This window comes from Micromonospora sp. DT68 (genome assembly GCF_049847245.1).
Lineage (GTDB): Bacteria > Actinomycetota > Actinomycetes > Mycobacteriales > Micromonosporaceae > Micromonospora > Micromonospora profundi.
Window position 1 is genome coordinate 1 of sequence record NZ_JBNCNZ010000019.1, and the last position, 56086, is coordinate 56086.

Annotated in this window: 55 protein-coding genes, 1 tRNA gene and 1 riboswitch (1 of these 57 cut by a window edge); of the genes, 34 read left to right on the forward strand and 22 right to left on the reverse strand. The window is 71.4% G+C overall.

The features are described 5' to 3' along the window. Positions 1-540 precede the first annotated feature (540 nt). The 6 genes from fdh to selB all read left to right on the forward strand — a co-directional run bounded on the left by fdh (position 541) and on the right by selB (position 9414). Complete coding sequence (gene fdh / locus ACPXB1_RS26185; RefSeq protein WP_425735914.1) at positions 541-3813, forward strand: formate dehydrogenase; 3273 nt, start codon at positions 541-543, stop codon at positions 3811-3813. Then, the gene (locus tag ACPXB1_RS26190) at positions 3803-5047 is read left to right on the forward strand and encodes a 4Fe-4S dicluster domain-containing protein (protein WP_355633208.1); all 1245 of its coding nucleotides are present in this window, start codon (positions 3803-3805) and stop codon (positions 5045-5047) included. Before fdh ends, ACPXB1_RS26190 begins: the two co-directional genes overlap by 11 nt. After that, complete coding sequence (gene nrfD, locus ACPXB1_RS26195; protein ID WP_425735915.1) at positions 5044-6210, forward strand: NrfD/PsrC family molybdoenzyme membrane anchor subunit; 1167 nt, start codon at positions 5044-5046, stop codon at positions 6208-6210. Before ACPXB1_RS26190 ends, nrfD begins: the two co-directional genes overlap by 4 nt. A gap of 34 nt (positions 6211-6244) precedes the next feature. Further along, positions 6245-6340, forward strand: a tRNA-Sec gene (locus ACPXB1_RS26200). A gap of 18 nt (positions 6341-6358) precedes the next feature. Then, positions 6359-7657, forward strand: coding sequence for an L-seryl-tRNA(Sec) selenium transferase (gene selA / locus ACPXB1_RS26205; protein ID WP_425735916.1), 1299 nt, complete (start codon positions 6359-6361; stop codon positions 7655-7657). Between the two features lie 2 nt (positions 7658-7659). After that, entirely contained in the window at positions 7660-9414 is a 1755-nt protein-coding gene (selB, locus tag ACPXB1_RS26210) for a selenocysteine-specific translation elongation factor (protein WP_425735917.1), read from the forward strand. Positions 9415-9469: 55 nt separating this feature from the next. Here selB and ACPXB1_RS26215 read toward each other — a convergent pair whose 3' ends face one another. Beyond that, complete coding sequence (locus tag ACPXB1_RS26215; RefSeq protein WP_425735918.1) at positions 9470-10504, reverse strand: NAD(P)-dependent alcohol dehydrogenase; 1035 nt, start codon at positions 10502-10504, stop codon at positions 9470-9472. Positions 10505-10602: 98 nt separating this feature from the next. Between ACPXB1_RS26215 and ACPXB1_RS26220 the strand changes: the two genes are divergently transcribed. From ACPXB1_RS26220 to ACPXB1_RS26235, 4 genes are all read left to right on the forward strand, one after another. Continuing rightward, complete coding sequence (locus ACPXB1_RS26220; protein WP_425735919.1) at positions 10603-11211, forward strand: TetR family transcriptional regulator; 609 nt, start codon at positions 10603-10605, stop codon at positions 11209-11211. Positions 11212-11283: 72 nt separating this feature from the next. Continuing rightward, entirely contained in the window at positions 11284-11481 is a 198-nt protein-coding gene (locus tag ACPXB1_RS26225) for a hypothetical protein (RefSeq protein ID WP_030492010.1), read from the forward strand. 70 nt (positions 11482-11551) lie between these two features. Continuing rightward, entirely contained in the window at positions 11552-12856 is a 1305-nt protein-coding gene (locus ACPXB1_RS26230; RefSeq protein WP_355596463.1) for a hemolysin family protein, read from the forward strand. A gap of 49 nt (positions 12857-12905) precedes the next feature. Next, complete coding sequence (locus ACPXB1_RS26235) at positions 12906-13091, forward strand: hypothetical protein (RefSeq protein WP_355596465.1); 186 nt, start codon at positions 12906-12908, stop codon at positions 13089-13091. Between the two features lie 5 nt (positions 13092-13096). Here the strand turns inward: ACPXB1_RS26235 and ACPXB1_RS26240 are convergent, their stop codons facing one another. After that, positions 13097-13747: a hypothetical protein gene (locus tag ACPXB1_RS26240; RefSeq protein ID WP_355596467.1), complete on the reverse strand. Its 651-nt coding sequence runs from the start codon at positions 13745-13747 to the stop codon at positions 13097-13099. 144 nt (positions 13748-13891) lie between these two features. On the opposite strand from ACPXB1_RS26240, the gene ACPXB1_RS26245 reads away from it, so the two are divergent. Next, a complete protein-coding gene (locus ACPXB1_RS26245; protein ID WP_053661400.1) occupies positions 13892-14098 on the forward strand; it encodes a hypothetical protein in 207 nt (68 codons plus the stop codon). Here ACPXB1_RS26245 and ACPXB1_RS26250 read toward each other — a convergent pair. From ACPXB1_RS26250 to ACPXB1_RS26260, 3 genes are all read right to left on the reverse strand, one after another. Continuing rightward, entirely contained in the window at positions 14095-14571 is a 477-nt protein-coding gene (locus tag ACPXB1_RS26250) for a hypothetical protein (RefSeq protein WP_355596469.1), read from the reverse strand. The two genes, ACPXB1_RS26245 and ACPXB1_RS26250, sit on opposite strands and share 4 nt — an antisense overlap. Next, positions 14568-14780: a hypothetical protein gene (locus tag ACPXB1_RS26255; RefSeq protein ID WP_053661037.1), complete on the reverse strand. Its 213-nt coding sequence runs from the start codon at positions 14778-14780 to the stop codon at positions 14568-14570. The genes ACPXB1_RS26250 and ACPXB1_RS26255 overlap by 4 nt, the downstream gene beginning before the upstream one ends. A gap of 71 nt (positions 14781-14851) precedes the next feature. Beyond that, positions 14852-15733, reverse strand: coding sequence for a universal stress protein (locus ACPXB1_RS26260; RefSeq protein ID WP_355596471.1), 882 nt, complete (start codon positions 15731-15733; stop codon positions 14852-14854). Between the two features lie 113 nt (positions 15734-15846). Between ACPXB1_RS26260 and ACPXB1_RS26265 the strand changes: the two genes are divergently transcribed. From ACPXB1_RS26265 to ACPXB1_RS26335, 15 genes are all read left to right on the forward strand, one after another. Beyond that, on the forward strand, positions 15847-16593 hold the full coding sequence (locus ACPXB1_RS26265; RefSeq protein ID WP_425735920.1) for an SAM-dependent methyltransferase: 747 nt from the start codon (positions 15847-15849) through the stop codon (positions 16591-16593). Between the two features lie 71 nt (positions 16594-16664). Next, complete coding sequence (locus ACPXB1_RS26270) at positions 16665-17843, forward strand: PP2C family protein-serine/threonine phosphatase (RefSeq protein ID WP_355596477.1); 1179 nt, start codon at positions 16665-16667, stop codon at positions 17841-17843. 53 nt (positions 17844-17896) lie between these two features. Next, the gene (locus ACPXB1_RS26275) at positions 17897-18364 is read left to right on the forward strand and encodes a MarR family winged helix-turn-helix transcriptional regulator (protein ID WP_355596637.1); all 468 of its coding nucleotides are present in this window, start codon (positions 17897-17899) and stop codon (positions 18362-18364) included. A gap of 289 nt (positions 18365-18653) precedes the next feature. Next, positions 18654-19286 carry a CDP-alcohol phosphatidyltransferase family protein gene (locus ACPXB1_RS26280; protein ID WP_425735921.1) on the forward strand — a complete coding sequence of 211 codons (633 nt, stop codon included), beginning with the start codon at positions 18654-18656 and terminating at the stop codon, positions 19284-19286. Between the two features lie 71 nt (positions 19287-19357). Then, complete coding sequence (locus ACPXB1_RS26285; RefSeq protein ID WP_355596641.1) at positions 19358-20263, forward strand: DUF881 domain-containing protein; 906 nt, start codon at positions 19358-19360, stop codon at positions 20261-20263. After that, on the forward strand, positions 20260-20592 hold the full coding sequence (locus tag ACPXB1_RS26290) for a small basic family protein (RefSeq protein ID WP_007460356.1): 333 nt from the start codon (positions 20260-20262) through the stop codon (positions 20590-20592). The genes ACPXB1_RS26285 and ACPXB1_RS26290 overlap by 4 nt, the downstream gene beginning before the upstream one ends. A gap of 10 nt (positions 20593-20602) precedes the next feature. Beyond that, positions 20603-21604, forward strand: coding sequence for a DUF881 domain-containing protein (locus ACPXB1_RS26295; RefSeq protein ID WP_355596479.1), 1002 nt, complete (start codon positions 20603-20605; stop codon positions 21602-21604). 57 nt (positions 21605-21661) lie between these two features. Further along, entirely contained in the window at positions 21662-22042 is a 381-nt protein-coding gene (gene gcvH, locus ACPXB1_RS26300) for a glycine cleavage system protein GcvH (RefSeq protein WP_355628319.1), read from the forward strand. A gap of 217 nt (positions 22043-22259) precedes the next feature. Further along, positions 22260-22712, forward strand: a complete 453-nt coding sequence (gene odhI / locus ACPXB1_RS26305; RefSeq protein ID WP_007071101.1) for an oxoglutarate dehydrogenase inhibitor Odhl — start codon at positions 22260-22262, stop codon at positions 22710-22712. Positions 22713-22762: 50 nt separating this feature from the next. Next, complete coding sequence (locus ACPXB1_RS26310; RefSeq protein WP_355596643.1) at positions 22763-23464, forward strand: MerR family transcriptional regulator; 702 nt, start codon at positions 22763-22765, stop codon at positions 23462-23464. 183 nt (positions 23465-23647) lie between these two features. After that, positions 23648-24112 carry a bifunctional nuclease family protein gene (locus ACPXB1_RS26315; protein ID WP_007460347.1) on the forward strand — a complete coding sequence of 155 codons (465 nt, stop codon included), beginning with the start codon at positions 23648-23650 and terminating at the stop codon, positions 24110-24112. Between the two features lie 194 nt (positions 24113-24306). After that, positions 24307-24888, forward strand: coding sequence for a MerR family transcriptional regulator (locus ACPXB1_RS26320; protein ID WP_355596481.1), 582 nt, complete (start codon positions 24307-24309; stop codon positions 24886-24888). 366 nt (positions 24889-25254) lie between these two features. Further along, positions 25255-25653 (forward strand): group I truncated hemoglobin, encoded by a 399-nt coding sequence (locus ACPXB1_RS26325; RefSeq protein ID WP_425735922.1) that lies wholly within the window; start codon positions 25255-25257, stop codon positions 25651-25653. 2 nt (positions 25654-25655) lie between these two features. Beyond that, complete coding sequence (locus ACPXB1_RS26330; protein WP_355596484.1) at positions 25656-26825, forward strand: globin domain-containing protein; 1170 nt, start codon at positions 25656-25658, stop codon at positions 26823-26825. Next, the gene (locus tag ACPXB1_RS26335) at positions 26822-27517 is read left to right on the forward strand and encodes a DivIVA domain-containing protein (protein WP_355596486.1); all 696 of its coding nucleotides are present in this window, start codon (positions 26822-26824) and stop codon (positions 27515-27517) included. Before ACPXB1_RS26330 ends, ACPXB1_RS26335 begins: the two co-directional genes overlap by 4 nt. Positions 27518-27559: 42 nt before the next feature. On the opposite strand, the gene ACPXB1_RS26340 is transcribed toward ACPXB1_RS26335, so the two are convergent. Beyond that, positions 27560-28216 carry an NAD(P)H-binding protein gene (locus ACPXB1_RS26340; protein ID WP_355596488.1) on the reverse strand — a complete coding sequence of 219 codons (657 nt, stop codon included), beginning with the start codon at positions 28214-28216 and terminating at the stop codon, positions 27560-27562. Positions 28217-28308: 92 nt separating this feature from the next. On the opposite strand from ACPXB1_RS26340, the gene ACPXB1_RS26345 reads away from it, so the two are divergent. Further along, positions 28309-29148: an NAD-dependent protein deacetylase gene (locus ACPXB1_RS26345; protein WP_355628325.1), complete on the forward strand. Its 840-nt coding sequence runs from the start codon at positions 28309-28311 to the stop codon at positions 29146-29148. 60 nt (positions 29149-29208) lie between these two features. Beyond that, positions 29209-29307, forward strand: a riboswitch (glycine riboswitch). A gap of 75 nt (positions 29308-29382) precedes the next feature. Beyond that, complete coding sequence (gene gcvP / locus ACPXB1_RS26350; RefSeq protein WP_425735923.1) at positions 29383-32211, forward strand: aminomethyl-transferring glycine dehydrogenase; 2829 nt, start codon at positions 29383-29385, stop codon at positions 32209-32211. A 142-nt stretch (positions 32212-32353) separates the two neighbouring features. Here the strand turns inward: gcvP and ACPXB1_RS26355 are convergent, their stop codons facing one another. Then, entirely contained in the window at positions 32354-32554 is a 201-nt protein-coding gene (locus ACPXB1_RS26355) for a DUF5999 family protein (RefSeq protein WP_053661069.1), read from the reverse strand. A gap of 123 nt (positions 32555-32677) precedes the next feature. On the opposite strand from ACPXB1_RS26355, the gene ACPXB1_RS26360 reads away from it, so the two are divergent. Both ACPXB1_RS26360 and ACPXB1_RS26365 read left to right on the forward strand, forming a co-directional pair. Further along, a complete protein-coding gene (locus ACPXB1_RS26360) occupies positions 32678-33898 on the forward strand; it encodes a chorismate-binding protein (protein ID WP_425735924.1) in 1221 nt (406 codons plus the stop codon). A 4-nt stretch (positions 33899-33902) separates the two neighbouring features. Continuing rightward, a complete protein-coding gene (locus tag ACPXB1_RS26365; protein WP_355596496.1) occupies positions 33903-34412 on the forward strand; it encodes a peptide deformylase in 510 nt (169 codons plus the stop codon). 4 nt (positions 34413-34416) lie between these two features. Here ACPXB1_RS26365 and ACPXB1_RS26370 read toward each other — a convergent pair whose 3' ends face one another. Both ACPXB1_RS26370 and ACPXB1_RS26375 read right to left on the reverse strand, forming a co-directional pair. Continuing rightward, positions 34417-35187 (reverse strand): GNAT family N-acetyltransferase, encoded by a 771-nt coding sequence (locus ACPXB1_RS26370; RefSeq protein ID WP_355596498.1) that lies wholly within the window; start codon positions 35185-35187, stop codon positions 34417-34419. Further along, entirely contained in the window at positions 35187-35960 is a 774-nt protein-coding gene (locus ACPXB1_RS26375) for a sulfite exporter TauE/SafE family protein (RefSeq protein ID WP_355628328.1), read from the reverse strand. The genes ACPXB1_RS26370 and ACPXB1_RS26375 overlap by 1 nt, the downstream gene beginning before the upstream one ends. A 182-nt stretch (positions 35961-36142) precedes the next feature. Between ACPXB1_RS26375 and ACPXB1_RS26380 the strand changes: the two genes are divergently transcribed. From ACPXB1_RS26380 to ACPXB1_RS26390, 3 genes are all read left to right on the forward strand, one after another. Then, positions 36143-36922, forward strand: coding sequence for an endonuclease/exonuclease/phosphatase family protein (locus ACPXB1_RS26380; protein WP_355596502.1), 780 nt, complete (start codon positions 36143-36145; stop codon positions 36920-36922). Positions 36923-37033: 111 nt separating this feature from the next. Further along, a complete protein-coding gene (locus tag ACPXB1_RS26385) occupies positions 37034-39133 on the forward strand; it encodes a M14 family zinc carboxypeptidase (RefSeq protein ID WP_425735925.1) in 2100 nt (699 codons plus the stop codon). A 90-nt stretch (positions 39134-39223) separates the two neighbouring features. Continuing rightward, positions 39224-39865, forward strand: a complete 642-nt coding sequence (locus ACPXB1_RS26390; RefSeq protein WP_425735926.1) for a fasciclin domain-containing protein — start codon at positions 39224-39226, stop codon at positions 39863-39865. On the opposite strand, the gene ACPXB1_RS26395 is transcribed toward ACPXB1_RS26390, so the two are convergent. Together ACPXB1_RS26395 and ACPXB1_RS26400 are read right to left on the reverse strand one after the other, a co-directional pair. Then, the gene (locus ACPXB1_RS26395; RefSeq protein WP_355596508.1) at positions 39866-40882 is read right to left on the reverse strand and encodes a tyrosine-type recombinase/integrase; all 1017 of its coding nucleotides are present in this window, start codon (positions 40880-40882) and stop codon (positions 39866-39868) included. A 700-nt stretch (positions 40883-41582) separates the two neighbouring features. Continuing rightward, complete coding sequence (locus tag ACPXB1_RS26400; protein ID WP_425735927.1) at positions 41583-43343, reverse strand: L-lactate permease; 1761 nt, start codon at positions 43341-43343, stop codon at positions 41583-41585. Positions 43344-43785: 442 nt separating this feature from the next. On the opposite strand from ACPXB1_RS26400, the gene ACPXB1_RS26405 reads away from it, so the two are divergent. Further along, positions 43786-44538, forward strand: a complete 753-nt coding sequence (locus tag ACPXB1_RS26405) for a FadR/GntR family transcriptional regulator (RefSeq protein ID WP_355596512.1) — start codon at positions 43786-43788, stop codon at positions 44536-44538. 7 nt (positions 44539-44545) lie between these two features. On the opposite strand, the gene ACPXB1_RS26410 is transcribed toward ACPXB1_RS26405, so the two are convergent. From ACPXB1_RS26410 to ACPXB1_RS26460, 11 genes are all read right to left on the reverse strand, one after another. After that, complete coding sequence (locus tag ACPXB1_RS26410) at positions 44546-45757, reverse strand: LLM class flavin-dependent oxidoreductase (protein WP_355628335.1); 1212 nt, start codon at positions 45755-45757, stop codon at positions 44546-44548. Beyond that, positions 45754-46500 carry an alpha/beta fold hydrolase gene (locus tag ACPXB1_RS26415; RefSeq protein WP_355596516.1) on the reverse strand — a complete coding sequence of 249 codons (747 nt, stop codon included), beginning with the start codon at positions 46498-46500 and terminating at the stop codon, positions 45754-45756. The genes ACPXB1_RS26410 and ACPXB1_RS26415 overlap by 4 nt, the downstream gene beginning before the upstream one ends. After that, positions 46497-47342, reverse strand: coding sequence for an alpha/beta fold hydrolase (locus ACPXB1_RS26420; protein WP_355596518.1), 846 nt, complete (start codon positions 47340-47342; stop codon positions 46497-46499). Before ACPXB1_RS26420 ends, ACPXB1_RS26415 begins: the two co-directional genes overlap by 4 nt. A 29-nt stretch (positions 47343-47371) precedes the next feature. Then, positions 47372-47887, reverse strand: a complete 516-nt coding sequence (locus ACPXB1_RS26425; RefSeq protein ID WP_355596520.1) for a flavin reductase family protein — start codon at positions 47885-47887, stop codon at positions 47372-47374. After that, positions 47884-48747, reverse strand: coding sequence for an FAD:protein FMN transferase (locus ACPXB1_RS26430; protein WP_355596522.1), 864 nt, complete (start codon positions 48745-48747; stop codon positions 47884-47886). Before ACPXB1_RS26430 ends, ACPXB1_RS26425 begins: the two co-directional genes overlap by 4 nt. A 128-nt stretch (positions 48748-48875) precedes the next feature. Then, positions 48876-49751: an HpcH/HpaI aldolase/citrate lyase family protein gene (locus ACPXB1_RS26435; RefSeq protein ID WP_355596524.1), complete on the reverse strand. Its 876-nt coding sequence runs from the start codon at positions 49749-49751 to the stop codon at positions 48876-48878. Beyond that, positions 49748-51214, reverse strand: coding sequence for a dihydroorotase (locus ACPXB1_RS26440; protein WP_425735928.1), 1467 nt, complete (start codon positions 51212-51214; stop codon positions 49748-49750). The genes ACPXB1_RS26435 and ACPXB1_RS26440 overlap by 4 nt, the downstream gene beginning before the upstream one ends. A 43-nt stretch (positions 51215-51257) precedes the next feature. After that, positions 51258-52676: an MmgE/PrpD family protein gene (locus ACPXB1_RS26445; protein WP_355596527.1), complete on the reverse strand. Its 1419-nt coding sequence runs from the start codon at positions 52674-52676 to the stop codon at positions 51258-51260. Next, entirely contained in the window at positions 52669-53523 is an 855-nt protein-coding gene (locus tag ACPXB1_RS26450) for a cyclase family protein (RefSeq protein WP_425735929.1), read from the reverse strand. The genes ACPXB1_RS26445 and ACPXB1_RS26450 overlap by 8 nt, the downstream gene beginning before the upstream one ends. Positions 53524-53552: 29 nt before the next feature. Continuing rightward, positions 53553-54752, reverse strand: a complete 1200-nt coding sequence (locus tag ACPXB1_RS26455) for a CaiB/BaiF CoA transferase family protein (RefSeq protein ID WP_355596529.1) — start codon at positions 54750-54752, stop codon at positions 53553-53555. A gap of 98 nt (positions 54753-54850) precedes the next feature. Then, positions 54851-56086, reverse strand: partial view of an MFS transporter gene (locus ACPXB1_RS26460; protein ID WP_355596531.1) — the 3' portion only. 36 nt of this gene lie beyond the right edge of the window; only the last 1236 of its 1272 coding nucleotides appear in the window; the start codon falls outside the window, past its right edge — the gene reads right to left on this strand; the stop codon is at positions 54851-54853.

The following is a 56086-nucleotide window of genomic DNA, read 5'->3' on the forward strand; positions in this document are numbered from 1 at the left end:
CCTACCCGGACGCCTACGCCCAGTGGGAGCAGCAGGCCGCCGACCTCGTCGCCCAGCACTGGAACAGCTGACCCACCGCACTGACTGATGGCCGGCACCCCGACACGGGGTGCCGGCCATCGGCATATCCGCGTCAGACGCGCGCCACGACGGGGTTGGCGCGTGACGCGTTGTTGGTTGGTGCGGGGTAGGTGCATGGCCTGCGGCACCTGTCCAAGATCTCGTGGCCCCAAGCCTCGCGTCGGGTGCGGTCGGCGGGGTGGGGAACACGGCGGGGCGTTGGCTGGTTGTGTAGCTGTGTCGGTGTGATCCAGTGTCCCCGGGCCTCACCTAATATCGCCGTCGCGGAATACCGTCAGGCTGGAGCCGCGTCGCGCCACTCGCCGAGAGGCGACCTGCACACCGACACCGGTGCCGCCCCCGACCCACCCGGTCGGGGGCGGCGCTGTCTCTGCGCCCGACGACTGGGACCTCGGTTCGCGAAGACCGCTCGCCTGACCTATGTTCGTGGGGTCGCTCGCGTGGGAGGGGGTGTCGGGGATGGGTCTGCGGACCTTCATCGAGGGTTGGCCGGTTTATCGGCAGCTCACCGGCACGGACCCGCTCGGCCGGGGCGTCGCGGCGCAGTCCACGCGTACGGCAGAGTTGACCGCCCGCACCGAGACCGCCGACAGCGTCGCGCGGTCCGTGTGCCCGTACTGCGCTGTGGGTTGTGGTCAGCGGGTGTTCGTCAAAGACGGGCAGGTCAGTCAGATCGAGGGTGATCCGGACAGCCCGATCTCGCGCGGTCGGCTGTGCCCGAAGGGCTCGGCGAGTAAGAGCCTCGTGACGAGCCCGCTGCGGCAGACGAAGGTCCGCTACCGCCGTCCGTACTCGACGCAGTGGGAAGACCTGGAGCTCGACACCGCGCTCGACATGATCGCGGACCGGGTGCTCGCCGCACGCGAGCAGACCTGGGAGGACGTCGACACGCAGGGCCGCCCGCTCAACCGCACGCTGGGTTTCTCCAGCCTGGGTGGGGCGACGTTGGACAACGAGGAGAACTACCTCATCAAGAAGTTGTTCACCGCGGCGGGCGCGTTGCAGATCGAGAACCAGGCCCGTATTTGACACTCCGCCACAGTCCCCGGTCTGGGGGCCAGTTTCGGTCGTGGCGGTGCGACGGATTTCCAGCAGGACATCGCAAACGCTGACGTCATCGTCATCCAGGGCTCCAACATGGCCGAGGCGCACCCTGTGGGTTTCCAGTGGGTGATGGAGGCCAAGCGCCGTGGTGCGAAGGTGTTCCACGTCGACCCGCGGTTCACGCGGACCAGTGCGGTGGCCGACTCGTACCTGCCGATTCGGGCGGGTACGGACATCGCGTTGCTCGGTGGGGTGGTGCGCTACATCCTGGAGAACGAGCTGGACTTCCGGGAGTACGTGCTGTCGTACACCAACGCGGCGACGATCATCAGCGAGCAGTTCAGCGACACCGAGGACGGCGACGGGTTCTTCTCCGGCTTCGACCCGGAGACCGGAAGCTACGTCCAGGACAGCTGGCAGTACGCGGGCCACGAGGACTCCTCGGGCAGCGGGCACACAGCCAAGGAGCGCGACACCGCAGCCGGGTTGGAGCACGAGTCGCACGGTGCCCAGGTGAGCGGTCAGACCCAGCGCGACGAGACGTTGCAGCATCCGCGCTGCGTCTACCAGATCCTGAAGCGACACTTCGCCCGCTACACGCCGGAGATGGTGGAGCGGGTCTGCGGTATCCCGCAGGAGAAGTTCCTCGAACTCGCGCAGGCGTGGACGGCCAACTCGGGCCGCGACCGCACCGGCATGCTGATCTACTCGGTGGGGTGGACGCAGCACAGTGTGGGTGTGCAGTACATCCGTACCGGCGCGATCATCCAGTTGCTGCTTGGCAACATGGGCCGCCCTGGTGGCGGGGTGATGGCGCTGCGCGGCCATGCCAGCATCCAGGGCTCGACGGACATTCCGACGTTGTTCAACCTGTTGCCGGGCTATCTGCCGATGCCGCACCACGCCGATCACCCGACCTTCGACGAGTGGGTCGACAGCATCCGGCACCCGGGGCAGAAGGGCTTCTGGGGCAACGCCGAGTCGTTCGCCGCCAGCCTGCTCAAGGCGTACTGGGGTGATGCGGCTACACCGGACAACGACTACTGCTACGGCTACCTACCCCGCCTGACCGGCGACCACGGCACCTATCAGCAGGTGCTGAACATGATCGACGGGAAGATCAAGGGGTATTTCCTGCTGGGGCAGAACCCTGCTGTCGGTTCGGCGCACGGTCGGGCGCAGCGGCTGGGGATGGCGAATCTGGACTGGTTGGTGGTCCGGGATCTGTTCATGATCGAGAGTGCGACGTTCTGGCAGAACGGTCCGGAGGTGGCCACCGGCGAGATCGTGCCGGAGGAGTGCCGTACGGAGGTGTTCTTCCTGCCCGCTGCCTCGCACGTGGAGAAGGAGGGCACCTTCACGCAGACGCAGCGGTTGTTGCAGTGGCGGGAGAAAGCCGTCGAGCCGCCAGGCGACGCCCGCTCGGAGCTGTGGTTCTTCTACCATCTCGGCCGCAAGCTGCGCGAAAAGCTCGCCGACTCGCAACTGCCGCGCGACCGGGCGCTGCTCGACCTCACCTGGGACTACCCCACGCACGGTCCGCGCGACGAGCCGAGCGCCGAGGCGGTCCTGCGCGAGATCAACGGGTACGACGTCACGACCGGTCGCCCGCTGTCGAGCTTCGCCGAGGCCCGGCCGGACGGCTCCACAGCCATCGGCTGCTGGATCTACACGGGTGTGTACGCCGACGGCGTCAACCAGGCAGCTCGCCGTAAGTCCCGACACGAGCAGGACTGGGTGGCCGCCGAGTGGGGCTGGGCGTGGCCGGCGAACCGGCGGATCCTCTACAACCGCGCCTCCGCCGACCCGGACGGCAACCCGTGGAGCGAGCGCAAGAAGTACGTGTGGTGGGACCCGGACAAGGGCGAATGGACCGGCTACGACGTGCCGGACTTCGAGAAGACCAAGCCGCCGTCGTATCGTCCGCCGCCCGGCGCGTCCGGCACCGAGGGCATCGCCGGCGATGATCCGTTCGTCATGCAGGGCGACGGCAAGGGCTGGTTGTACGCGCCCAGCGGCGTCCTGGACGGGCCGCTGCCGACGCACTACGAGCCTGTCGAGTCGCCGGTGCGTAACCCGCTCTACCGCCAGCAGGCCAACCCGACCCGCAAGTCGTACGCGCACCCGGTGAACTCGGTGAACCCGAGCCCGCCGGAGGAGCACGACCAGGTCTTCCCGTACGTCTTCACTGTCAGCAGGCTCACCGAGCACCACACCGCAGGCGGGATGAGCCGGACGGTGCGGCCGCTCGCCGAGCTGCAGCCGGAGATGTTCGTCGAGGTGTCACCGGAGTTGGCCGCCGAGACCGGGCTGGCGCATCTGGGCTGGGCGCACCTGGTGAGCGGTCGCGCGGTGATCGAGGCGAAGGTGCTGGTGACCGATCGACTCACGCCGCTGCGGGTGGACGGGCGGGTAATCCATCAGGTGTGGCTGCCGTACCACTTCGGTTTCGAGGGTCTGGTCACCGGCGAGTCGGCCAACGACCTGTTCGGCATCACCCTCGACCCCAACGTCCTCATCCAGGAAAGCAAGATCGGCACCTGCGACGTGCGGCCGGGTCGCCGGCCCACCGGGTCGGCGTTGCTCGACCTGGTCGCCGACTACCAGCGCCGGGCCGGTATCAGTCCGGGAGGGCACGCGCCGGCCGTGACAATTGACAACGACGGGGAGGCGCACGGTGCTTCCTGACCCGAACAGTCTGTACGGGCCGCTCGACCCGGCGCCCGACGCCGGCTACGAGGACGCGCCGCCGCGGATGGGGTTCTTCACCGACACGAGCGTGTGCATCGGGTGCAAGGCGTGCGAGGTGGCCTGCAAGGAGTGGAACGGGGTGCCCGGCTCCGGCCTTGACCTGCTGGGCATGTCGTACGACAACACCGGTGCGCTGACCGCGAACTCGTGGCGACACGTCGCGTTCATCGAACAGCCCCGTCCGACGGGGCACGGCGGCGCGCCGTTCACGGGTACCCCGACCGGAGGCACGGCCAGCGCGGCGTCGGCGGCCGTCGCGGCCGGCACCACCGACCCGACCGGCACCCAGCCGGGCCTGCCGACCGGCTCACCGTCGGCCGCCGCCCGCATGTCCGGCGGCGACAGCGGCGGTGCCCGCATGTCCGACGGCGACAACCGTGGTGCCCGCACGTCCGGCGGCGACCACGGCGATGCCATCGGCGGGCCTGTCGACGTGCTGGGCGAGCCCGTCGCTGGCGGCTCAGCTGCCGCCTCGAATGCCGCAGGCCGAAGCGACGTTGCCGCCAGCGCCCTGCCCGCCAGCGGCCGGGCTGCCGGTCCGGAGTTTCTGGGGATGCCGGGTGCGCAGCCGCCGGGTCGGGGCACGGGCGCGGAGGGGCGTACGGATTTTCGGTGGTTGATGATGTCGGACGTCTGTAAGCACTGCACGCATGCGGCCTGCCTGGACGTGTGTCCGACGGGTTCGTTGTTCCGGACGGAGTTCGGGACGGTGGTGGTGCAGGAGGACATCTGTAATGGGTGTGGGTACTGCATTTCGGCGTGTCCGTACGGGGTGATCGATCAGCGTAGGGGTGATGGTCGGGCGTGGAAGTGCACGCTGTGCTACGACCGGTTGGGTGCGGGGATGACGCCGGCGTGTGCGCAGGCGTGCCCGACGGAGTCGATCCAGTACGGGCGGTTGGACGAGTTGCGGGAGCGTGCTGCCGAGCGGGTGGCGACGTTGCACGGTCGGGGTGTGTCCGAGGCGCGGTTGTACGGGCATGACCCGAACGATGGGGTGGGTGGTGATGGTGCGTTCTTTCTGTTGTTGGATGAGCCGGAGGTGTATGGGTTGCCGCCCGATCCGGTGGTGACCACGCGGGATCTGCCGGCGATGTGGAAACGCGCAGGCCTCGCCGCACTTGCCATGACCGCCGCTACCGTCGCCGCCTTCGTCGGGAGATCCTCGTGAGCCCACACCGCCCACCGGTGGGCGAACTGTTCCGCCGCTTCCGCGACCGCCTCGCCGCCGACGGGCCCACGACCGACCGCGCCGACGCATCCGGCCTCCACAGCGCGACCCCGGCCCCACAGCCAGCCGGGACCGCACCACCAGCAAGCCGCCGCAACGGCATGCCGGCCGGTCGGCGTGGCGGTCGGCGCGGTGGTGGCGAGGAACTGCGGGTGCCGGAGGCGGAGTTCACCTCGTACTACGGCAGGCCGATCCTCAAGGCGCCGGTGTGGAAGTGGGACATCGCCGCGTACCTGTTCACCGGCGGGCTGGCCGCCGGCTCGTCGCTGCTCGCCGCCGGTGGGCAGGTCACCGGCCGGCCAACGCTGCGCCGAGCAGGGCGGGTCACCGCCCTGGCCGCCGTGAGCGCCAGCGCCGTGTTCCTGATCCGGGACCTGGGCCGGCCGGCGCGGTTCCACCACATGCTGCGGGTGGCGAAGCCGACCTCGCCCATGTCGGTGGGCACCTGGATCCTCACGGCGTTCGGGCCGGCCGCCGGTGTCGCGGCGATCGCCGAGGGCGCCGGCCTGCTGCCCCGGCGTGGCCTGCTCGGGCTGGCCGGTCGGGCTCTGCCGCCGGTCGGGCACGCCGCTGGGCTGGTCGCCGCCGCCACGGCTCCGGCGCTTGCCACGTACACCGGGGTGTTGCTCGCCGACACGGCGGTGCCGTCGTGGCATGAGGCGTACCCCGAGTTGCCTATCGTCTTCGCGGGCAGCGCGCTGGCCAGCGGCGCCGGCGTGGGTCTGCTCGCCGCGCCGCCCGCCGAGGCCGGGCCGGCCCGGCGGATGGCGGTGGCCGGCGCGGCCCTGGAGCTGTACGGCGCGCACCGGGTGGAGACCCGGCTCGGGCTGCTCAGCGAGCCCTACCGGCTGGGCCGGCCCGGTCGGTTGCTGCGCGCCGGTCGGCTGCTGACCGCCGCCGGGGTCACCGGGGCGGTGCTGGGACGGCGCAGCCGGGCGGTCGGCGCGCTCTCCGGTGCCGCGTTGCTGGCGGCGTCGGTGGTCACCCGGTTCGGCATCTTCTACGGCGGCGTGGCGTCGGCGCGCGACCCGCGCTACACGGTGGTGCCGCAACGCGAGCGGGTGAACGCCCGGCGGACCAGGGCGGATCTGCCGGCTGACTGAGCGCCCACGTCGGCGTTGTGATCGAATGTCCGACGGAGGCGTTCAGGCGGCTGGTGCCCCTCCCGGTCTTCAAAACCGGTGTGGTCCGGGACCCGGGCCAGGCGGGTTCGATTCCCGTCCGTCTCCGCCAAGCGGCAGGAGATGAGCGATGCGCGACGGCGATCCGCGACGTCGGGTGCCCCGCACCGACACGTTGCTGGCCGACCCGCAGCTGGTAGCGGCAGCCGCGTCCCTGGGCCGGGACCGGGTCAAGGCGCTCGTCGTCCGCGCGCAGGAGCGCGCCCGCCGAGGTGAGATCAACCCCGACGAGGTACGGGACGCGGCCGTCGCCGCGTTGCCGGCCCCGGCTCCCCGCGTGGTGCTGAACGCCACGGGCGTCGTGCTGCACACCAATCTGGGCCGGGCGGCGTTGTCGTCCACAGCTGTGGCAGCCGTCGTGGCGGCCGCCGGTCACACCGACGTCGAGCTGGACCTGACCACCGGGCGACGTGCCCGCCGGGGCCGGGACGCGCTCGACGCGCTCGCCGCAGCGGTGCCCGACGCGGACGCCGTGCACGTGGTGAACAACGGCGCTGCCGCGCTGGTGTTGGCCGCCACCGCGTTGGCCGCCGGTCGGGAGATCGTGGTGAGCCGGGGTGAACTGGTCGAGATCGGGGACGGGTTCCGCCTGCCCGACCTGTTGGAGAGCACCGGAGCCCGGCTGCGGGAGGTGGGCACCACCAACCGCACCACGCTCGCGGACTACGCCGCCGTAATCGGCCCGCAGACCGGCTTCGTGCTCAAGGTGCACCCGTCGAACTTCCAGGTCACCGGCTTCACCTCCGCCACGCCGGTACGACAACTGGCCACGCTCGGGGTGCCTGTGGTCGCCGACATCGGCTCCGGCCTGCTCGCTGCGGACCCGCTGCTGCCCGACGAACCGAACGCGGCGGACACCCTGCGCGCCGGCGCCGCGCTTGTCACCGCCAGCGGCGACAAGCTGCTGGGTGGGCCGCAGGCGGGGCTGCTGCTCGGCGACGGCGAGCTGATCGACAGGCTGCGCCGCCACCCCCTGGCCCGTGCGCTGCGCGTCGACAAGCTCACCCTGGCCGCGCTCGGCGCCACAGTGCACCAACCCGACACACCGACCCGGGCGGCGCTGCACGCCGACCCGGGCATCCTGCGCGAGCGGGTGGAGCGGTTACGCGACCGGCTCGGCGCGGACGGCCGCAAGGCCGAGGTGGTGCCGGCCGTCGCCGTGGTCGGCGGTGGCGGTGCTCCCGGCGTGGAGCTGGACTCGTGGGCGCTGAGCCTGCCCGAACGGTATGTCGCGCCGCTGCGTACCGGAGAGCAGCCGATCCTCGGCCGGGTGGTGCGGGGTCGGCTCCTGCTCGACCTGCGCTGTGTACCCGCCGACGCCGACGAGGCCGTCCGGCTGGCCGTGCTGCGGGTACCCGGGGACGACTGAGCATGTTCGTCGTCGCCACCGCCGGGCACGTCGACCACGGCAAGTCGACACTGGTCCGGGCGTTGACCGGGATGGAACCGGACCGGTGGGCGGAGGAACGCCGCCGGGGCATGACAATCGACCTGGGTTTCGCCTGGACGACGCTGCCGTCTGGCGCCACGATCGCCTTCGTCGACGTGCCCGGCCACGAGCGGTTCGTGCCGAACATGCTCGCCGGTGTCGGCCCGGTGCCCGCCGCGCTGATCGTGGTGGCCGCCGACGAGGGATGGATGCCGCAGTCCGCTGAGCACCTGGCAGCGCTCGACGCGCTCGGCGTCCGGTATGGCCTGCTTGCGGTGACCCGCGCGGACCTGGCCGATCCGGGGCCGGCGACGGCCCGCGCCCGCGCCGAGATCGCCGCGACGAGCCTCGGCACGGTGGAGGCGGTGGCGGTCAGTGGCCTCACCGGCGCCGGCCTGCCGGAGCTGCGGACCGCCCTGGACCGGCTCGCCGCCGGCCTGCCCGCGCCGGCCGTGGACGACCCGGTCCGGCTCTGGGTGGACCGCAGCTTCACCGTGCGGGGCAGCGGCACAGTGGTGACCGGCACCCTGGGCGCCGGCCGACTGCGGGTGGGCGACGAGTTGGAGCTGGCCGGCACGCAGGAGACGGTCCGGGTCCGCGGCCTGCACTCGCTGGGCGAGGCCCGACCGGACGTGGCGGCCGTCGCCCGGGTCGCGGTCAACCTTCGGGGTACGTCCCGCGACCGGATCGGCCGAGGCGACGCGCTGCTCACCTCGGGCCGGTTCCACCGCACCGACCTCGTCGACGTGCGGCTCACCGGCGACCCGGCCGCCGACCTGCCGGCAGCCCTCACCCTGCACGTCGGGTCGGCGGCGGTGCCGGTGCGGGTCCGACCGCTCGGCGCGGACACCGTGCGGCTCCGGTTGGCGCGGCCGTTGCCGCTGCTGGTGGGCGACCGGGCGCTGCTGCGCGATCCGGGGCGGCACCACGTGGCCGGCGGCGTACGCGTGCTTGACGTCGCGCCCCCGCCGCTGGCCCGCCGGGGTGCCGCCGCGGCCCGCGCGCAGGTCCTCGCCGACCTTGACGGTCGACCCGACCTGGCCGGGGAACTGCGCCGCCGTCGACTGATCCGTGCCGGCACGCTCATCCGGATGGGTGTGCCGGCACACGTCGCGCCCGTGGCCGGTGACTGGCTGGCCGACCCCGCGCACTGGCGGCGGCTCGGCGAGCAGGTGACCGAGGAGGTCACCCGCTACGCACGGGACCACCCGCTGGAGCCCGGGATGCCTGTGGACGTGCTGCGTCAGCGTCTGGCTCTGCCCGATCGTGTGCTGGTCGAGGCCCTGATCCGGCCACCGCTGCGCGTCCACGCGGGTCGGGTCGGTACGGCGGGTGTGGCCGATCTGCCCGAGCCGGTGGCCCGGGCCGTGCAGCGGGTCCGCGACGAGTACGGCGACCGGCCGTTCCGCGCCCCCGAGGCGGACCACCTCGTCGACCTGGGCCTGGGGCCCCGGGAGATCGGCGCCGCCGTGCGCGCCGGGGCTCTGCTGCGACTGGCCGACAACGTGGTGCTGCTGCCCGACGCGCTCGACGACGCGGTCCGGGTGCTGGCCGGGCTGCCCCAGCCGTTCACCTTGTCGGCGGCCCGGCAGGCGCTTGACACCACCCGCCGGGTGGCGGTGCCGCTGCTGGAGTTGCTTGACCGCCGGGGCGCTACCCGCCGACTGCCCGACGACGCCCGGATCGTCGTCACCTGAGAGCGTCACGGGATCTCGGACCTGCCGCACGTCCTGGCCCGGGTCGAGCGTCCGATCAGTCCAGGTCGGACATGTCGAGCACGAAGCGGTAGCGGACGTCGTTTCGCCGGAGGCGGTCGAGTGCCGTGTCCACCTGCGCCGACGGGAGGACCTCGACGTCGGCGGCGATGCCGTTGTCGGCGCAGAACTGGAGCATCCGGGCGGTCGCGGGACGACCTCCGCTGCCCGCGGAACTGAGCTTCTTGCGCCCGATGAGCAGGTCAGTGGCCTCGACGGTGACCGGGCCCAGGTAGCCGAGGAGGCTGAGGGTGCCGTCCATCGCCACAAGCTTCAGGTACGGGGCGAGGTCGTGAGGTGCGGAGATGGTGTCGATGACGACGTCGAAGGTGTCCCGCGCCGCGGCCATCTGCTGTGTGTCGGTGGAGTCGATGAGGTCGTGGGCGCCGAGCCGGCGGGCGTCGTCGCGCTTGTCCTGGGTGCGGCTGATGACGGTCGTGGTGGCGCCGAGCGCCACTGCCATCTTGACAGCGAGGTGGCCCAGGCCGCCGAGACCGGCCACGGCGATGCGACTGCCGGAGCCCACGCCGAGGGAGTGCAGGGGTTCCCAGACGGTGACGCCCGCGCACATGAGTGGTGCGGCGGCGGCCGGATCGAGGCCGGAGGGGAGGGGGTGGGCGAACGCGTCGCGGACGACGTACTCGCGGGAGAAGCCGCCCAGCGTGGTCGACCCGTCCTGCCGGTCGGCGCCGCCGTAGGTAAGGGTCGGGAAGGAGTGGCAGAAGTTCTCCTGGCCGGCCCTGCACATGCCGCACGTTCCGCAGGAGTCGACGATGTTGCCCACCGCGACGTGGTCGCCGATCGAGAAGGCGGTCACCTCGGGGCCGGTCGCGGTCACCACGCCGGTGAACTCGTGACCGGGCACCAGGAGTGCGTGCGGGTCGTTGTCGCGCAGGGCGTGCAGGTCGCTGTGGCACACGCCGCAGTAGTCGACCCGTACCGCGATGTCATCGGGTCGCAGGTCCCGGCGCTGGATCTCGGTACGCCGCAACGAGGCCGGGCCGGCGGCCCGCCATCCGGTGGTGGTTCGCATGTACGTCAACCCTTCCAACAGACTGTTCGGTCTGTTTCAACGTAGACCCGAACTCGGCCCGGAGCAAACCGACGAGTCTGTTTGCTAAGCTGGGGGCCATGTCGGCACAGCCCCAGACCTCGCGAGGCGCCGCGACCTACCAGCGCATCCTGGACGCCGCCACCGAGGAGTTCGCCCAGCACGGCATCGCCGGGGCGCGCATCGACCGCATCGTCTCGGCCGCGCGCACCAACAAGGCGCAGCTCTACGCCTACTTCGGTGACAAGGAACGGCTCTTCGACGCGATCTTCCTCAGCTCGCTGGAGCGCATCACCAACGTCGTGCCCATCGACGCCGACGATCTCGCCGACTGGGCCGTTCGCCTCTACGACGAGTACCTGCGCCGCCCCGACCTCATCCGGCTGGCGACCTGGACCCGACTGGAGCGCCGGCCCGCCGGGCACCTCGTCGAGACCCACGAGCACTACGACGATCGCAAACTGGCCGCCATCGCCGAGGCCCAGGCCGCGGGTCGGATTCGCGCAGGCGACCCGTTCGACATCCTGGCCATGGTGATCGCCATGTCCATGGCCTGGTCGCCGGTCAGCAACGTCTACGCGGCAACTGACAAGGAGCCCGACGACGTGCACGACAAGCGCCGCGCCCTGCTGCACGACTGCGTCCGGAGAGCCACCGCTTCGGCCGAGCAGGATCAACCGCGCCGCTGACCGCTGCCGCTCGCCTGCGCTCCGGTACTCCAACCGGCCCCGCCGTCGGCGACGGTCACCTACGGTGACGGCATGGACCCTTCGGCGGTCTGGCGGGACCGGCAGCACAAGTGGCGGATCGAGGCGTACCGCGCGCCGGACCTGCGGTTCGCCATCTACGCCACGAACGGCCCCACCGAGTCGGTTCCGCTGTGGCTGTTCGGCATGTCGGCGCTGGCCCGGTGGCTGATGACGCACTCCATCTCGCTTGACGACCTGGAGGTCGACTGAGCGCCCGGAACCGGACCAGGGCCGGGTGCGCTGCGGTTGAGTGACCTGAGGTGGCGGACGGGGGTGCGCGATGGGCAGCCAGCTCGGGCAGTTGGTGCTGGTGGCCGTGCTGATCCTTGTCAACGCGGCGCTCTCCGGCAGCGAGATGGCGTTGGTGACGCTGCGCGAGGGGCAGCTGCGGCGGCTGGGGCGGCGAACCCGTACCGGCGAGCGGTTGGTGCGGCTGTCGCGCGATCCGAACCGCTACCTGGCCACCATCCAGTTGGGCATCACCCTGGCCGGGTTCCTGGCCTCGGCGGCGGCCGCGGTGTCGCTTGCCCAACCGCTTGTGGCTCCGCTCGGCTTCCTCGGCGCGGCGGCCCGCCCCACCGCGATCGTCCTGGTGACTGTGGCGCTGACCTTCGTCACGCTGGTGTTCGGTGAGCTGGCGCCGAAACGGTTGGCGATGCAGCGGGCGGAGCGGTGGGCGCTGCTCAGCGCCCGGCCACTGGATCTGCTCGCCCGGGTGTCCCGACCGGCGGTCTGGCTGCTCAGCTGGGCCACCGACGTGGTGGTCCGGCTGGCCGGCGGCGACCCCCGGGCCAGCCGTGAGGAGATGACCGAGGACGAGCTGCGCGAGATGCTCGTCAGCCGGCGCGGGCTCTCGGCGCAGCAGCGGGAGATCCTGACCGGTGCCTTCGACATCGCCGGCCGGACGCTCCGCGAGATCCTGGTGCCCCGGCGGGAGGTGACCACGCTGCCGGCCGACCTCCCCGCCGCCGAGGGTGTCCGTCGGTTGGCTGCCGCCGGACGGTCCCGCGCGCCGGTGACCGGTCCCGGCGGGCTGGACGACGTGATCGGCGTGGTGCACATCCGCGACCTGGTGCAGTCGGGCGTGGGCACCGTTCAGGAGCGGGGGAGGCCGCCACTGCTGCTGCCGGTGACACTGCCGGTCGCCGACGCGCTGCGCCAGTTGCGTCAGGAACACCAGCAACTGGCGCTCGTCGTCGACGAGCACGGCGGCATCGACGGCATGATCACCCTGGAGGACCTGCTGGCCGAGGTCGTCGGCGAGTTGTACGACGAGACCGACCGGGACGTACAGGACGTGACGCCCGAGCCGGACGGGTCGCTGCTGGTGCCCGGTGATTTCCCGCTGCACGACCTGCCCGACCTGGGGGTGCGGCTGAGCTTCCCGCTGTCGCGGGAGTACACGACGGTGGCCGGTCTGGTGTTGGCGCGGCTGGGTCACCTGCCGGGTGCGCCGGGCGAGACGGTGCGACTGCCCGGGTTGACCATCGAGGTGGTGGAGGTCGCCGACCGCGCGGTACGGCGGGTGCGGCTACGCGGCTTCGTCGTCGACAGGCACGCCGGAGGCCACCCGGACGGTGGATGATCCGCCCAAAACATCCCGAAGCGGCGTCCTGCTGCCTACGGTGCGGTATGTGAAGGACCAAGGTTTTCGCAAGGTGGTCACAGTGCTCGCCGGCCTCGCGGTGATCTACTTCGGCAGCGCGGGCCGCAGCCCCGAGGAGGGCCGAGGCATCTCCGGCGGGCTGATCGTCCTGGCGCTGCTCGCCGCGCTGCTGGTGTGGCACCTGACCCGCCCGGGTGACAAGACAGTCAAGTGAGCGCCTCAGCCGGCGGCGACGCGGGTGACCTCGCCGGCGGACTCCTCCCCGAGCGCCACCCGGACCAGCGCCGAGGCGAGGCGACCGAAGTCCGGCCCGTCGACGAGCCCGGCCAGCCGGTCCGGTGAGCCCGGCAGACCGAGCCGCTTCGCGCCGGCCAGGGCGCGCCGGTCGGCGTACGGGCGCAGGTCCGACCAGACCGTCTGGGCCTCGCGCAGGTAGATGTCCGCGCCGGTGGGTCCGATGCCGGGAAACTCGGTGAGCCGTCGGCGTAGCCCGACCGGGTCGCCCTGGGCCTCCCGGTGCAGCCGCCGCAGGTCGCCGTGCCAGCGGTCCAGGCACAGTCGCGCGCCGGTGCCGAGCATTGTGGCGGTCCGCTCGTCGTATCGGCGGTAGTGACCCCGGCCGAGCGCGTCGACCCGCTGCTGCCAGGTGGCCGCCTCCATCGCCTGCGGCGTGCGGTAGCCGGCCGCGAACAACTCCCGTGCGGCGTCGACCGCCACACACGCCCGGATCCGGGTGCTCAGCAGGGTGGCAAGCACCAGCAACTGGTACAGCGGCCCCGGTCGGTCGGCGAGCCGGATCCCGGCCTCCTCCGCGTACGTGTCGCCCCGCCGGTCCAGCAGGACCCGCACCACCGCTCGATCGTCGCCCACACCGGGTGGGTACCCGCCCCGCGGCCGGCTAGCCCTCACGCCGGCAGTGAGCCGGTACGCGGGGCCGGAATGCCGTCGGGCGGGGCGGGTATGCCGGCGGTGGAGGCGGTCGATGCCGCCTGCCGTACCTGGAGGGAGACACTCGTGGTCAACCCGCAGCAGGAGGAGTTCCGGCGCAACGCCAAGGGAGCTACCAGTCAGGACAGCAAGGGGCCCACGCCGACCGGGCACCCGCGCAACCGTGGCTCGTCGCGCGGAGACGCCGGTCGGCCGGTGCCCAAGGGCCAGGTGTCGCCGTACGGCCCGGCGGGTGAGCCGGTCGCCGAGGACGACAGCGACACCCGGGCCTAACTGTCGCGACGTGACGGCCGCCGCAGCCTGTTCCAGGTTGCGGCGGCCGTCAGCCCGTACGCCAGGTGCGGAATGATGTCCGAGACCCAGTCCGAGCGCCCCCACGTACGCGGGTTGCTGATGCCCAGGGCGGTGATGGACCCGTCGGTCATGGCCATGACACCGGCGCCGAGCACGCCGGTGGCCAGCGGCAGTGACTGCCGACGACCACCGGCGTAGAGCGCGAACGCCATGCCCGCGGTGATGCCCAGCCCGTAGCCGATCAACGGCCCGAGCCCGGAGCGGCGGGTCTCCGCCCGGGGCGCCGGCCCCAGGTCCACGTGTGCGATGTCGGCCAGCCGGCCGACGGTCTGCTCCGCAGTGGTGCTCGCCGGCCGTGCCCGCAGGGCGATGTCCAGATAGCCGACCACGTTCAGCGCGGTGCTGCCGACGGCGCCCGCGATGGCGCCGTCGGCCAGGTCGACCGTCCTCACTTCGGGTCGCCCGGTTCGCGCTCGCCCTTGGGGCCGTAGGTGCGCTCGCCGCGAACGACGCCCCGCTGGCCGCGATCCTCCTGGAGGATCTTGTTGGCGACCTGGTTTGCCTTCCCGTCGGGCACCCGCCGTCCGGAGTCGTCGATGGCGTTGCGCAGTCGCGCCCGCTGCTTGTCGTACGCGTTGCTTCCCGGCCGTGGTCCTGGCATCTGCTGCCTCCTTCGTCGCCGTTGGCGTACCGCGGCCGTCTACCCGTCCTGCGGCAGGTCAACCCCGGTGGTCAGCGGGGCGCGCGGATGACGGCGACGGGGCAGTGGGCGTGGTGCAGCACCGCCTGGCTCACCGACCCCAGCAGCAACCCGGTCACCTCACCTCTGCCGTGGCCGCCGACGACGACGAGTTGGGCGGTACGCGACGCCTCGGTGAGCACTGTGCGGGCCCGCCCGCGGGTGGCCTGACCGGTGAGCCGCAGCCCCGGGTGGCTCTCGACCAGCCCGGCCAGCCACCCGGCGAGCACCTGTTCCTGCTCGGCGCGCAGCCGGTCGGCGTCGTACACCAGGGGTTGCATGTCGCCGGGGCCGATGCTGCCCGGATGGCGGTAGGCGTGCACGGCGTGCAGCGGCACGTCGCGCGTCAGGGCGGTCTCGGCGGCGAATTCGGCGGCGAGTCGGGACGCCGCCGAGCCGTCCATTCCCACCACCACCGGCTCGTCGGGGCGTTGCTCGCCGCGGGCCACGAGCACCGGACAGTCGGCGTACGCGGCGACCTGCACCGCCACCGAACCGATGATCAGCGCGGTGAAGCCGCCCATTCCCCGGTCGCCGAGCACGATGAGCGCCGCGGTGGGGGATTCGCCGATCAGCACCGCCGCGGCCTCGCCGTCGATGATCTCGCCGGAGATCGACAGGCCGGGAACGGTGGCCTCGGCCTCGGCCACCGCGGCGGCGACAAGCTCCTCGGCCTGGTGGCGCAGACCGCCGCCGGGCGGCGCGTCCGGAGCGGGAGAGACCGGCACGTTCAGCAGCGGCCAGATGAAGCCGTGGACGACCCGTAGCGGCCGGTGTCGGCGGGCGGCCTCGGCGGCGGCGAGGCGCACCGCCCGTAGGGCCGGCTCCGAGCCGTCCACGCCGACCACGACCGCCGCGCTGTCCGCCGAGTTCACTGTCCACCTCCTGCCCGGCCAGTATCGCGGGCGTGGCGGCGCGGCGGAGCGATACCGCCGAGCGGGCCCGGGTCGGTACGCTGGTCGCCGACCGCCGGAGGGGAGCGTCGTCGATGGGTGAACCGGCCGAGCCGAGCACCGCCCGCATGATCGACTTTTGGCTGGGCGGCGAGCACCATTTTCCGGTCGACGTGGCCGCCGCGCACGCCTTCGAACAGGCGTACGGGCCGTGTGCGCCGGTCTTCCGCGAGCTGCGGGCCTTCCTGGGCCGGGCGGTGCGGGCGATGAGCGAGCAGGGCGTGGACGGTTTCCTGGTCTTCGGCGCGGGGCTGCCCACGATGGGCAACGTGCACGAGGTCGCCACCGAGGCCACTGTGCTCTACACCGACGTGGATCCGGTCACCATCCGGCTGGGGCAGAGCATCCTCGCCGGCAGCGACCGGGCCGGCTACGGCTTCGGTGACGCCACCGACATCGGCACCATCGATCCGTCGCAGCTGCACCGTTTCGTTCCGGGCTGGGGGCGGCGGCCGGTGGGGGTGGTGTTCCTCGGGCTCGCGGCGTTCCTCGACGACGACACGTTGACCCGGACCCTCGACGAGTTGTATACGGCTGCGGCGCCGGGCAGCCTGCTGGCGGTGGATTTCGACACCGAGGAGTTGGCGGGGTATCCGCAGGCGCTGGCGATGATGGGGCCGGCGTTCCGGATGCGTCCTGCGGCGGCGTTTGCGCCGCTGCTGGGCCGGTGGAGGCCGACGCCGGACGGGATCGTACCGGTCGACCGGTGGCGGCCGGACGGCCCGCCGGTGGAGGTGCCTGACGCGTTCCACGGGGTGCTGGCCACGCGCGACGCCGACTGACCCGCGCCGACCGGTTGTCCGACGGCGTCCGTATGATGCTTGCCCTGTAGCAAGTTTCTGGAGGAGCGAGCATGGTGGACGCGCCGGACGTGGTGTCGCGCGCGCTGCGGGAGGCCCCACCGGACCAGTTGGCGGAAGCCGCGGACCGGGCGATCCGCTCGGCGCTTGGCGCGGTACGCACCGACGTGTTCGTCGCAGATTACCGGATCAGCGGGCTGTGGCCGGTGCTGGACCCGGATCTGCCAGCGGCAGGCTTTCTGGCCTGTCACACCGTGGCGCAGCGCTGTTTCAGCAGTCAGCAACCGGTGCGCGACGGCGCCGAGGACGGCGGGTGCCGGCTCTACCTGCCGCTGACGGTGTGGGGCGAGCGGCTCGGTGTGCTGCTCATCGAGTTGCCGGCGGTGCCCGGCCCGGCTCTCACGGGTCGCGCCACCGACATCGCCGGCGACCTGGCGGTGGCGTTGCGGGCCGCGGACCGCGAGACCGACCGTTACCGCCGGGTTCGTCGACGTGAGCGGTTGAGCATGGCCGCCGAGATGCAGTGGGACCTGCTGCCGGGTCGCAGCGTGACGCACCGCGCGTTTGACCTGGCGGGTCAGCTGGAGCCGGCGTACACGGTCGGTGGTGACCACTTCGACTGGTCGTTGGACGGTGACCGGCTCACGTTGACGGTGCTCAACGGTGAGGGCAACGGCCTGGCGGCGTCGCTGCTGACCTCGGTGACCGTCAACGCGATGCGCAACGCGCGCCGCTCCGACGGTGGTCTCGTGGAGCAGGCGGAGCTGGCCTCGGACACGGTCTTCTACCAGCACCGGGGGCGTCGGCACGTGGCGACGTTGCTGCTGGAGTTGGACATTCCGTCGGGGCTGATGCGGGCTGTCGACGCCGGGTCGCCGCACATGCTGCGGATGCGCGGCAAGACGGTCGAGCCGATCAGCCTGGAGCAGCAGTTACCGCTGGGCATGTTCGCCGAGACCCGGTACGAGGTGCAGGAGTTCCAGCTCACGCCGGGGGAGCGGGTCTTCGTGGTCAGTGACGGGGTGTGGGCCGCGGAGCCGGCCGGCCGGGAGCCGTACGGTCAGCGGGTGATGGCGCGCTCTCTGCGTGCCACGCGGTTGCAGCCTGCGACCGAGGCGGTTGGTACGGTGATGCGCGAACTGCACGCCTATCACGCGGATTCCGATTTGCGCGACGACGCGGTCGTGGTCTGCCTGGATTGGCACGGTCCGCGCGAGCGGAACGGCGGATGAGGATCAGCGCCGCGCTGGGCGGGCACCAGCGCGACGACGGCAGGGGACATCAGGTGGAGCGACCTGCAGATCTCGCCTCGGCTATCGACGCGGCCGCCGAGACGCTGATCGCCGTACTTGAGTCGGCGTCGTCGCGGCATCCGGTGCCGCCGACCCAGTTGCGGGTGCTGGCGCTGATCAGCAGCCGGCCGGAGACCAACGTCAACGGGTTGGCCGAGTTGTTGGACGTGGTGCCGTCGTCGGCCAGCCGGCTCTGTGACCGGTTGGAGGCGACGGGTCTGCTGCGCCGGGTGGCCGATCCGCGGGACCGGCGGGAGGTGCGGCTGGTGCCGACGGCGGCGGCGCAGACCCTGCTGTCGGAGTTGGCGCAGCGGCGCCAGCGCGCTGTGCAGGTGGTATTGGATCGGATGCCGCCCCGGATGCAGCACGACCTGTTGCAGGCGTTGCACGCCTTCTCCCGGGCGGCCAACCAGACGGTGCCGGAGCAGCAGCCCGACACTGCGGCCGTGCAGACGGCCTGAGCGCTCGACCCTTCGACTAGCATCCTAGGACGCTGTACGCGTGGTGATCCACGACACAACGCGCGAACACCGCGCCAACCGCCGGACGGCGGCACCCAGCGCTCGGGCACGAGCCCGATATAGTGGCAGCGCACTCACCCGGCCCGTGATCATCGAGATCGCGGGCCGCATCAGGGAACGGGTCCCGCCCCGGGGCCGCAGGGGAGCCGGCGTTGCCGGCCCGACAGCGCGTACGACCTTTGCCGCGCCGACGACGGCCGGTGCCGGAGCGTGCCGTGGAGGAGGTTCGGTGTCGAGTCGGCCGGCTCGGGCAGAGCATCCGCGGGACATCGACGACCAGGCCCCGAGCAACCAGGTGCTCACCCTGCCCAACCTGATCAGCTTCGGACGGCTGCTGGGCGTACCGATCTTCCTCTACCTGTTCCTGGTGGAGCGCGCGGACGTGGCGGCCGTGGTCGTGCTGGCCATCGGCGGCACCACCGACTGGGTGGACGGCTGGATTGCCCGCCGGATGCGCCAGGTGAGCCGGCTGGGGGAGTTGCTCGACCCGCTGGCCGACCGGCTCTACATCCTCGCCACCCTTGTCGCCTTCACCGCGCGTGAGGTGGTGCCGTGGCAGTTCACCGCCGCGCTGCTGGCGCGGGAGTTGCTGCTGCTCGGCTCGCTGGCGGTGCTGCGCCGCTACGGGTACGGCCCGCCCCCGGTGCACTACGTCGGTAAGACCGCCACGTTCCTGCTGCTGGCGGCGTTCCCGGTGCTGCTGTTGGCGACAGCGGCGAGCGGGGTGGCCACGGCTGCCGCCGCCATCGGCTGGGGCCTGGCCTGGTGGGGTCTGGTGCTCTACTGGGTGGCCGGCGCGATGTACGTGGTGCAGGCGGCACGGCTGGTGCGCGCGGCACGCGGTCCGGGAGCGGCGGCGTGAGCGCCACCCCGCCGCCGCCGCAGCAGCAGCCGGAGCGGCCTCAACGGCCGGAGCGGCCGCGCCAGGATCGGGTGTACGCGCCGGACTTCCTCACCGAACTGTTCCGCAACCCGCTGGATCCGGGGTACGCCGACGCGGCGGCGGCACGCCGGCGCAAGGGTGTGCCGACGCCGGAGCGGGGGTGGCGGGCCTGGTCCGGGCGCTCGGTGAGCCTGGCCGTGGTGGTGGTGCTGGGTTTCCTGTTCGCGGTCGCCTACCGGCAGACGATGGCCGACGAGCCGGGGCGCGCGCAGGCCCGCTCCGGGCTGGTGGCGCAGATCAAGGACCGGGAGAGCCAGACCGACAGGTTGTCGCAGCGCGCGGACCAGCTGCGCGAGGAGGTCAGCCGGCAGCGGGACGCGGCATTGAGCGGCTCGACGGCGGCGCGGCTGCGGGACCTGGAGGCGAGCACCGGGCTGGGCCGGGTGCGCGGCGACGGTGTGGTGGTGCGGTTGGCGGACGCGCCAGGCAACCCGGACGCGGTGACCGGTGCGGGGGCAGGGCCGCCGCGGGTGCTCTACAGCGATCTCCAGGGGGTGGCGAACGCGTTGTGGAGTGCTGGTGCGGAGGCGGTCGCCATCAACGGGCAGCGGTTGACCTCGACGTCGACGATCCGTTCGGCGGGTGAGGCGATCCTTGTGGATTTCCGGCCGGTGACCGGGCCGTACGAGGTGTCGGCGATCGGACCGGGGTCGATGCGTCGCCAGTTCGAGGCGAGCCGTAATGCGGCGTTGATGCGGGAGGTCGCGCAGCAGACGGGCCTGTCGTTCGATGTGCGGGGTGCTGACGACCTCACCCTGCCGGCGGCACCGGAGCCGCAGCTACGCTACGCCAAGCCGTCGGTCAGTCCGAGCCCTTCTGTGTCGGGTGGCCGGTCCGGCAGTCCCGGGTCGTCGGGTCCCTCGGCGACCGCTAGCCCTTCCGGAGGTGGCCGATGATCGCGGTGCTGGCGTTGCTCGCCGGTGTGGTGCTCGGGGTGTGGCTTGATCCCACGGTGCCGGCGGCGTTGCAGCCGTACCTGCCGATCGCGGTGGTTGCCGCGTTGGATGCGGTGTTCGGTGGGGTGCGGGCGAAGTTGGACCGCATTTTCGACGACAAGCAGTTCGTGGTGTCGTTCATCTCGAATGTGCTGGTGGCGGGTCTGATCGTGTACCTGGGTGACCAGTTGGGGGTGGGCGGGCAGTTGTCCACCGGTGTGGTCGTCGTGCTGGGTGTGCGGATCTTCGGGAATGTGGCGGCGATCCGCCGGCACCTGTTCCGGGCGTAGGTTTGATGCGATGAGCGACGAGCAGACGGAGACGGGGACGGGTTGGCCGCAGCCGGCGGGTCCGGCGCGGCCGGGTGGCCCGGCGGGTGAGCCGGATCCGCGGCCGGATGCGCCGGATCCGGACGAGCTGAGCCCGTTGGCGCCGCACGGCCCGGTGGAGGCGGAGCCTCCGGCCGGGGAGCCTGGTGTGGCGCCTGTCGATGACGGTGCGACGGTGGACCTGAGCGCGGTGTCGCGGTCGGAGGAGCCGGTCGGGCGGACGGACGGGCTGGAGGAGCTGCCGGTGCGGCGTGCCGGGCCGGTGGTGGCTGGTCGGTCGCGGTTGAGTACGGCCGGGGTGATGATCGCGGCGTTGTTGGCGTTGCTTGGTTTCACCCTCGTGGTGCAGTTGAAGACGACGTCGACGGATCCGACGTTGGGGGCGACGCGTCAGGAGGACCTGGTGCGGATCCTGTCGGATCTGGATGCGCGGGAGAACCGGCTTCAGCAGGACATTCGGGCGCTGGAGGACAGTCAGCGGCAGTTGGCCTCGGGCGAGCAGGGCCGTCAGGCGGCGTTGGACGAGGCGACGCGGCGGGCGGACGAGCTTGGTGTGCTGGCGGGGACGTTGCCGGCGGTGGGGCCGGGTCTGACGGTGCAGTTCATCAGTGGGGCCAAGCCGATCTCGGCGACGCGGGTGTTGGACGCGGTGCAGGAGCTGCGGGGCGCCGGTGCGGAGGCGATGCAGATCACCGGTGGTGACCGGACGGCGGTGCGGGTCATCGCGTCGACGTACTTCCTGGACGGGGAGAACGGGTCGCTGGTGGTGGAGGGGCGGCGGTTGGCGCCGCCGTTCACGATCACGGTGATCGGTGATCCGGCGACGATGCGTACGGCGTTGAACATTCCTGGCGGGGTGGTCGCGTCGGTCCGGGGTGACGGCGGTAACGTGACCTTTGGGGAGCGTGAGGTTGCCGAGGTTTCGGCGCTGCACGCGCCGATCAGGTTGGAACACGCCCGTCCGGTCTCCTGACCGGCGCGGCCGCGCCGGGCCGGTGGTCCGGGGCACCGATGGATGAGGACGCGTCTGGTGATTCCCGAGGATCTGCGATACACCGCCGAGCATGAGTGGGTGGCGGGTGAGGGCACGGGTTCGGCCCGCGTCGGCATCACGCACTTCGCGCAGGACGCGCTTGGCGACATCGTGTACGTGCAGTTGCCTGAGGTCGGTGCGGTGGTCGCTGCCGGTGATTCGTTGGGTGAGATCGAGTCGACAAAGAGTGTGTCGGAGATCTACTCGCCGGTGGCGGGTACGGTGGCGGCGCGCAACGAGGCGCTTGGTGACACGCCCGAGTTGATCAACTCGGATCCGTATGGTGCGGGTTGGTTGGTGGAGATCACGCCGAATGACCCGACGGCGTTGGATGGGTTGCTGACTGCGGGCGCGTACCAGAAGATCACCGAAGGCTGAGTGTGCTTGATCCGGCGGGCGTGTTGTCTGCGCGCGTCCGGTTGCCCTGCATTTCGGCGCTGGCTAGGCTCGCCCAGTCGACCGAGAAGAAACCATTAGTTGAGCGTTGCGGAATTGCCTTCCCGGGCACGGGGAGCCAGCCGCCGGGTGTTCGAGTGCCCGGCGGCCAGACCCGCCATTACCCGACGCCGACCGAACAGATCCGTGAGGTGGTCCCATGACGCGGCCAGACGACGAGTTCCCCCCGCTCGACGTCACTTCGACGCTCAATCTCGGCTCGCTCGACGAAGTGCTGGAGGGCCCGGACACCGATGTGGTGCCGAGCCGGATGTCCGGTTCGTTGCCGCCCGGCATGGCGCTGCTGGTGGTTCGTCGGGGTCCGAATGCGGGTGCCCGGTTCTTGTTGGACCACGATGTGACGACCAGTGGCCGGCACCCGGACAGTGACATCTTCCTTGACGATGTGACGGTGTCGCGGCGGCATGCTGAGTTCCACCGGGACGGTGGCACGTTCACGGTGCGGGATGTGGGCAGCCTCAACGGCACGTATGTGAATCGTGAGCGGGTCGAGGCGGCCACGTTGAGCAATGGTGACGAGGTTCAGATCGGTAAGTTCCGGGTGGTGTTCATCGCCGGTCCGCGCCCGGAGGAGGAGGCCGGCCGGGGGTGAACGAGCCTGCGGCCTCCACGCCACCCGGGGCGGCCCGGTCCCAACCGCTGATGAGCATCGGTGAGGTGCTGGGGCAGTTGCGGGTGGATTTCCCGGACACCACGATTTCGAAGCTGCGGTTCCTCGAGGCCGAAGGGCTCGTCGAGCCGCAGCGGACGGCGGCTGGTTACCGGAAGTACAGCTGGGACGATGTGGCGCGGTTGCGGTTTGTGCTGTCCGCGCAGCGGGACCGGTATCTGCCGTTGCGGGTGATCCGTGAGCAGTTGGCGGAGTGGGATTCGTCCGGTGAGCAGCCGGGGCGGTCGCGGCCTTCGTTGGTTGCGGTCGGTCCTGATGGTGCGGTGCCGGGTCGGGAGTCGGTGGAGCCGGCCGAGTCGTCGCAGGTGCGGCTCGGCCGGGCTGATCTGGTGGCCCGTAGTGGGATCGACGAGTCGACGTTGGTGGAGTTGGAGCGCCTCGGTGTGCTCGTGTCTGATCCGCCTGGCTGGTACGACGGGGATGCGTTGATCATCGCGTCGGCGGTGGCGGGGTTGGCGGCGTACGGGTTGGAGCCGCGGCATCTGCGGGGTTACCGGAGTGCGGCTGATCGTGAGGTCGGTTTGTTCGCTCAGTTGGTGGCGCCGTTGGCGCGGCAGAGTGATCCGGCGGCGCGGGCGCGGGCTGCGGAGACGGCGCGGGAGTTGGTGGCGTTGTCGGAGCAGTTGCATGCGGCGTTGGTGCGGGTGGGTCTGCGGTCGACGTTGGGTCGGTGATGGTGGCGGCTGGGCGGCGGCGGAGCGGAAAGATCTCTTTCGGGAAGAGTGCCGTAGGCTTGCTGGGGTAACCCCTTTCTGGCGCGGGCGTGGTGCTGTAGCGCATGGGACGGCCGTGTTTCGGTCCGTGTACCGTGCAGGGAAGGGCGCGGTGCGTAGGTTGACGACGACACGGAGGCGGCGGTGCGCGAGCTGAGCGTGGTCGGAGTTCGGGTGGAGCTGCCCAGCAACCAGCCGATCGTCCTGCTCAGGGAGGTCGAGGGCGACCGCTATCTGCCGATCTGGATCGGTGCGGTCGAGGCCACGGCCATCGCTTATGAGCAGCAGGGTGTGAAGCCTGCCCGTCCGTTGACGCATGATCTTCTGCGGGACGTGTTGGCGGCTTTGCAGGCGCCGTTGCAGGCGGTGGAGATCACTGAGCTCAAGGAGAACGTGTTCTACGCGGATCTGTTGATCGGCGATGGGGTGCGGGTGTCGGCGCGGCCGAGCGATTCGATCGCGTTGGCGTTGCGGGTTGGTGCGCCGATTCGTTGTGCTGAGCAGGTCCTCAGCGAAGCGGGGATCGTTATCCCTGACGAGCAGGAGGACGAGGTGGAGAAGTTCCGCGAGTTCCTGGAGCAGGTGCGTCCGGAGGATTTCGCGGGCTGACTGGGCTCGGTTCCCGGGTGGGTGTCACTGTTGGTGATGCCCCGGGGCGGGTTGGTGATCTTTCTCGGGTGGCTGCGCGGCGTGTCGCGCCTGTTTCTCCGTGGTAACTCCTGAGCGTGGCGATAGGGTTGCCGTGTCGAGGGGTGCGCGTCCCGGAAGCGACGCGTCGCCGCACTGACGGGGAGGTTGTCCGGATGCACGAGCCGCAGGATTCCGATCCGGGTGCACAGTTGAGTGAGCCGGGTGTCTCGGCGACTGAGAGTGATGGCTCGGTGGGCTACCGAGGTGTGACGGCTTGTCACGCGGTGGGCATCAGTTATCGGCAGTTGGATTACTGGGCGCGGACGACGCTTGTGGTGCCGAGCGTGCGGGACGCTTCGGGCTCGGGGACGCAACGGTTGTATTCGTTCCGGGACCTTGTGGTGTTGAAGGTCGTGAAGCGGTTGTTGGATGCGGGGGTGTCCCTGCAGAACATCCGTAAGGCGATCGAGGCGTTGCGGTCGCGTGGTGTGGAGGATCTGGCGGGGATCACGCTGATCTCTGATGGGACGACGGTGTACGAGTGCCGGTCTCCGGAGGAGGTGGTCGACCTGTTGCAGGGTGGCCAGGGTGTGTTCGGGATCGCGATCGGTGGGGCTTTCAAGGAGATCCAGGGGTCGTTGTCGCATCTGCCGGCGGAGCCGGCGAGTGGCCCTGCGGAGCCGGCGGTGGCGCCCGAGGTGGAGTCGGTGGCCGACGAGTTGGCGGCCCGGCGGGCGCGGCGGCGCGCGGGCTGAGTCCCGTCCCCGCTGTTGCGGGTTTTCTTTCGCAGTCCTTTGGTTGACTTCGTCTTCTGGGGATTCGCGGTGTCCGAGCGCGTCGGATGCCCCGGTTTCAAGCGAGCCGACCCGTGGCGCTGGTGTTGCCCCGCGGGTCGGGGGTCCACTGTGGGTTCCGGTCATGGGCTCTGACCTGGCTGTGGTGACTCTGCGTGTGTGGCGTTGTCGGGAATCGGATAGGGGGGCCCTGACCGGGCGTCAGCGGCACGCTATCGTCCGACACGGTCCATCGGTGTGGCGCCGTGGCATGAAGGTGTTGCGCCGGTGTCCGTTGCCCCTGCGCGCTGACCCGGCGCGACCCCTCCATCCCTGGAAGGAACGACCGTGACGGTTACGCAAGAAACCGCTCCCTCCTCGCACTACGACCGCATTGGCGGTGCGAACGCTGTGAAGGCGGCCGTCGAGCTGTTCTACGACAAGGTGCTCGCCGATCCTGAGCTGGCGGCCTATTTCACCTCTGTGGACATGGCGGCTCAGCGGCGGCACCTCGCGTTGATGCTGGCGGTGGTGTTGGGTGGCCCGAACGAGTACGCGGGTCGCGGGTTGGCCGAGGCGCACCAGCCGTTGGGTATCACCGGGGGGCAGTACGCCATGGTCGGTGGGCACCTGAGCGCGGCGTTGACCGAGTTGGGTGTGCCCGGGGACATTCTGGCCGACGTGCAGGCGGTGCTGGCGCAGGTTCAGGATCAGGTGGTGGCCGCCGGGACGCGTCCGGGCGCCTGAGCGTGGACGCGGCCCGACTCAAGCAGAGTTGGTCCCAGGTCGCCGGGCACGGCGATCAGGTTCCGCTCTTTTTCTATTCGACGTTGTTTCTGGCCCACCCGGAGACTCGGCAGATGTTCCCCACGAACATGGCCGGTCAGCGGGACCGCCTCGTCACCGCGTTGGGGCACATTGTGTCGCATGTGGACCAGGTGGACCGGCTTGTGGGTTATCTGCAGGATCTGGGGGCGGACCACCGGAAGTTCGCGGTCCGCGCCGAGCACTATCCGGCGGTCGGTGAGGCGCTGCTGGCGACGTTGCAGCATTTCCTGGCGGAGCAGTGGACCGACGAGTTGGCCCAGGACTGGGCTGCGGCGTACGGGCTGGTCGCGCAGGTGATGACGGAGGCGGCGCAGGCGGCGGAGGCGGTGAATCCGCCGTGGTGGGTGGCGGAGATCGTGGCCCATGAGCGGCGGGCGTTCGACGTGGCGGTGTTGACGTTACGTCCGCAGTACCTGTTGCCGTTCACGCCGGGTCAGTCGATAGGGGTGTCGCATCCGTCGGTGCGGTCGTGGCGGTACTACTCGCCGGCGAACGCTCCCCGCGCGGACGGCACTGTGGAGTTGCATGTGCGGGCCGCGCCGGGTGGTGCGGTGTCGTCGCGGCTGGTGTATGGGTCGTCGGTGGGTGACCGGGTGCATCTGGCTGCGCCGGTGGGGGAGCGGTTGGCGTTGTGGTCGGCCGGCTCCAGCGATCTGTTGTTGCTGGCGGCGGGCACCGGCTGGGCGCCGGTGAAGGCGTTGGTGGAGCAGGTCGCCGCGGAGGGTTCCCATCGTCGGGTGGATCTGTACGTGGGGGCTCGTTCGCGCAGCGAGTTCTATGACAGTGACGCGATCGACAAGTTGGCGTCGTCGTGTCCGTGGTTGACGGTGACGTATGTGGTGGGTGCGGATGTGAACCGGCCTGGGGAGTTCGTGCACGCGGTGGACCGGGCGTTGGCCGATGGTGACTGGCGTTCGCGGCACGTGTACGTGTGTGGGTCCGACGAGATGGTGTCGCATTCGGTGCAGGCGTTGGCGCGGGCGGGTTTCCACGCCGGTCAGGTGCACCACGAGGGTTTGGGCGCGCAGTGGTACGGCCCGGCGTGGCGTACGGCGGTGCGGCAGCAGTCGAGCGAGAGGGGTGAGCAGTGAGCGCGACCCCGATCAGCCGGTACGACGGTGTGCAGGTCTCCGGTGGTGTGCAGGTGCGGATGACGGCCGACCGGGTACGGCGGTGGGAGTTCGGTACGGCGCCGTTCGCGCGGCGCGGCTATGACAGCGCCGACGTGGACCGGTTCCGGGTGCAGGTCGCCGACGAGCTGGATCTGATGGCGACGCAGATCGCGAACCTGCGGGCGGAGAACGAGCGCCTCACCGACCGGGTGGAGTTGCACCGGCACGGGGTGATCCCGAGCGCGGGTGCGGTGGCGAAGACCCCGGCGGCGAAGGAGGTGAATCTGCTGTCGGCGGCGCAGCGGGAGGCGGAGCAGATCATCGCGCAGGCGCACGACTACGCGCGGCGGGTCGCCGAGTACGCCCGGGTGCAGTACGAGAGTTACATGCGGGCGGCGGCGGAGGAGGCGAAGTTGGAGGCGGAGCGGGCGGTGGCGGACTACCGCGCGTCGGCCGGGCCGAGCTTCGACGATTCGGTGGCGACCCGGGAGGCGTTGCGGATCTTCGGGGAGATGATGGTGTCGCACATGCAGGCGGCGGCGCGTCATCTCGACGAGGGCAGTGAGCAGTTGGCGCGGACGATGGATCGGATCGCCGCGCAGACGCCTGGTGGGCCGTTCGTGGACAGTGCGCCGGGTCAGACGGCGTTGCCGCGGCACCACCAGCGCTGAGGTGTGTGACCGGTGGGGTCCGCCGACAGCGGATCCCACCGGTCAGGTGCGGGTGGCGTCGACGGCGTCGGCGATGGGTGTCGGTCCGGCGACGAGTTCCAGTGTCGCGCCTGCGGTGTGGGGTGCGTCCAGGAGCGCGGCGAGGACGAGGGCGACGTCGGCGCGGCTGATCGCGCCGCTGCCGGCGTGGCGGGTGAGGGTGACGTGGCCTGTCGGGTCGTCGTCGGTGAGTCGGCCGGGGCGCAGCACCGTCCAGGCGAGGTCGCGGGCGCGCAGGTCGTCCTCGGCGGCGCGTTTGGCCAGCAGGTACGCGGCCCACACGTCGTCGGTGCCGGGGCTTGGTGGCTTGTCCACGCCCATGGAGGACACCAGCAGGTAGCGGTGGACGCCGGCGTGGGTGGCGGCGTCGGCGAGGAGCGCGGCGGCGCCCCGGTCGACGGTGTCCTTGCGGGCGGCGCCGCTGCCGGGGCCGGCTCCGGCAGCGAAGATCACCGCGTCGGCGCCGTCGAGGTGCGCGGCGAGGTCGGTGACGTCGGTGTGTTCGAGGTCGCAGACGACCGGGGTGGCGCCGGCGGCGCGCAGCGCGGGCGCCTGGTCGGGGTTGCGGATGAGGCCGACGGTGGTGTCGCCCCGGTCGGCGAGGTGACGCTCCAGCAGTCGGGCGATCTTGCCGTGGCCTCCGGCGATGACGATGCGCATCGTTTCAACGTACCGGCCGGGGCCGGTCGCGGCTCGTGCACTGCTGAGGGCGGGGTTGGTCGGCGGTGGGCGGGCTGAGGCAGCATGGTGGGGTGACCGACAGCCTCGACGCGTTGACCTCGCTGCTGGCCGGTGGGCGGGTGGTGGTGCTCAGTGGGGCGGGCCTGTCCACCGAGTCGGGCATCCCGGATTACCGGGGGCCCAGCGGCGTGGCCCGCCGGCACACGCCCATGACGTTCCAGGCGTTCACCGGCGATGCTTTGGCGCGGCGGCGGTACTGGGCGCGGAGTCATCTGGGGTGGCGGTTGATCGCGCGGGCCGCGCCGAACGCCGGGCATCGGGCGGTGGCGCGGCTGCAACACGCCGGTCTGGTCGACGCGGTGATCACCCAGAACGTGGACGGGTTGCACGGCGCCGCCGGCAGCGCGCCGGTGGTGGAGTTGCACGGCCGCCTGGACGAGGTGACCTGCCTGGACTGCGGCAACCTGACGTCCCGGGAGGAGGTGGACCGGCGGCTGCGCGAGGCGAACCCGGACTTCGTGGCGCAGGTCGACGCGGTCAACCCGGACGGTGATGTGGATCTCCCCGACGAGCAGGTGGCCGGTTTCCGGCCGGTGGACTGCGGGATCTGTCAGACAGGCATGCTGAAACCGGACGTGGTGTTCTTCGGTGAGACGGTGCCGCCGCAGCGGGTCGCGCGGTGTTTCGACCTGGTGGAGCAGGCGCGGGCGTTGGTGGTGTTGGGCTCGTCGTTGACGGTGATGTCGGGTCGCCGGTTCGTGATCCGGGCGGCGAAAAACGGCATTCCGGTCGCGATTGTCAACCAGGGGCCGACCCGTGGTGACGGGTACGCCACAGTGTGCGTGGACGCGCCGTTGGGTGTGGTGCTGCCCGCGCTTGCCGACCGGGTCGCCGCCGGGGCGTGGGTGTGACGGTCCGGGGGTAGGACATCGGCTCGAAACACCGGCGCTGGTAGCGTTGACCGCGCCGGTAACACCCACGTGGGAGAGACCGCCCGACAGCACCCGGGGCGGCGCCGAAGGGGCAAATCCTCCCCGGAACCTCTCAGGCAAAAGGACCTCGTGGGCAGGCACTGTGGAGCGCCCCTGTAGGGGTGCGACAGAGGGGGAGGCCGACACGTCGACCTCGCCCCGGGAGTGCCACTGATGACCGTTGAGCAGTTCGCCACCCGTCACATCGGTCCCGGACCGGACGATGAGCGCCGCATGTTGGAGGTCGTCGGGCACGGCTCGGTCGACGAGCTGATGGACGCGGCGATTCCCGAGGTGATCCGCTGGCACGGCACGCTGGACCTGCCGGAGGCGGCCACCGAGGCCGAGGCGATCGCCGAGCTGCGGGCCCTGGCGGCGCGTAACACCGTCGCCGTGTCGATGATCGGCCTGGGGTATCACGGCACGCACACTCCGGCGGTGATCCGCCGCAACGTCCTGGAGGACCCGGCCTGGTACACGGCGTACACGCCGTACCAGCCGGAGATCAGCCAGGGCCGCCTGGAGGCGCTGCTGAACTTCCAGACGATGGTCACCGACCTGACCGGGCTGGCCACCGCGAACGCCTCCATGCTCGACGAGGGCACCGCCGCCGCGGAGGCCATGACCCTGGCCCGCCGGGCGTCCAAGAGCAAGAGCCGTGTGTACGTCGTCGACGCCGACGCGCTGCCGCAGACCATCGCGGTGATCGCCAGCCGGGCGGAGCCGCTGGGCATCGAGGTGCGGGTCGTCGACGTCGAGCGCGACGAGCTGCCGCAGGAGTTCTTCGGCCTGCACCTGCAGTACCCGGGGGCGTCCGGGGCGGTCCGTGACCACTGCGCCCTCGTGCAGGCCGCGCACACCGTCGGGGCCCTCGTCACCGTCGCCGCGGACCTGCTGGCGTTGACGCTGCTGCGCGCTCCGGGCGAGATCGGCGTGGACATCGCCGCCGGCACCACGCAGCGGTTCGGCGTACCGATGGGCTTCGGTGGGCCGCACGCCGGCTACCTGGCGGTGCGCTCGGGCCTGGAGCGGATGCTTCCCGGCCGGCTGGTCGGTGTGTCCCGTGACGCCGACGGCAACCCCGCCTACCGGTTGGCGTTGCAGACCCGTGAGCAGCACATCCGTCGGGAGAAGGCGACGAGCAACATCTGCACCGCGCAGGTGCTGCTGGCGGTGATGGCCGGCATGTACGCCGTCTACCACGGCCCGGACGGGCTGCGGGACATCGCGACGCGTACCCATGCGATGGCGGCGCGGCTCGCGGCCGGGCTGCGCGCCGGTGGCGTGCGGGTCGCGGACGTCGCGTTCTTCGACACGATCACCGCGAGCGTGCCCGGTCGGGCGGAGCAGGTCGTCGCGGCCGCCGCCGAGCGTGGGGTGAACCTGCGGCTTGTCGACGCCGACCGGGTGGGTGTGTCCTGCGACGAGACGACGACTGTGGCGCACCTGCAGGCGGTGTGGGCGGCGTTCGGGGTGCCGGCGTTCGACGGCGACGGCGACGGCGACACGGCGCTGCCGGCCGACCTGGCCCGGACGAGCGACTTCCTCACCCACCCGGTGTTTGGCAGTCACCACTCGGAGACGGCGATGCTGCGCTACCTGCGGCGGCTGTCGGACTTCGACTACGCGCTGGACCGGGGCATGATCCCGTTGGGGTCGTGCACGATGAAGCTCAACGCGACCACCGAGATGGAGCCGATCTCCTGGGCGGAGTTCGCCCACATCCATCCGTTCGCGCCGGACTCCCAGACCGCCGGCTACCGGGAGATGATCGGCCAGTTGGAGTCGTGGCTGGCCGAGGTGACCGGCTACGACGCGGTGAGCGTGCAGCCCAACGCCGGGTCGCAGGGTGAGCTGGCGGGGCTGCTGGCGATCCGCTCCTACCACGCGTCGCGGGGCGAGTCGCACCGCGACGTGTGCCTCATCCCGTCGTCGGCGCACGGCACCAACGCGGCGTCGGCGGTGATGGCCGGCATGCGGGTCGTCGTGGTGGCCTGCGACGACGACGGCAACGTCGACCTGGTCGACCTCGACGCGAAGATCGACAAGCACCGCGACGCGCTCGCCGCGATCATGGTGACGTACCCGTCGACGCACGGCGTGTACGAGACGGGCATCGCGTCGCTGTGCGCGAAGGTCCACGACGCCGGCGGGCAGGTGTACGTCGACGGGGCCAACCTCAACGCGCTTGTCGGGTTCGCCAAGCCGGGGAAGTTCGGCGCGGACGTGTCGCACCTGAACCTGCACAAGACGTTCTGCATCCCCCACGGCGGCGGCGGCCCCGGTGTGGGTCCGGTGGCGGTGCGTTCCCACCTGGCGCCGTTCCTGCCCGGCGACCCGCTCGGCGCGCACGTCGATGCGACGCCGGCGATCTCGGCGGCGAAGTACGGGTCGGCGGGGATCCTGCCGATCCCGTGGGCGTACCTGCGGATGATGGGCGCTGCCGGTCTGACCCGGGCCACCGGCGTGGCGGTGCTCGCCGCGAACTACGTGGCGGCGCGGCTGCGCGGGCACTACCCGGTGCTGTACGCCGGCAACAAGGGCCTGGTGGCGCACGAGTGCATCCTTGACCTGCGGCCGTTGACGAAGGCCACGGGTGTGAGCGTGGACGACGTGGCGAAGCGGCTCATCGACTACGGCTTCCACGCGCCCACGATGTCGTTCCCCGTGGCGGGGACGCTGATGGTGGAGCCGACCGAGAGTGAGGACCTGGCCGAACTGGACCGGTTCTGCGACGCGATGATCGCGATCCGCGCGGAGATCGACCAGGTCGCCTCGGGGCAGTGGCCGGCGGGCGACAACCCCCTGGCGAACGCGCCGCACACCGCGGCGATGGTCAGCGGTGACGACTGGCCGCACCCGTACCCGCGGTCGGTGGGCGCGTATCCGGCCGGCGTGGACCGGGCGGGGAAGTACTGGCCGCCGGTGCGGCGTGTCGACGGCGCGTACGGCGACCGGAACCTGGTCTGCTCGTGCCCGTCGCCGGAGGCGTTCGAGGACTGACACCGCCGGAGGCTCTGGCGACGGCGGGCCGGGGCGGGCGGTGTGTGCCGCCCCGGCAGCCGCGCTGACCTGGGCTCGGGTGTCCCGTACCGGGGGACTAGCCTGGGTCGGCGGCGGCGATTCGGTGACGCTGGGTGGTCAATCAGGCCGCGAGGGCGTGTCGGGCGGGGCCGCGGTGCGGGGCGATGCTGCTGCCGTCGGGGAGCAGCTCACCGGTGTCCTCGAAAACGATGACACCGTTGCAGAGCAGGCTCCAGCCCTGCTCAGGGAAGCAGGCGAGGACCCGGGCGGCGTCCCGGTCAGTGGCTTCGGCGGAAGGGCAGGTCGGTTGGTGCTGGCACATCGGGTTCTCCGGACTGTGGGGGCACTGTGTCATGGTTCACATGACCAGTGACGCACAGTACCAAGTGAAAGTGTCCAGCATCGAGCAGGTGTCGGTCTTGTGTACGGGAAATCCACTGAACGGATGAGGAAGATCAGTCCATACGGCGTGGAAACGCTCCCAGAGGTGCTGGTCGATGCGCCAGCGGCCCCCGCCGGGTGCCGCGGGGCGCTCGTCGAACGCGCCCGTCTGCACTGGCGCCGCACCGACGGAGGCGACCCCGCCGCGCTCGCGCAGGAGTTCCTCGCCGCGCACGGGCTGCCCCTGCACGACCTGGCCCGACCCACACCCACCGGCCACCGCACCGACACCGGCCTCTGCGGCGCCGCCCTGTACCTGTCCGCCGCCGCCGGCGCGCACCTGACCGGCGGCCCACAGGGCAACGCCGAGCCCGCACCCGCCCTGCCCGACCTCGCCGTCGTCGTCTACCACCACCGCCCGCGCACCACCCCGGCCAGCGGCCCACCCGCAGGCTGGTGGCTCGGCGACTGGGCCGAGAGCTGGACACCCACCCAACACGCCCACGCCGTCGACGCCGTCCGCGCCGCCATCGGCCGCGGCGACGTCTACCAGACCAACCTCGTCGGCCACGCCGCCGCCCGCTACACCGGCGACCCGATCCCCGCCCTGCGACGCCTCGGCGGCCTGCCCGGCGCCCGCTACGGCGGCGTACTCACCGGCGACGGCTGGGCCATCGGCTGCGCCTCACCGGAAACCCTCATCGAAGCCCACGACGGGCAACTGATCACCCGACCCATCAAGGGCACCCGCCCCGCCACCCCCGCCGGCCGCGCCGAACTGCTCGCCAGCGCCAAGGAACGCGCCGAACACATCATGATCGTCGACCTGGAACGCAACGACCTCGCCCGCGTCGCCCGCACCGGCACCGTCGAGGTCGACGACCTGTTCGCCGTACGCCGCTGGTGCGACCTGTGGCAGGCCGAGTCGACAGTCCGCGCCCACGCCGCCGACGGCCTCGGCCTGGCCGACCTGCTGCGCGCCACCTGCCCCGGCGGCTCCGTCACCGGCGCACCCAAACACGCCGCCCTCACCCAGATCGCCGCCCTCGAACCCGTCGGCCGGGGCGCCAGCATGGGCGCCCTCGGCTGGGTCGCCCCCGGCCGCGTCGACCTCGGCCTGACCATCCGCACCGCCGCCGCCGACGGCGACCGGCTGCACACCTGGGCCGGCGGCGGCATCACCTGGGACAGCGACGCCCACGCCGAGGTCGCCGAAGCCGCGGCGAAAACCGCACCGATCCGCGCCACCCTCGCCGGGCAACCGCCACCACCGCCGATACGCTGACCCCATGACCATGCGGCCCATCCGGATCATCGGCGACCCCGTCCTGCGCACCGACTGCGAACCGGTGACCAGCTTCGACGCCGAACTGCGCGCCCTCGTGGCCGACCTGATGGACACCCTGCTCGGCGCACCCGGCCGCGCCGGCGTCGCCGCACCCCAGATCGGCGTCAGCGCCCAGGTGTTCGTCTACGACGCCGACGGGCACCGCGGCCACCTCGTCAACCCCACACTGGAACTGTCCGACGAACTCCAGGACGACGAGGAGGGCTGCCTGTCCATCCCCGGGCTGTACTTCCCGACCCGACGCGCCCTGCACGCCACCGCCCACGGCGTGGACCAGCACGGCGAACCACTCACCATCTCCGGCAGCGGCTTCCTGGCCCGCGCCCTGCAACACGAGACCGACCACCTGCGCGGCACCCTCTACGTCGACACCCTGCGCGGCGACATCCGCCGCCGCGCCCTGCGCGAGATCCGCGCCGGCCGGTTCGACTCACCCAGCCGCCCCCGCTGACCGGCTACCGGGCCGTCACCACACACTCGTCGAAGTCGGCCACCCGGGTGAACCCCACCCGCTCGTACAGCCGCACCGCCGCTGCGTTGTCCGCCTTCACGTTCAACGTGACGTGCTCGACGCTCTCGCGCAGCCGTACACACAGCGCCGCCACCACCGCCGCGCCCAACCCCCGGCCCCGCCACCGCGGATGCGTCGTCACGTTGCCCAACGCCGCCACCCGGTAGGTCCGCGAGAACACGTGCACACCCGCCACCGCCACCAGCTCACCGCCCTCGCGCACCCCCAGGTACTGCCCGGTGTCCAGCATCCGCGCGTCGAACCAGTTACCCGGGTACGCCCGCGCGTACAGCTCGCGCAACTGCGGCAGATCCGCCGCACCCAACTGCGTGCCGGCAGGCGGCACCGCCGCCAGCCGCGCCGGATCGGTAAGCGCCATCCGATGATGCCGGCCAGCAGCACCCACCCGGAACGACCCGTCCAGCGCCTCGGCGAGGCCGGGGGACAGGTGCGCGTACAGCCGGGCCGGCAGCACCGGCGCCGCCTCGGCCAACAACGCCGCCAGCTCCGCCCGCCCGTCCGGCGCCGCGAGCGCCACAAGCGTCGGCGGATCCATACCGTGATACAGCAGGATCACCTGTTCACCCCGGCGAAACCACGACGTGTACGGCCAGAGGAAATCGTCCAGATCACCCAACTGGTACGCGTGCAGCACCGGGTCCCGCCCCAGCAGCCGCGCCAGGACCGCCCGGTCGTGCTCGGCCACCACCGGCATCAGCGGGCCACCCACTGGTCGTAGCCCAACTTCGTCACCAGCGCCAACACCACCACCAGCAGGACGATCCGCACGAACCCCGAGCCGCGCCGCAACGCCATCCGCGCACCCAGCACCGCACCGGCGATGTTGCACACCGCCATCGCCGCGCCCAACAACCACCACACGTGCCCGGTCACCCCGAACACCACGAGCGCACCCAGGTTCGTGCCCGCGTTGACGACCTTCGCCATCGCCGAGCCGTGCACGAAGTCCGCACCCACCACCATCGTGAACGCCAACACCAGGAACGTGCCGGTGCCCGGCCCGATCAACCCGTCGTACAGGGCGATGCCCACCCCGGCCACCGCGATCACCACAGCCACCCGCGCCGGGGTACGCCGCGCCGGCTGCGCCACCACCCCGAGGCGGGGCCGCAGCAGCACGAACAGCGCCACCGACACCAGCACCACCAACACCACAGGCCGGTACGCCGACGCCGGCACCGCACCCGCCAACGCCGCACCCACACCCGCGCTGAGCACCGCGAACCCCGCCGCCGGCCCTACCACCCGCCAGTCGATCTTGGTGCGCCGCGCGTACGTCGCCGCCGCCGTCGCCGTACCGAAGATTGCCGCCATCTTGTTGGTGCCCAACGCCGTCGCCACCGGCAACCCCGGCGCCGCCACCAGCAACGCCGGCAGCAGCAGCAACCCGCCACCGCCGACCACGGCATCGACCCACCCGGCCATCGCGGCAGCGGCCAGCAGCGTACTCAGCGTCACGGCGTCCACGGCCGGCAATTCTCCCCACCCCACGCCTCTGACCGGCGCCCAAGTGGCCAGCCTCACCCGTCACCGACCCCGCGCCCGCCGCAGCCACACCCCCAACGCGCCGATCGCCACGAACACCAGCACCGAACACAGCAGCAGCTTCACCACCGGGCAACCATGCCACGGGGACGTAGGGTGCAGGTGTGCGCCTGGCCACCTTCAACCTGCTGCACGGACGATCCCTCACCGACGGGCTCGTCGACCCCGACCGCCTCGCCGACGCCGTACACGCCCTCGACGCCGACGTCCTCGCCCTTCAGGAAGTCGACCGCGACCAGAGCCGCAGCGGCCACCTCGACCTCACCGCCATCGCCGCCCGCGCCCTCGACGCGCCGCACCACCGCTTCGCCGCCGCCGTCGTCGGCACCCCCGGCGAACAGTTCCGCCCACTGCGCCACGACGACGACGGCCACGGCGAACCCTGCTACGGCATCGGCCTGATCAGCCGTCACCCCGTCCGCAGCTGGCACGTCACCCGCCTCAAACCCGCGCCCGTACGATCCCCGGTCTACGTCCCCGGCCCCGGCGGCGGCCTCATCCTGCTGCACGACGAACCCCGCGTCGTCCTCGCCGCCGTCCTGGACACCCCGCACGGCCCACTCACCGTCGCCGCGACCCACCTGTCCTTCGTCCCCGGCTGGAACGCCCACCAACTCCGCCGCACCATCCGCGCCCTGCGCGCCCTGCCTGGCCCCCGCGTCCTGCTCGGCGACCTCAACCTGCCCGCCGGCCCGGCGCGGCTCATCACCGGCTGGCGCCCCCTGGGCCGCCGCCCCACCTACCCCTCCGGGCAGCCCCGCGTGCAACTCGACCACATCCTCGCCGACCGGCACGCCCTCGCCGAACTCCCACCGGTACGCGCCGTCACCGCACCGCTGTCCACCATCTCCGACCACCGCCCCCTGCTGGTCGACCTCGGCTGAAAGCGAGCACTTCGGCCCCGCGAGCGCAAGATTCCCTCAAGATCATTGCATCGACGTACTCCGACAACCATGCTGGGCGGGTCGCGCCACGATCAACTAGTCGGAGGCCACATGAGACGCAAGCGACCCACCCTCATCGCCATATCCACTGTCATCGCTCTCACGCTGACCATTTCACCCACCCCCGCCAACGCCCAGAGCGCCGCGCAACCCAACCAGGTCGCCGACCTCACCGTCCGCCAGAGCGACGGGTACGCCACCCTCGCCTGGCAGCACGTCGACGGCGCCACCGACTACCAGATCGAACGCACAGCGGTCGACGCCAACGGCAACCCCACCGGCGCACCGACCATCGTGGGCATCTGGCGGCCCAACCGCCAGGTCAACCAGGAATCACCCACCTTCGCCGACGCCGGATTCAACCCCGGCGACCGGTTCCAGTGGCGGGTACGCGCCCGCGCCGGCACCACCGAACAGCCCTACTCCGAACCGGTCGTCGCCACGACCACCGCGCCCTGGGGCAACCCCGACACCCCCGGCGAGCAACTGCGCACCCAGTGGGAGACCACCCGCGGCGCGCAGTACACAAACGACGTCAACGAGTACGCCTACACCGAGGCCATCGACGTCCTCAGTGACCGCGTCCGCGTCGTCGAGCTCGGCCGCACCCTGCAGAACCGGCCCATCAACATGATGGTCTTCGGCAACCCGCCGGCGGCCACCCCGGAGGCCGTCGCCGCCACCGCACCCGTCGCCATCAACTGCAACGTGCACGGCAACGAGCCCGGCGACCGCGAAGCCTGCCTCATCATGGCCCGGCAACTCGCCTTCAGCACCGACCCGCGGATCATCGACCTGCTCAGCCGCACCAACGTCCTGATCGTCCCCACCATCAACGGCGACGGCCGGGCCAACAACACCCGCGGCAACGCCTCCGGCCAGGACCTCAACCGCGACTACTCGCTGATCCGTCAGCCCGAGACCACCGCGTACATCAAGATGGTCCGCGACTACCGGCCCGTCGCCGGCTACGACGGCCACGAGTACGGCAACGCCCGCGCCGGTGACCTGCCGATGCTGCCGCCGCGGCACCAGAACGTGCCCCAGTCCATCTTCGACCAGTCCCAGGACATGATCGAAGGCCACATGTACACAAAGGGCGCCGAAGACGGCTGGTGGGCCTGCCCCTACGGCTGCGAAGGCGGCAGCACCGTCGGCAACAGCGAGGAAACCATCCTCCGCAACACCCTCGGCCTGAAGAACGTCGCCAACTCCCTGCTGGAGCTGCGCAGCTCCGGCGGACAGACGCGACCCGACGAGGGCAACACCGCGAACAACCGGCGCCGCAAGACCTACTCGGCCCTGTGGACGTTCCACCAGTTCCTCGACTACCACCGCGCCAACAAGGCAGAGATCCTCGCCTCCCGCGCCGAGGGCATCGAGGGCCAGGCCGCCAACACCGGCCGTCTCGTCTTCCGTGGCTCCCGACCGATCCCGGCCTACCCTGCCCCGCACCCGGGTGACAGCCCGCCGGGCCTCGACGCCCCCCGCGCCGACCTCATCCTCGACGACGCGCCCTGCGCCTACAGGCTCACCGAGGAGCAGTACAACGGCGCACGCACCGACGGCCCCGGCGGCGTCGGCGCCACCGTCGCGCAGCGCATCGCCGCACACGGCTGGAAGGTCGTCAAGACCGCCGACGGCTACTACGTGCCCCTCAACCAGCCCGAACGCGGCCTGATCCCGCTGCTGCTGGACACCAAGGGCGTCGAGAAGCTCGTCGACGGCGAGCGCATCTACCCGAACCTCACCGGCCGCCGCAACGGACCGCTTACCGTCTCCGGCTTCACCTGCGCCGCCGACGCCACAATCAACGGCCCGGTCACCATCCGGGCCGGCGCGGCGCTCGTCGCGACCGGAACCACAATCAGCGGCCCGGTCACCGCCAACGGCGCCTCCGGTGTCCTGCTCGCCGACAGCACCGTCAACGGCCCGGTCCAGATCGCGAACAGCACCAACGCGGTCTCCCTCATCGACGTCGCCGTCTCCGGCCCGGTCAACCTGACCGGCACCGGCGCCGACGTGCCGCTGCTGGCCGGCAACACCATCCGCGGCCCGCTCAACTGCACCGCGAACAGCACCGCCCCGACCAACCTCGGGGTCAGCAACACCGTCCACGGCCCACGCAACGCCCAGTGCGCCGCGCTGTGACCGTCAGCTAGTCGCACCACAGTGCCGGCGGCGCGGGCGTGAGCCCACGCCGCCGGCACACCCATCAACCCGACACCCATGGAGTACGCCGTGTCGCAACCCGCCACCTCGAACGGCACCCGACCGCGGCGCTACCGCCTGCTCGCGCCCGCCCTGCTGCTCGCCCTCACCGCGTGCAGCAGCACCCCCGCCGACCCACGCCCGGTCGCGGTAGCCGAGATCACCGGCCCGCTCTGCGCCGCCCTGCCCACCGGTGACGACCCCGGCAACCCGACATTCCTCGCCGGCCAACCCGTCGACGAGGCGCTGCGCTGGATGCCCACCCTCACCACCTTCGAGGCGGCAGTGCGCGCCAGCGGCGTCCTCACCGAACTGCCCAAGGACGGCCTCACCGTCCTCGCGCCGTCCGACGACGCCTTCGCCGCGAAGTTCTCCGAGGACAACTGGGACGACCTCATGGTCCGACACACCGGCCAGCTGCGCCCCCTGCTGAAGGCACACCTCGTCGCGGGAACCCACGCGATCGACGACCTGCTGAAGGCCGGCACCGCCACCACCCTCGACGGCACCACCATCACCGTCACCGGCACCGCCCCCACCGTGCGCCTCGCCGACCGCGCCGACACCGTCTGCGCCGACTACCGGGCCACGAACACCCGCATCCACATCATCAACTCGGTCCTCGGCACCCTGCCCACCACCGCCAACGACTCCGACCACAAGGCCCACTGATCACCGCGCCGCCGGCTCCTCCCGGCCCGCCGGCAGGAGCGCCGCCAACGCGCGGTTCGTCCGGTTGGCCCGCACCGCGTCGCGCTGCTGCCCGGCAGTCACCTCGATGTACGTCTGCGACGACGCCAACGACGCGTGCCCCAACAACCGCATGATCTCCGCGGCGCTCGCCCCGTCCTCGGCCAACCGCGTCGCGAACGTGTGCCGCAGCGCGTGCAACCGCGCGCCCCGCGGCACCCGGTCACCGATGCCCGCCCGCCGGTAACACGACTCCACAAGGTATTGCAGCCCGCCGCGGCGCAACGGCTCACCGCGCCGGTCCACCAGCAGGGCCGAGTCGGGGCGTACCGACCGGGACCCGAAACGCCGCCGCCGACTGTCCAGGTAGTCCACAAGCACCCGGTCCAGATCCGCCTCGATCGGCACCACCCGAGGTCGACCACCCTTGCCGGCCACCTCGATCCGCCGCTCACCGGACCTGCCGGTCAACGAGTCGACACGCAGCGCCAGCAGCTCCGACAGGCGCAGCCCGGCGCAGAGCGCCACCGCCAGCACCGCGACGTCCCGCTCCGGCCACGGGTCACGCTGCCGGCCCTCGTCGCGGGCTGCGGCGGCCAGCAGCACCTCGGGGGTGTCCGCGCCGCGCAACGGCTTGGGCTGGGGGAGTAGCGCGCGGGGACGCCCGACCGCCGGCATCGGATTGCCCGCCACGACACCGTCGGCGACCAGGAACGTGAAGAAGTTGTTCCAGGTGGACCAGGCCCGGTGCACCGACGCGGCGGCCCGGGGAGCGGCGAACCGTGCGAAGGCCGCCCGCATCACCCGGGGGGAGAGGTCGGTGATCGACAACGCGTCGAGGGGGAGGGGAGTGGTGACGTCCTCGGCGACCAGGGCAGCCACCGCGAGCAGGTCCCGCCGGTACGCCGCCAGGGTGTGGGGGGAGGGCTTGCGGGTGGCGCGGGCGGTCAGGAACTCCTCGATCAGAACCATGAGCGATTCGTCCTTTTTGTCATGCATAAGGGATATTATGCATGATTTTCGCGTTGCCCGGAAGGGCGGAGGAAGGGGAGTGGCGAGCAGGCAGGCCACGTGACGTGCGCCCGTCGCCGCATGTCCCGACTGTGGTCGACCCGGCATGCCGACGGTGTATGAGGAGCCGTACGGCCCGACGGAGTGGATCTGCGGCGAGGGGTATCCGTGGCGGGCGGTCGGGCTCCGTGGGCGGTGCCGGGCGCTGTCAGCGGAGACGGTGCGTCGACCCTGTTCTTCCGGCGGATCGCTCCTGGCTCGTCTCCGCCCTCCGGGACGACACCTGGACCGACGTTGGTGGCCGCGCCGCGCTGCTCGCGGGTCTACGGCAAACCCGTTGGTTAGGCGCGGCTCGTCCAGCCCGACGAGGACCTGAGCCGCGAGTGGGCCTCCCTCCGGCGCACTGAGGGGACCGCGAAATCACGCTACTTTACATAATGTACATTATCGAATCGAGGCTGCCTGCCGCCGCTGTACCGCTCGGCGTTCGTCTCTGTCCCCCGCTGGCCGAGACCGTGGAGCCTCCAGCCACTGTCCGCACTCATCACGTCATCCGTCCGACTCGTCGTGTCCCGCCGTGGGTGTGACGGGTGCGGGCGCGAAAACTCATCACCAAGCCGTACCCACGAGGGAGCGCAACCGGCGGTCGGCCGGAAGCGCTCCCCTCGCACAAGTGGTCAGGAGGCCGCTAGGGCACCATCCAGCTCAACACCGGGGTCGCCTGTAGGCCGACCAGCAACGCCATCGCGGAGATCAGAACCACGCTCCAGCCGAACATGCGGCGGAACAGGTCGCCCTCCCGGCCACTCAGTCCCACCGCGCTCGCCGCGATCGTCAGGTTCTGCAACGAGATCATCTTCCCGACTACGCCGCCGGACGCGTTGGCCGCGGCGAGCAGCACCGGGTCCAGGCCGGCGCGCTGCGCGGCGGTGACCTGGAGTGCGCCGAACAGCGAGTTGGACGACGTGTCCGAGCCGGTGAGCGCCACACCCAACCAGCCAAGCACCGGCGAGAGCAGCGCGAACAGCCCGCCGGCACCGGCCATCCAGGTGCCCAGCGTCGCGGTCTGCCCGCTGCCGTTCATCACGAACGCCAGCGCCAGCAGCCCGCAGACGGTGAGGATCGCCCAGCGCAGCGACGCCAACGTCTGCCCGTACGCGACGAGTGCGGCGCGCGGGGTGACGCGCAGGATCGCCATCGTGACCAGGCCAGCCAGCACCAGCAGCGTGCCGGTCGAGGAGAGCCAGTTGAAGCGGAAGACCGGCAGCGACGACGGTGTGCCGGCCACGGTCAGCAGATGCAGCCCCGGCCAGTCGAAGGTCACGGTGACCGCGTTGAGCGCGTCCGCGATCGCGGGCACCTGGGACAGGCCGAAGATCGCCACGATCACCAGGTACGGGGCGTACGCCCGCCAGACCTCCACCGGGGCGTCCGGCTGGTTCGGCGCCACCGCCGGGCGGCTGGCGAGGGCCACCGCACGATCCGGCTGGCTCACCGACCCAACCGGCCCGCCCGATTCGGCAGTCGGCCGGGGCCCTGCCGGTCCTTCCTGCGGCGGGGCGTCGGACGCGCCACCGGTCACCTGGTCCTCGTGGCGCCGGGGCGGCCACGCCCGCGCGGTCACGGCCACGACCACGGCGCTGACCAGCCCCGCGACGATGTCGGCGAGGGCAACCGAGAGGTAGTTCGACGTGAGGAACTGTGCCAGCGCGAACGACCCGCCGCAGGCGACTGCCACGTGCCAGGTTCCGCGCAGCCCTCGGCGACCGCCGACCATGCCCACCAGCAGCAGCGGAATGAACACCGCGATCACCGGTACCTGACGCCCGGCCATCGCGCCCAGGTCGCCCGTCGGCAGGTCGGTGACCCGGGCCAGCGTGGTGATCGGCAGGCCGAGCGGCCCGAATGCGGCCGGCACGGTGTTGGCCACCAGCGCCACCGTGGCCGCCTTCATCGGACCGAAGCCCAGCGCCAACAGCATCACCGTGGTGATCGCGACCGGAGTGCCCTGCCCGGCCAGCCCTTCGAGCAGTGAGCCGAAGCAGAACGCGATCACCAGGGCCTGCACCTGCCGGTCGTCGCTGACCCGGGCAAACGAGCGCCGAAGCACGTCGAAGTGCCCAGTCGTCACGGTCATCCGGTAGATCCAGATGGCGGTGCCGAACGTCCACACGAGCGGGAACAGCGCGAACGTGGCACCTTGACTCGCGGTGAGCAGCGCCTGACCGGTCGGCATCGCGTAGACCACGATGGACACCAGTAGTGCGACGGAAAGCGCGCCGAGCGCAGCCAGCCACGCCCGTACCCGTACGACGCCGAGCAGCAGGAACAGCGTGATGATCGGCAGCCCGGCGACGAGGGCACTCAACGCCAGTGAGTCGGCGAGAGGATCCAGAGTCGGACGGTACACGCACACCTCCAGCAGCACGTCGACCAGAGGCCATCGCATCGAAGGTGCTCACTTTAATCCGGCCGACGGCGGCGTACCCACTTCGAAAATGCGCGGTACGAGGACATGCTGGACCGGGTGCTTGTGCCTCAAGCCGCTTGAGGTCGCATGGTGGGCGTCGTGGACAGCGATGAGCTGTACCCGATCGGGGATGTCGCCCGGCGGACCGGCCTGTCCCGCCACTGATCTATTCGGGGATCGTGGCGGTCGCCGCGCTGCTCGGCTGGGCCGCCATCATGACCTCGACGGGGGTGGCCATGCGGGCGCAGCCGATCGACGCGCGCGAGTGACGGCCCACCCCCGTGCCGGCAGTTGTGCGGCGGCGGGACGTTCGGCCGTGCGCCTGATGGTGTGCCCGGCGGGCGGGGCCGGTGCCGCTCCTCCGCCGGGTTCGCGGTGAAGGAGCCACGAGGGCAAGATCGGGGGCCCGTAGGATCGGGTCATGTCTGAGGCCCAGCCGCTCCCCCGGTTCCGCCAGCGCGCGGCGAAGATGGGTGAGCTGGTGGCCCGGCAGATCCTTGAGGACATCGTCGAGCAGGGGTTGTCGGCCGGGGCGGGGCTGCCCACCGAGGCGCAGATGTTGCAGGCGTACGGGGTCAGTCGCGGGACGCTGCGGGAGGCGCTGCGGATCCTGGAGATCAACGGTCTGGTGCGTGTTCGGCCGGGTCGGGGTGGTGGGCCGATCGTGGGGGCTGTCGATCCGCACACGTTCGGTCGGACGATGGCGTTGTTCATGCAGATGGGTCGGACCCGGTTCGGTGAGCTGGTCGAGGCGCGCGTGATCATGGAGCCGTTGATGGCCCGGTTGGCGGCCGAGCGGCGTGATGAGGCGCACCTGCGGGAGTTGGCCGAGTCGATGCGGGAGCACGCCACGTTGGAGGAGCGTGACGAGGCCAGCTATCTGGCGGTCATGCAGCGTTTCCACGGTGTGGTGGCGGGACTGTCGGGCAACGGGGTGCTGGATCTGTTCGGTAGGGCGTTGAAGGAGATCTACACCGAGCGGGTGGTGGCGGCCGAGCGTCGTCCGGAGCGGTGGGAGGACGTGCGGCGGGAGCACCAGGCGGTCGCGGCGGCGATCGCCGATGGGGACGCGGCGCGGGCGGAGACGTTGATGCGGGCGCACATGGTCGCCCTTGCCGATCACCTCGAACGTGATTACGCGGGTCTGCACGACGAGGTGATCGGCTGGTGGTGACCTCCGGTCAGGACAGGGCGCTGGAGAGGACCGCCTGCACGGGCGTGGTGTCCTTGTCGACGCGCCAGGTGGTGTCCTGGTCGTGCCAGTCGGCGCCGAGGGCGGTGACGGCGGGCATGACGTCCTTGGCGAACAGGGTGAGGTGGTCGCGTACCTCGTTGCTCGTCATGTCGCCGGCGTGGTTCATGAGGATGAGGTGCCCGGCGCCGGTCTGCTCGTAGAGGCGGTGGATCTGCGCGGTGACCTGGTCGGGGGTGCCGACGAGGAGGATGCCGGCGTCGATGAGGTCTTCGTAGCTCATGCGGCGGACGGCGCCGAGGCGGCCCTGGAGGGCGGCGACGGCGGCGGCCGGTGGAAAGTAGCCGGGTGGGCTGGCGGCGCCGAGCCGGAGTTTGCCGGGCTTGAGGTAGTACATGAGTTTGCGGCCGATCTCGCGGGCCTTGGCTTCGGTCGGTGCGACGTGGCACAGGGCCATGTAGGCGAAGCGGTCCGGGCCGGGTTCGGGTTGGCCCGCGGCGACGGCGGTTCGGCGGTAGAGCCGGAACGAGGTGGCGGTGTCGTCGTAGGTGCCGAGCAGGTTGCACAGTGTGTAGCCGTGGCGGGCTGTCCATTCGACGAGTCGGGTGGAGGTGCCGCTGATCCAAATCGGTGGGTGTGGCTGCTGGTACGGGCGGGGCCACACGCTGACGTACCGGTAGTGGTAGTGGCGGCCCTCCCAGGAGAAGACGTCGCCGCTGGTCCACGCCTTTTTGATCAGGTCGTGGGCTTCGATGAACATGTCGAGGTTGTGCACGGGGTTCTGGTTGGACGGGAACGTCTCGCCCTGGACGCCGCGGACGAAGCCGCAGTCGATGCGGCCGCCGCTGACCGAGTCGAGGTAGGCGATCTCCTCGGCGACGCGGATGGGGCTTTCGCGGTGTGGCAGTGGGGTGCCGAGCACGAGGACCCGGCCGCGTCGGGTGCGGTGCAGGACGGAGGCGGCGCTGAGGGTGGCCGAGACCTGCAGGGTCGACGCGGACTGGTGGTGTTCGTTGACCATGAGGTCGAAGCCGAGTTCGTCGGCGAGTTCGTACTCGTCGAGGTAGCGCTGGTAGAGCTCGTGGCCGAGGACCGGGTCGTAGTAGCGGTTGGGCATGAAGTATTTGAGGCCGCGGTTTGCCTCTTCGGCCTCGGGTGCGATGTACGGGTAGGGCATTTCGGTGAAGTGGTAGAGCTTCACTGGGCCTCTCCGATCAGGAAGGACCGGACCAGCCGGTGGAATGCGTGGGGGCGTTCCAGGTACGGGTAGTGCCCGGCGTGCGGCAGCTCGACGAAGCGGGCCGAGGGCAGCAGGTCGGCCAGTGCGGCGCTGTGGCGTGGGGGTACGAGCCGGTCGTGGGTGCCGGCGATGACGAGGGTGGGCATGGTTGCCAGGTGCAGCCATCGGCGTAGGCGTGGGTCGTGCAGGAAGGGTTTCCAGGCGTACCGGGACAGGGCGGCGCGGTCGGCGAAGGCCCGTTCGTAGTCGTCGTCGGTGAGGCCGGGTGGGTAGCCGGGCATGCGCAGGTCGTGGCAGGCGGTGGGTTCGGCCCAGCCGAGTTCGACGATCTCGGTCGGGTCGAGCAGGAGGATGTCGGCGAAGTCGGGTTCGGTGGGTCCAGACAGTTTCACCCCGTACGGGCTGACGAGGGTGAGGGTGGTGAACAGGTGTGGTGCGCGTACTGCCATCTCCAGGGCGATCCAGCCGCCGAAGCCTGCGCCGGCCAGGTGCAGGGGGCCGTGTGGAGGGTCGGTGACGGGGTCGGACAGGTAGTGCTGGGCGAGGTCGGCGACGCTGTCCCAGTCCTGTGCGGTGTCGTCGAGTGGTGTGCCGAAGCCGGGGTGTCGGGGTACGACGACGTGCAGGTCGTCGGCGAGCAGGCCGAGCGCGCCGATTCTTCCGGGGAGGACGTCGGCGTCGTGGAGGAACAGCAGGGTGCTCATTGTGTGGTCCTCCCCCGGTTGAAGAAGGTGTGCAGGAGGGTGGCGACGGCCTCGGGTTGGTCGAGGTTGGGTGCGTGGCGGGCGTCCATGCGGTGCACGTACACGTGGGGGGTGAGGTTTTCCAGGTGGCGGCCCCAGTCGGGTTCGAGCAGGTCGTCGCGGGTGGCCTCGACCACGAGGATGGGGACTGTGGTGTCGCGCAGGGGGGTCGGCCAGTTGTCGGGGCCGGGTTTGGGCAGGGTGGGGTGTTGCAGGCGGGGGGCCATGCAGGCCTGGACGTGGCCGGGTTTGCGGGTGTTGGCGTAGCGCACCTGGACGGTGTCGTCGAAGCCTGGGTATTCGTCGGCCATGAGGGCGACGAGGCGGCGTGCGTCTTCTTCGGTGCCGTCGAAGCGGCCGAGTTCGGTGGTGCCCTTTGTGGAGCGCCAGGGGCCGCCGGTGCCGCAGATGCTCACGGCGGACAGGGCGGGCAGCGCTGGTGTGGGTGTGGCGAGTGCGCGCAGGAGGAGGGATCCGCCGAAGGATTGGCCGGCGAAGTGGGCGGCGTCGACGTCGAGGGCGGCGCAGAACGCGGCGAGGTGGGCGGTGCGGAATGAGTACGGCGAGCGGTCGAGGTAGACGACCTTGTCGGTGTCGCCGTAGCCGAGCAGGTCGGGTGCGAGGACCCGGTAGTGCTGGGCGAGCAGCGGCATGACCCGGGACCAGCTGCCGATGGCGTCGCCGCCGAATGCTCCGTCGTGGACGAGGACGACTGTGCCTTCGGGTTGTCCGGGCGGTGTGGATTCCCAGTAGCGGGTGGTGAAGCCGCCGGCGTTGATGGTGTGGGTCCGTGGTTGGGTCATGGTTCTGCCTCGCGGTGGGTGGGCTGCGGTCAAGGGCTGTCGGGGTGGAAGGTGCCGTAGCGGCCGTTGTGGTGCAGCAGGGGTTCGGCGTCGGTCTGGGCGCGGGCGTGTAGCACCTCGCCGCAGAGGATCCAGTGGTCTCCGCCCTGGTGGATGGCGGTGGTGCGGCATTCGAGGACGGCTGTGGTGCCGGTGGCGAGGGTGGGCACCGGTGTGCGGCCGGTGACGATGGCGGCGGCGAGGTCGTCGAGGTCGCGGCCTCGGCTGGCGAAGGCTCGTGCCCAGGCGGCGCGGTCGGCGGCGAGGTAGTTGATGCTGAATCGGCCGGCCTGTTCGGCCAGCGGGGCGACGCCGGTTTTGGTGTCGACGGCGACCATGGCCATTGGTGGTTCGCCGGACAGGGATGTGGCCGAGGTGCAGGTGACGCCGGTGATGCCGCCGGGTCCGCCGGGTATGAGGAGGATCGCCACGGGCGCGGGTACGCGGCGGAAGGCGGCCCGGAACCGTGCGGGTTCCACGAGGCGGTCAGGGCTTGTGGGGTTCATGGTGCCGCTCCCCTGTCGGTGGGGTCGTCGGTGCGGGTCAGCCACAGGTGGTGGACGTCGGTGCGGGTGGTGAGGTGTGCGGCTGTGGGGCTGCCGCCGATCACGACGGCTGAGGCGACCCAGTCGGCGCTGGCGCCGGTGCGGGCCAGGACTGTGCTCTGGGTGATGTCGGAGGTGGCGGGTCGGCCGGTGCGTGGGTCGATGAGGTGGTGGTCGTTGGTGCCCCAGCGGCGTTTGCCGATGCCGCTTGTGGCGACGCCGCCGTCGCGGACTCGCAGGACGTGGCCGTTGGGCAGGTTGACGGGCCAGCCGTCGCCGTCGGGGCCGGGGCCGCGGCAGGTGACGTCTCCCCCGACGCTGGCGGCGGAGTTGGGGCCGAGCCAGGTGACGATGTCGTCGGCCCACCGGCCCTTGGCGAGCGCGCCGACGTCGATGCCGTATCCGGGTGCCAGGCGGGCGGTGCTGGGGCGTAGTTCGAGCACCTCGGCCAGGGGTGGCACGGGGGTGGGTGTCGTGGGTGGCGCGGTCGGTGGTGTGCCGGTGGTCCAGGAGTGGACGTAGCCGGCGGCGAGGAGCCGGGGCAGCATCGCGGCGTTCACCAGGTTGGCGCTGGCGGCGGCGACGGCCAGGGCGTGGCGGAGCATGGCGTGCAGGTCTGCGGAGACGGGGTGCCAGCGGCCGGCGGCGGCGTTCAGGTGCGACAGTTCGCTGTCGGGGCGGAATCGTGAGTAGCGCCTGTCGAGGGCATGGAGTCGTCGCTGGACCTCGGCGAACGGTGTGGCGGGTGTGCCGTGGCTGGCGAGGGTCACGTCGCAGGTGAACACCGAGCAGGTGTAGCGCTGTGTGGGCGCGGTGGTCATGCGGGTGCTCCCTTCATCACCAGTTTTAACATGCTAAACATGATGATGTTTCGGGAGCAAGGGGCTGTCCAGGTGGTTCCCCGCCCGACCCGTCGTCGTTGACGGGCCGGGCGGGTCACCGCGGCGGGCTATCGGCCCGCCGCGTCCCGGTCCAGCACCTCCTGGGCGCTGCGGGCGACCGCGGCGTCGATCAGCCGGCCGTCGGCGGTGACCGCCACTCCGGAGCCGCTACGTGCGACGTGGGCCAGCCGGTCGACGATGTCGCGGGCCGCGTCGATCTCGGCCGTCGTCGGCGAGAACACCGCGTTCACGATGGGCACCTGCGCGGGGTGGATCGCCGTGCGTCCGCGGTAACCCTGACGCAGCAGCAGGCGGCTTGTCGCCTCGAGCCGCTCCGGGTCACGCAGGGCCGTCTCGGTCGGACCGACCGGCGGGGCGATACCGACCGCCGCGCAGGCCAGGACGATGCGCGAGCGGTGCGGCCACAGCTCCTCCCGGTCCGGACCGGGTTGCAGGCGCAGCTCCGCCGCGAGGTCCGCCTCGCCCAGGCCGAGACGCTCGACGCGGGGGGCGGCGGCCACGGCCTCGGCGCGTAGCACGCCGCTCGCCGTTTCCAGCAGCGCGAACACGGCTGTCGACCCGTGCGGGACGCCACTGTCGCGTTCGGCGTCGCCGAGCAGCCGGTGCACCTCGGCCAGCAGGTCGACGTCGGCCTTCGGCACGACCACACCGGTCAGGTGCGGGCCGACCACCGCGGCGATGTCGGCGGCCGGTGTGTCCGCGTTGAGGCGTACCCACCACTGCACCGTGGCGTCGGCGTCGGCGAGGAACGCGCCGACGCTGGCCCTGGCGGTGGCCTTGCTCGCCGGTGCGACAGCGTCCTCCAGGTCGAGGATGCAGGCGTCGGCGCCCCGGGCCGCCGCCCGGGCCATCTTGTCCGGCTGGTCCCCCGGCACGTACAGGTAGCTGCGGGCGGTGGGCAGGGGTGCCCCGATAGCCGTCACGGGCGCGTGGGGCGGGCCAGGTACCGGCCGCGCGGCTGCCCGACCAGGGCGCCGTCGCGCAGGATCTGCTCGCCGCGCAGGAACGTGTCGGTGACGCGAGCGGTCAGTTCCATCCCCTCGAACGGCGTGTACTCCTGCGTCGACAGTGAGTCGTCGGCCCGGACCGTCCAGGTGTGGTTCTCATCCAGCAGGCAGAAGTCGGCGTCCAGCCCTTCGGCGATGGCGCCCTTTGTGGCAAGGCCGTAGCGGCGTGCCGGCGCCCACGAGGTCAGCTCGGCGACGCGGGCGTAGGACAGGCCGCGCTTGGAGCCCTCGCTGACCAGGCCGGGCAGCAGGTACTCGGCGCCGCCGAAGCCCGACTTGGCGACGAAGATGTCGTCGGCCGGCTCGCCGAACTTGGTCTCGGCGCGGCAGCAGGCGTGGTCGCTGACGACCCAGTCGAGGTGCCCGTCGAGCAGGTAGCCCCACAGCGCCTCGACGTCCTCGCGGGGACGCAGCGGCGGGTTGACCTTGCCGCCGAGGCCGTGGGCGGTGTCGATGTCGGCGAGCAGGTGGCCGATCGTCACCTCACGGCGGAAGTCGACGTGCGGGAACGCCTTCGCCATGCGCAGCGCCGCGTCGACGGCCTTCGCCGAGGTCAGGTGCAGCAGGTTGATGGTGGGCAGGCCGGTCTCGTGGGCGAGGTAGGAGGCGATGCTGATCGCGAGGCCCTCGGAGTGTGGCGGCCGGGAGGCGCTGTAGGCGGCAAGCCCGGTGAGGGCGCCCTCCTCCTCGACCAGGCGGGTGTACGCCCGCATGATCTCGGCGGTCTCGCAGTGCAGCGACAGCGAGATCTCGTCGGCCAGGTCGGGGAACTGCTCGCGGGCGGCCTGCACGCCGCGCATGACGAACTCGAAGTGCGCGTAGTCGTAGCGGGCGTCCGGCGGGATCATGAGGAAGGAGCTCTGGTCGGTGGAGCGGCCGTGCAGGCCGTGGCCGCCGTAGAACATGAACACCTTGAACGAGGTGACGCCGTGGTCGCGGATCAGCTCGGGGATCTCGTCGATGTGCTCACTGGTCATGGGCGCGACGTGGAACGCGTAGTCGACGTAGGACCTGTGGTCGGTGGCGCTGCGCACCTCGGGGAAGAACTCGCGGTACGGTCCGCCGCGGTTGAGGTAGTACTGCCCGGTGCGGATGTAGTTGATGGCGGACGTGACGCCGCCCTGCGCGCAGGCGCGGCTCTCCGTGGCGGTGTCCTCGGCCAGCGGGTGGTAGATGCCCCAGTGCTGGTGGGCGTCGACGACGCCGGGGAAGGCGAGCTTGCCGCCGCCGTCGACGACTGCCTTCGCGCCGGTGGGGTCGATCGCCTGCGCGAGGCGGGCCACGCGGCCGTCGCGGACGGCGATGTCCAGCGCCGCCGGTTCGGGCTGGTCGTGCCGCACGACTCTGACGTTCTTCACTACGAGGTCGAAAGGTTCCACGGTGTGTGCTCCTGGGTTGGCGGACAGCGAGTCGGTGCCGGCGTCAGTCGGCCTGTAGTCGGGTCAGTGGGCGCAGCACGTCGGTGACGTCGGTGACGTCGGCGAGGCCGAGCACCGCGGCCACGACCTGGTCGGCGGTGTCGGAGTCGACGCGTCCGGCGACGTTGTCCCGGAACTTCAACGCCAGTTCCGCGTCGGACAGGGGCCGTTGCGGGCCACCGCGGTTGGTCAGCACCTCCTCGCGCCAGGTCTGCCCGTCGTCGGTGCGTACCGTCACGACGGCCGGGAACTGGTGCGGGAAGATCGTGTTGCACTCGTCGTCGGGGACGACGTCGACGCGGGCCATCAGCGCCCGACGCTGCGGGTCACGGGCCAGGTCGTCGGTGAAGTCGCCCAGGCCCAGGCCCAGTCCCCCGCCGCCGAGCAGGCCGGCGACGACGGCGTACGGGCCGCTGAACTGCGCCTGGTAGCCGGTGTCCGGTGCGCGTTTGGTGGTGATCGGTTCGCCGATGGTGCGGATCACCGCTGCGGGTACCCGCAGTTCGATGTGGGTGATCCGGTCCACGGGCACGCCCGCGGCGCGCAGGGCCAGGCCGGCGTCGATGGCCGCGTGGGTGAAGTGGTTGGCGGGGTACGGCTTGAAGAAGATGTCCGGCACCGCCCACCGCTCGCCGAGGCCGTCGGTGATCTGGTCGTGGTCGGCTTCGCCGCGCAGGAAGGCGGTGAAGAAGCCGAAGCGGCCCTCCAGGACTGTGGGTGGCCCGGTGAAGCCGCGTCGGACCAGGTCGGCGGCGGTGACGGCGCTGTGGGCGGCCCAGCCGCAGTGCAGCCGCTTGACAGTGCCGCCGGTCCGGTTGGCCTCGATCACCCCGGAGGCCATGGAGGCGGTGACACCGAGGACGTCCAACAGGCCGTCCTCGTCCAGGCCCAGGAGCATGCCGGCGGCCACGGCGCCGCCCATCGCGCCGCAGATGGAGGTGGCGTGCTGGCCGTGCTCGAAGAACACCGAGTTCTTCAGGGACGGGTCGTAGCCGGCCATTCCCAGTCGTACCGTCGTCTCGATGCCGACGGCCACGGCGTTGGTGAGGGCGGCGCCGTTGGCGCCGGCGGCCTGGGCGGCGGCCAGGGCCGCCGGGACGACGGCGGCGCTGGGGTGCAGCACCGAGGGCAGGTGGGTGTCGTCGTAGTCCAGCGAGTGCGCCAGGACGCCGTTGCCGAACGCGGCCTGCGCCGCGGGCACCGCGTCGGGTAGCCCCACGACGTGAGCCTGGGGGCGTCCGCCCTGGTCGGCGACGAACTCCAGGGCGGCGCGGCTGGTGGGCAGCCGGTGCGCGCCCACGCACAGGCCGAGGATGTCCAGGACCCGTTGGCGCACGCTTGCGGCGACGCGTTCGGGCAGGGGCTCGTCGCCGGTGCGGGCGGCGAACGCGGCCAGCTGCCGGGCCAGGGTCTGCTCAGACATGGGCGACCACGGCCAGGGGGCGCACGGGTGAGCCGGTGGCGCCGAAGATGGCCAGCGGCGACAGGACGAAGAGGAACTCGTGGACGTTGTCGGCGGCCAGCTCCTCCAGCGCCATCGTCTCGATGATGTAGACGCCGCGTTCGACGAGCAGCACGCGGTGGGCGGGCAGGACGCTGTGCCCGGCGCCCGGTGGCAGGCACTCGAAGGCGATCGTGTCGGCCCCCACGGCGTGGACGCCCTGGCCGGCCAGCCAGGTGGCGCCGGCTGCGCCGACTCCTGGTACGCCTGTGGTGTGCCCGATGTAGCGGGTGCGGTCCTCGTGGTCGAACAGCCTGCCCCAGCCGCTGCGGACCAGCGCCACGTCGCCGGGGCGCAGCGGGGTGCCCTGCCGGTCGGCGGCCGTCGACAGGTCGGCGGGGGTGATCTCGTATCCGGGCTCGCAGCCGTCGGACAGGCCCAGGGCTGCGGGGACGTCGAGCAGCACGCCGCGGCGCACCATCGGGGCGATGGTGTGCGCGCCCAGGTCGGGGTAGCGGCCGCCGCGGCCGGCGTCGGCGGCGTCGGAGCCGTCGAGCAGCCGACCGTCCTGCGAGACGTGGGAGAACGCGTCGATGTGGGTGCCGACGTGGGTGCCCATGGTGATGATGTCGTTGGCGGCGGAGCCGCCGTCGGGGCGTACCGCGTCGCCGTGCCGGCGGGGCAGGGCGTGCCAGAACGGCGGATGGTTCGGCGACTGGGGCATGCCGATGGTGAGGCGGCGGCCCAGGTCGTACACCCGGACTCCCGCCTCGACGGCGGCCAGGAGCGCGGCCGTGCCGGAGTCGGTGGTGATGTTCGTTGTGGTCACGACAATCCTTAAATCGGTGGTGGCGACCGTCAGGCCACGATCTCCCGTGAGCGCAGCTCCGCGACGGCGTCGGGAGTGCAGCCGAGTTCGTTGACGAGGAGGTCGTCGGTGTCGGCGCCGAGGGGTCGGCCGGTGAAGCGGATCCGGCCCGGTGTGTCGGACATGCGCCACAGCACGTTGTGCATGAGGACCTCGCCGAGGTCGGGGTCGGGCACCTTGACGACCATCTTGGTGGCCTGGACGTGTTCGTCGGCCACGATGTCGCGGGCGGTGTAGACGGCGGCGACGGCGGCGCCGGCCTCTTCGAAGGCGCGCATGACCTCGTCGCGGGTGCGCTCGGCGATCCACCCGCCGACGTACTCGTCGAGCAGGTCGGCGTGCGCGGCGCGTTGCCGGCCGGAGGCGAACCACGGCTCGTCGATGACCTCGGGGTGACCGACGAGGCGCAGGACCCGCTCGGCGATGGACTGCGCGCTCGTGGACACGGCGACCCAGTCGCCGTCCTTGGTGCGGTAGGTGTTGCGGGGGGAGTTGTTCGTGGACCGGTTGCCGTGCCGGTGCTCGACGATGCCGAGCTGGTCGTAGACGGTGGGGCCGGGGCCGACCGCCGTCATGATCGGCTCCAGCAGGCTCATGTCGACGATCTGGCCCTTGCCGCCGTTGCGGTCGCGGGCGAACAGCGCGGCCATCGTGGCCGACGACGCGGCGATGCCGCAGATGCTGTCGGCCAGGCCGAACGCGGGAAGCGTGGGCGGGCCGTTCTCGTCGCCGGTGAGGTGGGCGAAGCCGCTCATCGCCTCGGCGAGGGTGCCGAAGCCGGGCCGGCTGGCGTACGGGCCCTGCTGGCCGAAGCCGGAGATGCGCACGATGACCAGGCCGGGGTTGACCTCGTGCAGCTTCTCGGGGCCGATCCCCCACCGTTCCAGGGTGCCGGGGCGGAAGTTCTCCACCAGCACGTCGGCGGTGGCGGCCAGGCGCAGCAGCAGGTCGGCGCCCTCGGGCGCGGACAGCTTGAGGCCGAGTGTGCGCTTGTTGCGGGAGATCTCCTTCCACCACAGCGGTACGCCGTCCTTGGCGTGGCCGTGCCCGCGCATGCTGTCGCCGGCCACGGGGTGTTCGACCTTGATGACGTCGGCACCGAAGTCGCCGAGGATCTGGCAGCACAGAGGGCCGGCCAGGATCGTCGAGGCGTCGATGACGCGGAGTCCGGTCAGCGGTCCGTCGTGCACTGGGCCTCCCCAACTCAGTCCGTTCGCTTCAAACGAACGGTGTTTCGCTCAGCAGAATAGGTTGGAATGCGGTGCGGGGTCAACGGCGACGCGCTCTGTCATCCCTGCTGGACAGGCCCGGCGGCGTCACCGCGCCGGGTCAGCCGACCGCGCAGGACCACAGCGGCGGCCACCGCGGACCCGGCCGCGACGAACGCTCCCGCAGATGCCGAGAACGTGTCGCCGAGCCAGCCGTGCAGCATCGCCGCGGCCGGCCGGATACCGAGGAAACACATCGACCACAGGGCCATCACGCGGCCACGCACCGCGTCGGACAGCCCTTCCTGCATGGTGGCGTTGACGTCGCTGACCGCGAGCAGATAGCCGGCCCCGCCCACGGCGATGCCGACGGTGGCCAGCACCGGCCCCGGGCTCACCGCCAACACCGCCATCCCGAGGGCCAGCGCGGCCACACCGACCGCGCCCGTCTTGCCGCTGCCCACAGTGCGTCGCAGCCGGCCCACGAAGACGGCGACAAGCGCCGAGCCGACGCCGAAGAACGTGATGAAGACACCCACCAGCAGGTCACCGCCGCCGAAGCTCTCGGCGAACAACGGCGACAACGTGTTGATCGGCTCCATCGCCAGGCCGATCAGGGCCACCGCCACCAGGCACCGCACCAGCACCGGCCGGTGCCGTACGTAGGCGACCCCGCCCAACACGCCCAGCCTGCCCCGCGCGCCGGCAGCCGGTTTCGGTAGCCGCACACCACGCAGCGCCAGCGCGAACGCCAGGAAGCTTGCGGCGTTGACGGCGAACGCCGTACCGGCGCCGGCCACCGCGTACGTGGCCGCCCCGGCCACCGGGCCGATGGCCCGCGACAGGTTGAACGTCAGCGAGTGCAGGGCGATCGCCTGCGGCACGTCGGCGCGGCTCACGATGTTGGGCACCAACGCCTGCGCGGCCGGACCGGTGATCGCCTGCCCCACCCCGGACAACCCGATGAACGTGAGCAGCAGACCCGGATTCAACGCGTCCAGGAAGGCCAGCAGCGCGAGCACCGCCGCTGCGGAACCGCCGAGCGTCTGCCCCACGATGATCAGCCGCCGCCGGTCGACACGGTCGGCCAACGCCCCGATCACCGGGGCGAGGACCAACTGCATGGCGAACTGCAGGGCGGTGACAAGACCCACCATGAACGCCGAGCGGGTCAGCGCGTAGATCGTCAGGATCGCCGCGACGTTCTGGAACCACGTGCCGGTGTTCGACGCCAACGACCCGAAGAAGTACGGGCCGAAGCGACGGTCCCGCAGTAACGCGAGACCGCCGCGGCCCCTCTCGTCGGCTGGCGCGTC

What these genes read in the sequence shown, in the direction of transcription:
- selA (WP_425735916.1), top strand. Translation starts at nt 6,359, where the DNA reads ATGCGCGACGGCGATCCGCGACGTCGGGTGCCCCGCACCGACACGTTG.
- selB (WP_425735917.1), top strand. Translation starts at nt 7,660, where the DNA reads ATGTTCGTCGTCGCCACCGCCGGGCACGTCGACCACGGCAAGTCGACA.
- ACPXB1_RS26215 (WP_425735918.1), bottom strand. Translation starts at nt 10,504, where the DNA reads ATGCGAACCACCACCGGATGGCGGGCCGCCGGCCCGGCCTCGTTGCGG.
- ACPXB1_RS26220 (WP_425735919.1), top strand. Translation starts at nt 10,603, where the DNA reads ATGTCGGCACAGCCCCAGACCTCGCGAGGCGCCGCGACCTACCAGCGC.
- ACPXB1_RS26225 (WP_030492010.1), top strand. Translation starts at nt 11,284, where the DNA reads ATGGACCCTTCGGCGGTCTGGCGGGACCGGCAGCACAAGTGGCGGATC.
- ACPXB1_RS26230 (WP_355596463.1), top strand. Translation starts at nt 11,552, where the DNA reads ATGGGCAGCCAGCTCGGGCAGTTGGTGCTGGTGGCCGTGCTGATCCTT.
- ACPXB1_RS26255 (WP_053661037.1), bottom strand. Translation starts at nt 14,780, where the DNA reads ATGCCAGGACCACGGCCGGGAAGCAACGCGTACGACAAGCAGCGGGCG.
- ACPXB1_RS26265 (WP_425735920.1), top strand. Translation starts at nt 15,847, where the DNA reads ATGGGTGAACCGGCCGAGCCGAGCACCGCCCGCATGATCGACTTTTGG.
- ACPXB1_RS26270 (WP_355596477.1), top strand. Translation starts at nt 16,665, where the DNA reads ATGGTGGACGCGCCGGACGTGGTGTCGCGCGCGCTGCGGGAGGCCCCA.
- ACPXB1_RS26290 (WP_007460356.1), top strand. Translation starts at nt 20,260, where the DNA reads ATGATCGCGGTGCTGGCGTTGCTCGCCGGTGTGGTGCTCGGGGTGTGG.
- ACPXB1_RS26295 (WP_355596479.1), top strand. Translation starts at nt 20,603, where the DNA reads ATGAGCGACGAGCAGACGGAGACGGGGACGGGTTGGCCGCAGCCGGCG.
- odhI (WP_007071101.1), top strand. Translation starts at nt 22,260, where the DNA reads ATGACGCGGCCAGACGACGAGTTCCCCCCGCTCGACGTCACTTCGACG.
- ACPXB1_RS26310 (WP_355596643.1), top strand. Translation starts at nt 22,763, where the DNA reads ATGAGCATCGGTGAGGTGCTGGGGCAGTTGCGGGTGGATTTCCCGGAC.
- ACPXB1_RS26320 (WP_355596481.1), top strand. Translation starts at nt 24,307, where the DNA reads ATGCACGAGCCGCAGGATTCCGATCCGGGTGCACAGTTGAGTGAGCCG.
- ACPXB1_RS26340 (WP_355596488.1), bottom strand. Translation starts at nt 28,216, where the DNA reads ATGCGCATCGTCATCGCCGGAGGCCACGGCAAGATCGCCCGACTGCTG.
- gcvP (WP_425735923.1), top strand. Translation starts at nt 29,383, where the DNA reads ATGACCGTTGAGCAGTTCGCCACCCGTCACATCGGTCCCGGACCGGAC.
- ACPXB1_RS26355 (WP_053661069.1), bottom strand. Translation starts at nt 32,554, where the DNA reads ATGTGCCAGCACCAACCGACCTGCCCTTCCGCCGAAGCCACTGACCGG.
- ACPXB1_RS26360 (WP_425735924.1), top strand. Translation starts at nt 32,678, where the DNA reads ATGAGGAAGATCAGTCCATACGGCGTGGAAACGCTCCCAGAGGTGCTG.
- ACPXB1_RS26365 (WP_355596496.1), top strand. Translation starts at nt 33,903, where the DNA reads ATGACCATGCGGCCCATCCGGATCATCGGCGACCCCGTCCTGCGCACC.
- ACPXB1_RS26370 (WP_355596498.1), bottom strand. Translation starts at nt 35,187, where the DNA reads ATGCCGGTGGTGGCCGAGCACGACCGGGCGGTCCTGGCGCGGCTGCTG.
- ACPXB1_RS26385 (WP_425735925.1), top strand. Translation starts at nt 37,034, where the DNA reads ATGAGACGCAAGCGACCCACCCTCATCGCCATATCCACTGTCATCGCT.
- ACPXB1_RS26395 (WP_355596508.1), bottom strand. Translation starts at nt 40,882, where the DNA reads ATGCATGACAAAAAGGACGAATCGCTCATGGTTCTGATCGAGGAGTTC.
- ACPXB1_RS26400 (WP_425735927.1), bottom strand. Translation starts at nt 43,343, where the DNA reads ATGCGATGGCCTCTGGTCGACGTGCTGCTGGAGGTGTGCGTGTACCGT.
- ACPXB1_RS26405 (WP_355596512.1), top strand. Translation starts at nt 43,786, where the DNA reads ATGTCTGAGGCCCAGCCGCTCCCCCGGTTCCGCCAGCGCGCGGCGAAG.
- ACPXB1_RS26415 (WP_355596516.1), bottom strand. Translation starts at nt 46,500, where the DNA reads ATGAGCACCCTGCTGTTCCTCCACGACGCCGACGTCCTCCCCGGAAGA.
- ACPXB1_RS26420 (WP_355596518.1), bottom strand. Translation starts at nt 47,342, where the DNA reads ATGACCCAACCACGGACCCACACCATCAACGCCGGCGGCTTCACCACC.
- ACPXB1_RS26425 (WP_355596520.1), bottom strand. Translation starts at nt 47,887, where the DNA reads ATGAACCCCACAAGCCCTGACCGCCTCGTGGAACCCGCACGGTTCCGG.
- ACPXB1_RS26430 (WP_355596522.1), bottom strand. Translation starts at nt 48,747, where the DNA reads ATGACCACCGCGCCCACACAGCGCTACACCTGCTCGGTGTTCACCTGC.
- ACPXB1_RS26445 (WP_355596527.1), bottom strand. Translation starts at nt 52,676, where the DNA reads ATGTCTGAGCAGACCCTGGCCCGGCAGCTGGCCGCGTTCGCCGCCCGC.